Raw genomic sequence first — 57671 nt, forward strand, 5'->3', positions numbered from 1 at the left:
CTGTGCAGTCAAATCCAAGATGGCTCCTTGGTGTATTGTGCCAAGAGGATGATGACTGGCGGATATTGAGAGCTTATATCAGGCACGCAGAAGTCATTGGCGTAAAGTGTTTTTTAACGCGAAAGTTCCGTTTCTGATAATAAAAAAGCCAGTATATTCAATATACTGGCTTTAACTTTAAACTTGATGAATGAGCGCCATAAGCTGGAATATAAAAGTCATCAGCGTCTTGTCTTTAACAAACTCTGCGCCTTATATTCCAAATGCAGAGTGGCGGGCTGACTAGTCGTTATGACGTTTGCCTGAACGTTTAAGTCTCTCTGCTGCCAGTTTGGCTTCTTTCTCGGCTTCTTTTTCGGCCATGATACGGGCGACTTCAATCTTTTCAAGCTCTGCCATCGCAGGTGTTTCTAGCGAGAGTAAGCCTATTTTCCCCGAGCGATATTCATGCAGTAATAACTCTGATGCCTTGTGCATATCGATGCGACCACCGGGACGCAGCGCACCACGTTTACGACCGATTTCCTCGAGAAGTGCGACATCATCCTTTGGTAATTCACTTAAGTTATAGCGCTCACAAATCTCTTTTGGATAAGCGGTTAAGAAATACTTGGCGGCGAACAGGGCCACATCTTCATATTCCATCGCCGTATCTTTAATGGCACCAGTGACGGCAAGGCGATAGCTGCTCGCTTCGTTATCCACTTTGGGCCATAAAATACCTGGGGTATCCGACAGCACGATACCGTTACGTAAATTGATCCGTTGCTGGGTTTTGGTTACCGCAGGTTCGTTACCGGTTTTGGCGATAACACGGCCAGCTAAGGTATTGATGATGGTAGATTTCCCAACGTTGGGTATTCCCATGATCATAGTGCGAATGTCTTTTTCGGTTTTATCGCGACTTGGCACTAGCTTACGGCAGAGATCAGGGATTTTTTTCACCATTGCCGCTTGCAGCGTTGTGATCGCCGTGGCTTTGACGCCTTGCTCACGCTCTAAGTATTCAATCCATTGTGCGGTGATCTCTGGATCGGCCAGATCAGATTTATTGAGCAGTTTGATACAAGGTTTGTCGCCTCGAAGCTGAGCCACCATGGGGTTTTCGCTACTGTAGGGAATACGCGCGTCCAGCACTTCGATAACAAGATCGACCTGAGGCATTGCCTCTTCAATCTCCTTGCGTGCCTTGTGCATATGCCCCGGATACCACTGAATTGCCATGATAACGCCTTGTCCTAAATAACTTAAAGAACGGCTATTCTACCTTGAAGGTGGCGAATGTCATAAAAAAAGCGCCCTAAGGCGCTTTAATCGCTTAATCCTTAACTGTCTCTTGCGATTGTTACTTGGATTAATAGGCTGAATTAAGGCTTAGATTACCCCGAGTTCGCGCAATCTTTCCATCAGATAACTGTCGGCGGTATAACGTTCTGACAGCACTACAGCAGGGTTTGGATGTAAAAATAACGGCAAAGAGATCCGTGACTTGGTTTTATCCGTACCTTCAGGATTGATGACGCGGTGTGACGTTGATGGGAAATAGCCGCCAGAGGCTTCCTGTAACATGTCACCGATATTGATAATAATGTTGCCAAAATCGCTTGGAACATCTAACCAAGTGCCATCTTTGGCTTTCACTTGCAATCCAGGCTCATTGGCTGCAGGTAACACTGTGATAAGGTTGATATCTTCATGTGCTGCGGCGCGAATGGCGCCCATTTCTTCACTGCCCGTCATCGGCGGGTAATGCAGAATGCGCAGCAAGGTTTTTTGGCTGTTGGCGATCATTTCTGGCAATGGCATCGAAAACTTGGCTTTTACGTCTTCTGGTGAGTATGTTTCGATCCACTGTAATAGTTCTGCAGCCAGTGCGTTGGCTTTATCGTAATAGGCGAGAATATTGGCACGCAGTGAATCGGGGATACGGCCCCAAGGGTACACGTGGTAGTACTCTTTAATGTCTTTGACTGTGTTGCCTTTGGCGGTTTCAGAAATCGACGCAGGGAAGAAACCGTCGTGGGTTTCTTTTTTAAACATATAGTCGTTTTTGGCTTCTGAATTAAAAAAGGCTTGCCACTCGGTGTAGATGTCTTCAACTAAGCGCTTATCAATCGGGTGATTAGATAAAACACCAAAGCCAGTTTCCCGAAGTGATTCAACGAATTGCTGGGCACTGTCTTCAGCGCGGTAATCAATGGTTTCTAATTTCATTTTGGTTTCTACTTGTTATATTTAGTTGTAATTTGACCCGCTGCAAGTGTAGCCGTGCGCTGATGTGGGTGCAAATACTCAGCGACTGTGATCTGGATCAACTGCCGTATTTTCCGTCATTTATGCAGTCGCTTATATGAGTACTTAATATGAGCACTTATATTAGTACTTACTTGAGTGGTAAGATTTTAGTCACTAAATCCGTTAGTATGGGCATTAGATTTGTTGTGATTGGATTGATGTCAGCCGCATTTTGAAGCCGAGTGCAAGAAATCTTGCTTGGAGTGGGTCTTATGTTGGCTTCCTTATAAATCAGCTTCTTAATCAAAGAATATCGAAATACACAACGACGTGAGTCGAAAGGGCATTAATATGAATAAACTGACCGATTTTGAACGCTATGTTATCGAAGAGAAAGGCACTGAACGCCCCTTTAGTGGTGAGTATTATGAGCACGATGCTAAGGGTTTGTATTTATGCAAAAAATGCCATGCCCCCTTGTATCGCTCTGAGCATAAATTTAATGCCCATTGTGGCTGGCCAGCCTTCGATGATGAAATTGCCGGCGCTGTAACCCGCCACATAGACGCCGACGGCCGCAGAACTGAAATTGTTTGTAGCCAGTGCGGCGGTCACTTGGGGCATGTCTTTGAAGGTGAAATGTTAACACCTAACAATATCCGTCACTGTGTTAACTCAGTTTCTATGGTTTTCAAAGGGATGGATGATGCTGTTGAACCAGCACCGAATCACTTTGCGACTTTTGGTGCAGGGTGTTTTTGGTGCGTCGAAGCGATTTTTAAAAGCCTAAAGGGCGTGGTGAATGTCACTTCAGGTTATGTCGGCGGCGAAGCCCATGATGCCGATTATAAATCTGTTTGCTCGGGCCAAACCGGCCATGCTGAGGTTGTGCATATCGAGTTCAACCCAGAGGAAATTGATTTTACGACGCTATTACAGGTTTTTTTTGAGAGCCATGATCCGACCACGCTTAATCGCCAAGGTAATGATAAGGGGCCACAATATCGCTCCGTGGTGTTTACCCATAATGCTGAGCAGATAGAGCAAACTACCGCTATGCTTGCTCAGTTAGCAGCAGCCAAGGTTTTTGATGCGCCGATAGTGACCCAGGTTTCAGCGTTTGATACTTTTTATCCCGCTGAAAATTATCACAACGACTACTTCGCTTTACACGGTGAGCAGCCCTATTGTCAGATGGTCGTGCGTCCTAAAGTGGAAAAAGTAAAAGCCTTGTTTGCAAGATTACAGAAGGCTTAAGCGATTTAGCACAGGGTGTTAAATACAAAGACGCCACCAATAAAGGTGGCGTTTTTTATGGGGTTTCTAAAATGCAAAACCTAGTTGTTTTCTTAACAAGCCGCTTAGCTATCGGTTTAACGGTTAGCGTAACTTTTGATTAGCTACCGACGCAACTATCGGCTTTCAGTTAACCATTGGGCGTATTGTTTGGTGTAATAGCTGACAATCAAATCTGCACCCGCCCGCTTTAAGCCGATAAACGTTTCAGTCACCACAGCACGCTCATCCAACGCGCCCGCAAGGGCGGCAAATTTAATGCCCGCATATTCACCGCCGACTTGATAGGCGGCGAGTGGCAAGTGGGTTTCTTGTCTTAAACGGCTGAGCACATCTAAGTAGGGTGTGCCGGGTTTAACCATCAGGATATCGGCGCCTTCGGCTTCATCTAATGAGGCTTCTAACAGGGCTTGACGACCATTAGCATAATCCAGTTGATATCCCTTGCGATTTCCGCTGAGTTCACAATCTACCGCCGCTCTAAAAGGACCGTAGAAGGAAGAGGCGAATTTTGCTGAGTGGGCCAGAATCGCCACATGTTCAAAACCTGCGGCATCGAGCCCTTGGCGAATGGCTTTCACTTGACCGTCCATCATGGCCGATGGTGCTAACATATCGGCGCCCGCTCTAGCAGCAGTGACTGATTGTTTAACTAAATTTTCGACTGTGAGGTCGTTGCAGACTTCATTATTGTGTACGACGCCGCAATGGCCGTGATCTGTGTATTCACAAAAACAAATGTCGGGGATTACCATCATCTCAGGCACGGTAGCTTTAATGGTGCGAACCATACGGGCGAGTAAACCATTGTCGTCCCATGTATCGCTGCCCTTATCATCCTTAGTGTGGGAAATCCCAAAGGGCATCACATAACGGATCCCAAGGGCGTAAAGCTCGCGAACTTCATTCGCCAGTGCGCTCTCAGGTAAACGGCTGATGCCAGGTAGCGTGGAGATAGGCACAGCATGGGTGATGTGCTCTTCAATGAACAGGGGATGGATAAGATCGCTTAGCGAAATATGGGTTTCGCGCAGCAGATCGCGCATTGCTTCTGAATTACGTAAGCGTCTTAAGCGACGCAATGGAGGCGTGTTTAACATGAAATGTCCTTATCGAAGGCGGGTTAAAGCAATCGTACAATACTAAGGGAATGGCAAGGGATAAATTCGCCCCTTACTTTTCTGCTCTGACAATCAAAGTTGAAAAAGTTTCCCCAAGCGAGCTATATTCATTAATGAGTTTATTGATCATTGACTTAGATCACATAAATCCATCTCGTCCAGATTTGCGACTGAATATCATGCGAGCGCTATTTTAGCTGAGTTGCTTGCTTAGCCCTTTGTTTTCGGGCATTTGATGTTATTATTTGCGCCAGTTTTCTCATGGCATATTCGCGCAATACAGATTATGTAAATTTGATGCGAAATCTTGCCCGCTAATCCGGTTTTGAAATGACAATAACACATGAACACTCTGCTTGTATTCTTGCCTTAGACACTTGTACCGAATCCTGCTCAGCTGCGCTGCAATACCAAGGTCAGATTTATGCTGAACTTGCCGATGCACCGCGTGAACACAGTCAACGTCTGCTGCCTATGGTCGATTCAGTGCTCAAGCAAGCGGGCATTCGCTTAGATAAAGTGACTGCGATTGCTTACGGACGAGGCCCTGGCAGTTTTACGGGGATCCGCATCTGCACTAGCATGACGCAAGGTCTGGCACTGGGGTTAGATTTGCCTGTGATTGGTATTTCAACCTTAGCGGCAATGGCACAAATGGCGATTAGCGAGCATCAAGCCGAGCAAGTTTTGTGCACCATTGATGCGCGCATGGGCGAAGTGTATTGGGGCCAGTTTGTGGCCGTTGACGGTATTGCAACGCTTGTCGGTAAAGAAGTGGTCAGTTCACCTGCGGACGTACAACTTCAGCTCGATACTCAAGCGCCAATTGTGGGCTGCGGCACAGGTTTTGATGCTTATCCCGATTTGCTGGCACTCGGCAAGGGGATTTTAGCTCTCGAGGCCGTGAAATATCCCGATGCAAAGGCTATGCTGATATTGGCTGAAGCAGGCATAAAAGCTGGACTGACAACCTCGGTCGATGAGCTTGAACCTGTGTACTTACGTGATACAGTCACATGGAAAAAGTTACCCGGTCGTGAATAAGCTGTTCTTTGCCTGAGTATCTGCGATAGAATCTCAGGCAATTAATGCTAAGCATTCTTTACGATGAATGGCTTAACGATGAATAGTGCAAACTTAAGGCTTCTTGATGCAAGTTAATGTGAATCAAATGAGTTTGACGAATGCTGTAGCGAGTAATAGACCCGCTATCGCTCAGGGGCTGACTGCGCCTGAATCGTCACGCCCAGTGATTGAGCAAGATGCCGTCGAAGCCCTTAGTTTAGATACTCAGCCTAAAAGTAAAAGCGCAGCAGGAAATTTACAGTCAAGGCTTGGTGCGCACCTCGAGTATGAGCAAGATACTCGCGGCCATCAGGGAGCGATTGCCCAATATTTACAAACCCAACATGCCGCCAAACGCGATGAAATTCAGCAAATGGTGGGTGTGGACTTGTATGCTTGAGCATCAAAAAACGTCTTCTAGTTCAACCTCGCGATTTTCCTCTTCTAAACTGACAGGCTTAGCCACAAGCGGTGTACCAAGCCGTGGTTTGTTTATTATCGAGCTAGTTTTAGCTTTATTGATAACTCGAATTCCCTATTTGAGCGTGCCGTTTAAATGGCTTGAAAGCTATTTTCATGAACTGTCCCATGCCATTGCAACGATTTTAAGCTCGGGCGTGGTCAGTCATATTCAGTTGTTTCCGAACGGCGCAGGATTTTGTTTTAGCCAAGGCGGCTCGCCGATGTTTATTGGCTTTGCTGGGTATTTTGGTGCAGCCTGTTGGGGATATTTAATCTATTTATTAGCGACTTGGCCAAAGGGGATCCGCGTGAGTTTTGCCTTGCTAGGTGCCTTAGTTGTGCTAAGCGGCTTGCTTTGGGGCAGGGATATTCTCACGTTAGCGATTTTAGCTGTGCTGACTATTATTTTGTTGTTACCGCTTAAACTCAGTCAAAACAAAATGTTGACTCAGTTTTTGCGTATTATTGGCTTGATTATCATGCTTAATGCACTTGCGAGTCCGACAGTGTTGCTCGGGCTTGATGGTCAAGGTGATGCAGTGATGTTGGCCGAGCGTTCTTGGATCCCCGCGTGGATTTGGGTGGGATTATGGTTATTAACCAGTGCCTGCGCTTTGTATTTTGCGTGGCGCCGTGTAGATAATGCCGCAAGTCGTTAGTTCTCAAGCTTGTTTAAGGCCTCAGTCGTCTAGTGTTTTCCCCATCGTTTTTCTGCTTTGAACTTTGTTGATTTAGGTAAAGGTGATTTTGCTCATCACTTTGAGCTATAACCACTTATGTCGCTTAAAGCTTAGTTTTCCGACTTCTATTCCTTGGATTTTTGGCCATTGGCTGCTAGGTTAAGCCTTCGGTATCCATGGAGAATTACAATGAAAAAAGTCACCTTAGTTGCCAGTCTGCTGCTTGCTGGTTTATGTTCGAGTGTTACCTATGCCGATGAAAGCTTAGATAAAGTCTTAAAAAGCGATTTTCGTCAGGCTAAAAATGCCAGTCGTGACGTTTATCGTCATCCCGCTGAAACCTTAACTTTTTTTGGCATTACCCCAAAACAGACTGTGATTGAACTCTGGCCGGGCAATGGCTGGTACAGTGAAATATTAGGGCCTTATCTTGCTAAAGAGGGCCAATATATCGCAGCCAGTTTCGAAACGGCTCCTGCGACAGATACTCCCGGAAATCGTTATCGCGCGAACGCGGGTACTAAGTATGCTGCGTGGATGACGGCCAATAAAGACGTCATGGGCAATGCTAAGATTGTTACCTTCGATCCTCCACATAAGATGGATTTAGGTGCTGACGGTAGTGCTGATCTGGTATTAACCTTCCGAAATCTACATAACTGGGCATCGACAGAACAGTTGGAAAACGTGTTTGCCGCGTCTTATAAAGTGTTGAAGGACGGCGGTATCTTTGGCGTGGTAGAGCATAGAGCCAACGAAGGAATGAACTTCAGCACTGGCTATATGGATCAAGCAGCTATGGTTGCTTTAGCCAAAAAAGCAGGTTTTACCTTAGTTGAAAGTGCAGAAATCAATGCGAACCCCAAAGATACGAAAGATTACGCCAAAGGTGTTTGGACGCTACCGCCCTCTTTTGCCTTGGGTGATACCGATAAAGAAAAATACCAAGCGATCGGTGAAAGTGACCGTATGACACTTAAATTTGTCAAAAAATCATCTTAATTACCTGACATCAGAGGCATTATGTGGCAATCTTTCGCCCCCAAAAATCAAATCGAATTTGTATTACCTCATATTAAGGTCGCGGGTCGATTATGGGGGGCGAAGGATAAACCTTTATTGCTTGCCTTACATGGTTGGTTAGATAACGCCAACAGTTTTGAACCCTTAGCAGCGCATTTACTTGATTATCAAGTGCTTGCCATTGATTGGCCAGGACACGGCTTTTCTGCACATAGGCCGGGACACTATCCGCTGCATTGGATTGATTATTTGTATGATTTAGACGCGTTGTTAACGGCATTACCGCAAAAGCCAGCGGCAATGATTGGGCATTCGCTTGGCGGTATAATCGCCTCAGCTTACACGGCGACATTTCCCGAAAAGGTTAACAAGCTGGTATTGATTGAAGCGTTAAGCCCCTTGTCTGAGTTGCCAACGCAAGCTAAGGCGCGATTGAAAAAAAGCTTCTATCAGCATGAGAAGTATTTAACTCAGAAGCATGGGCAGGCAAAGATTTACGACAGTATAGATACTGCGGTGCGGGCGAGGGCACATTTAACAGGACTTGCCGAACCTTGGTGTCGTTTGTTGCTCGATCGTAATATGCAGCCCGAAGGTGATGGCATAGGTTGGCGTAGTGATCCTCGATTAAGATTAGATTCACCCCAACGATTAACCTTCGCCCAAGTTGATGCCTTGATGCAGGACATCAATGTCGAAACCTTATTAATTTGTGGCAAACAGGGATTTAGCCAGTTGCAGAGCGCGATACCTAAGGCCAGAACGTGGTTCAAGCATTTGTCTGAGCACATAATTGAGGGCGATCATCATGTGCATATGGACAATGCCGAAGGCGTTGCACGTTTGATCCGCAAATTCGTTTAATAGGTTGCTTATATGGGTATAAAAAAGACGCTAGGTTTTTTGTTTTTTTTATGTGATGATGATCAAAATTAAAACGCTCGTATGATTTATGACGAGTAAATCAATAACTATAAAATGTAAGCCGGTATTTTAACTCGGTATTTATCGAGTCTTGACGCTTGTATGGATATTGTTTCCGCAGTTGTGGGGATTTAGGAGAGAGTAGTGGATCAGCCTTGGATTAATCATTTGCCAGAAGATGTGCCTGCTGAAATTAATGTGGAACAATACTCATCGCTTGTCGATATGTTCGAGACAGCGGTGGCTAAGTATGAAGATCAACCTGCATTTATCAACATGGGTGCCACGCTAACCTATCGTAAATTGGAAGAACGCAGCCGAGCATTCGCTGCGTATTTACAAAATGAATTAAAGCTTGAAAAGGGCGACCGTGTCGCCTTGATGATGCCAAACCTGTTGCAGTATCCCATTGCACTGTTTGGTGTTTTGCGTGCAGGTATGGTGGTTGTTAACGTTAACCCACTTTATACACCGCGCGAGCTTAAACATCAGTTGATTGACTCTGGCGCCAAAGCCATTGTGGTGGTGTCAAACTTCGCCCGCACTTTAGAAGAAGTGGTCGATCAAACTCCCGTTGAAAGCGTGATTATCACCAGTTTAGGTGATCAATTAAGTGCACCAAAACGCACCTTAGTGAACTTTGTGGTGAAGTACATCAAGAAGTTAGTGCCAAAATACGATTTACCCCATGCCTTATCAATGCGCGATACCTTATCAACGGGTCGTCGCATGCAATACATCAAACCTGAAGTCACTAACGACGACTTAGCATTTTTACAATACACAGGTGGCACCACTGGGGTCTCTAAAGGCGCTATGTTGACCCATGGCAATATTGTTGCAAACGTATTGCAGGCCGATGGTGCATATTCTCCCGCTTTAAACGATGGCAGTGAGTTTGTCGTAACGGCCTTGCCGCTGTATCACATCTTCGCCTTGACCGTGAATTGCCTGCTGTTTTTGCACAAAGGTAGTCAGAATTTACTCATCACCAATCCTCGCGATATCCCAGGATTTGTGGCTGAGTTGAAAAAGTATCCTTTCACTGCATTAACTGGGGTGAATACCTTATTTAACGCTTTAGTGAACAGTGATGATTTTTCCCAGTTGGATTTCTCACGCTTAAAACTCTCTATCGGTGGCGGCATGGCGGTACAAAAAGCCGTGGCGGATAAATGGCAAACCATTACTAAAACCCGTTTACTTGAAGGTTATGGTCTGACGGAAGCCTCACCCTTATTAACCTGTTGTCCATATAACTTAGACGGTTATAACGGTTCAATTGGTTTTCCTGCCCCTTCGACACTGATCCAAATCCGTAATGATGACGGCAAGGTATTAGCCCAAGGCGAAACCGGCGAGCTGTTTGGTAAAGGTCCTCAGGTGATGAAAGGCTATTGGCAACGTCCTGAAGAAACCGCCAAAGTGATCGACACTGACGGCTGGTTAGCCACGGGCGATATTGGTTATATGGATGAGAAAGGTTTCTTCTATATTGTCGACCGTAAGAAAGACATGATCTTAGTCTCAGGCTTTAACGTATTCCCTAACGAAGTCGAAGAAGTGGTCGCACTTCATCCCAAAGTGATTGAAGTGGCTGCCGTTGGTGTGCCAAACGACGCCAGTGGCGAGTTAGTGAAGGTATTTGTGGTGGCAAAAGATAAATCTTTAACCGCTGAAGACATCATTAAGCACTGCCGTATTCATTTAACGGGATATAAAGTGCCGAAGCTGGTAGAATTTAGGGACGAGTTACCTAAAACCAACGTGGGTAAAATCTTGCGACGAGAGCTTAGAGACGAAGCTAAGCGCGCGTAAGATTGAAGCCGGCATTTGCCGGCTTTTGTTTTTATGGACTGTGATTGACCCACAGGATCTGGAGAAGAATTTGTCAGCGTTTCAATATGTGAGTGATGAAGCAAGCCTTAATGCCCTCGTTGCCCAATATAAACAGAGTAAGATACTCGTGTTAGATACCGAGTTTGTTCGTACTCGTACTTATTATGCCAAGTTAGGTTTGATCCAAGCCTATGATGGTAAAACCTTAGCTTTGATTGATCCGGTCGCTTTACCTGATTTAGCCCAGTTTTGGGCGCTGTTATCGGACCCGAATATCGTTAAGCTAGTGCATTCCTGCAGTGAAGACTTAGAAGTTTTTGCGCACTACGGTAAATGTCAGCCTACGCCTTTGTTTGATAGCCAAATTGCCGCCTCTTTGTGTGGTATGGGCCACGGTGTGGGTTATGCCAAGTTAGTTGAAACTTGCCTTGGTGAAGTGATCGATAAAGGTGAGTCGCGTACAGATTGGATCCGTCGTCCTTTAACGGAAGCCCAGTTAATCTACGCCGCCAATGACGTCCTGTATTTGTATCAGCTCTATCCTCAACTGGAAGCGAAACTCAGCGCCCAAGGGCGTTTAGCTTGGTTATACGAGGAAGGGGAAAGGATGACTCAGGGCAGGCTTGCCGATCCTGATCTTGATACAGCCTATTTGAAAGTGAAAAATGCTTTTCAACTCACTGAAATTCAATTGGCTTACCTTAAAGTGCTCGCCAAATGGCGCCTTGAAAAAGCTTTAGTCCGTGATTTAGCCTTAGGTTTTGTGATCAAAGATCATGGTCTTATTGCATTAGCGAAGAAGCAACCTAAAACTTCGGCTGATTTGTTTAAGCTCAATGACTTGACCGAACAGGAAAAACGCATCCACGGCAAAGATTTATTACGTGTGCTACAAACTGCGGATTTGGTTAATTTACCCGAGTTAGTGGATGTATTGGCGTTAAAATCAGGCTACAAATCGGCCTTTAAAGCGATTAAAAGCTGTTTGGTCGAATTATGCGAAAAGCATGATGTGCCGCAGGAAATGCTCGGTTCTAAACGTCATATCCATGAGTTTTTGCAATGGCGTTGGGATAAGCAACAAGGGGATTTACCGGCAGTGTTATGCGGTTGGCGAGGGGAATTGGCAACTGAGGCTTTAGCAAAGCTTGAGGTCTAGTGCTTAATATTTCGTACTTGAATCCATTGCTGAAAAACATCCACACCAAAATGTCATCTTCAATTGAAGATGACATTTTTTGTGTCATCGACTTATCTGTCAGGCAAAGTGACGTTAAGCTCGAGTACCGACAGGTTGGCGTCGTTTTGATCTAACTGCACAGAAACTTGATCATCAGAAATCGGCACATATTTGCGAATAACGGCAATGATCTCTTGTTTCATCTGTGGGAAATAATCGGGAGTGTCCCTTTGTCCACGTTGATGAGCCACGATGATCTGTAGGCGCTCTTTTGCCATTACCGCAGTGCTAGGCTTTTTCTTGCTTTTGAAATAGTCGAGTAAAGACATAATTAGCTACCAAATATCCGTTGTAAGAAACCTTTCTTTTCTTCCGTAATAAAGCGTACTGGTACATCTTCACCCAGTAAGCGTGCGACTGTATCACTGTAGGCTAAACCTGCATCACTTTCTTGGTCGATAATCACAGGTACGCCTGAGTTAGAGGCTTTCAGTACAGATTGTGACTCAGGAATAACGCCGAGTAACTCAATGGCCAGAATTTCTTGAACATCGTCGACACTTAACATTTCGCCCGATTTTACACGGCTCGGTGAATAGCGAGTCAGCAGTAAGTATTCTTTGATTGGCTCAAGGTTTAGCTCGGCGCGGCGTGATTTGCTTTGCAACATACCTAAAATACGATCTGAGTCGCGCACTGAGCTGACTTCTGGGTTCGTAGTCACAATGGCGATATCGGCAAAATACAATGCCATCATAGCGCCTTGCTCAATCCCTGCGGGAGAGTCACACAGAATAAACTCAAAGTCTTTGGCCAAATCGTCTAGAACACGGCCGACGCCTTCTTTGGTCAGTGCATCTTTATCACGGGTCTGTGAAGCGGGTAAAACGAATAACTTATCGCAGCGTTTATCTTTGATCAGCGCTTGATTTAAATTGGCTTCACCATTGATCACATTAACGAAGTCATAAACAACACGACGCTCGCAACCCATGATCAAGTCTAAGTTTCGTAAACCTATATCGAAATCAATAACGACTGTCTTGTGTCCTTGCATGGCAAGACCGGTCGCAATTGCAGCACTCGATGTGGTTTTACCTACGCCGCCTTTACCTGAAGTGACAACAATAATTTGTGCCATGTTTCTCTCTATCCTTTGTTCTGCCATTTAGAGGGGCAGTGATTCAACCATAAGCGACTCACCGTTTAGGCGAATGCAGCCGCTTTTATCTAAGCTATGTTGTTGTAGATTTTCAGCGAGCCAATATTGCCCTGCTATTGAAACGAGTTCGGCCTCCAGAGAGTGGGCAATGATAACGGCGCTGGTATCGCCCGCGGCGCCTGCCATGGCTTTCCCTCGTAATGCGCCATAGATATGAATGCTACCATCTGCGATGACTTCTGCGCCATTGCCTACCGCACCAAATATGATTAAATCACCATTTTTTGCGTAGACTTGTTGGCCTGAACGAATATTTTGCTTCACTATTTTAGTTTGGCGCGGGGCCGGCGGCGGGGTACTGCTCTGTTTTCCCGCTTTGACTATGGCAAGGCCTAAGTCTTTAGCCTGTTTACTGAGTACAGTTGTCGCGCCCGTTATGCCAACAATCACTAATTGACGTGAGATCAGCAGATCCTTTAACGCACTTAAATTCAAGCTGTCGTGCTGAATGGCACTCAGATTGACGACTAAAGGAGCACCCAGAAAAAACTGAGGAGCCTGTGCCAATTTATGGTCTAATTCAGTCATGACAGCTTGTAAATCGCTGCTATTAATATGAAGCACTGAAAGAGTAAAAGAAGCGCCTTTTAACTCTAAGCTAGGTTTTGACATCCCGGCACTATTCTCCAGAAATCATCAGTCGGTTCGCTGATTTTACAATTAAATTACTAGGCTACCATGTTATAGTGTGCCCCATTGACTGGCAAGTTTGAACTATTGGATATTTGATTCTTATGCTATGTGCCGTTTATAAAAGTAGCCGAAAGGCTGATACTTATTTATTTGTGAAGAAAAGAGATTGTTTTGACAATGTTCCAGTGCCTTTGATGGAAATGTTTGGCGTGCCAAAGTTGGTGATGGTGTTTCCTATCGCTAAACGCGACGCGTTAGGAATGGCAGATATACATAAAGTCAGAGCAGCAATGGCAGAAAATGGCTTTTATTTACAAATTCCACCACCTCAGGTGAATTTATTGGCTGAGCATAAGCTGAGCCTTGGGATCAAAGATTAACCAGGTAGCATCAAGACGCTGCTAATGAGCTCTGGCGCGTCAAACCACACTCGTTAATCTCAGTGGCATTGCGTATCTGACGACAAATTAGTGTAAAATAGCCCGCATTGAGCGGGTTTTTTATTAAGAAGATACAGTTAATCATGGCATTTTGGCAGAGTAAAACATTAGCGCAGATGAGCACAACCGAGTGGGAATCCCTGTGTGACGGTTGTGGTAAATGTTGTTTAAACAAGTTGATAGATGATGAAACCGAAGACTTGTATTACACCAATGCAGCTTGCCTTTTGCTCGATCATCAAACGGCAGGCTGTCAGCATTACAGTGACCGTTTCACCTATGTCCCCCAATGTACAGTGATCACGATTGATAATATCCATGAGTTAACTTGGTTGCCCGACAGTTGTGCCTATCGCCGCCTAGCGGCAGGGCGTGAGCTACCGAGCTGGCACCCGCTGCTCACAGGCTCCAAAGAAGCGATGCATTTAGCGGGTATGTCGATCCAAGGCAAGGTGGTGGATGAAAGACGCGTAAAGGATATTGAAGATCATATCGTGCTATGGCCACTTAAAGACGTGGATTAACAGACGTGGATTAACAGACGTGGATTAACAGACGTGAATTCATTTTGCCGTAGCATTATCGATTGAAAATTAACTTATTAATTGAAACGACACTTGTTGATTGGAAAGTGACCGTCAGAATGAAAACAACAAGGGAGCGATTCGCTCCCTTGTGCATTTTGGGTGTTAAGTGAATTTAAATTCCATCAAATAATGCTCGACTAGATTTTTAATCCCACCATCAACTGATCAAGTTGACCAGCTGTTGCTTGCAGCTCATCACAACCTGAAACCGACTGGTTGGCCGATTGCTCCACATCGTGTGATTGGTTGCGAATTTCCATTAAGTTAGTCGCAATCTCGTTGGCCACTGCCGACTGCTCTTCGGCCGAGGTCGCAATTAGCACACTCATTTCAAACACTTTGTTGCTGTGGTGGGCGATAAACTCTAAGTCTTTACCCGTTTGCAGTACGTGTTGTTTACCTTCATTAGCTTGATTCACAGTACGTGACATCACTTGTGTCAGATTGCGAGTACCCGATTGAAGTGATTCGATCATGGTTTTGATTTCAACCGTAGCGGCCTGAGTTCTCCCCGCTAAAGTACGTACTTCATCTGCCACCACGGCAAAGCCACGACCTTGTTCACCGGCGCGTGCCGCTTCAATCGCTGCGTTGAGGGCGAGTAGGTTGGTTTGCTGGGAAATCGCATTAATGGTTGACACCACTTCATCAATTTTACTGGCGTTGTCATTGAGTACACCTACCGCATTTGAGGCCGCAGAGATTTCATCTGATAACACGTCGATAGCCTTAACTGTGGTTTCAATATCTTTCCCGCCCGCGCTAACCTGTTGATTGGCTTCTTGGGTTTCGGCTGAGGATTGTTCGGCATTGCGGGCAACTTCTTTCACTGCGGCAGTCATTTCTTCCATTGCCGTCGCTAAGGAGTCCAGATGTTGTCTCTGGTTTACCGCCAAGGATTGACCTTGCTGCGCTGTGTTACGAAACGATGATACAACTTCGCGTATTTTAGCTGTCGATTCTGCGATTTGCTTTACTAAGGTATGTTGACGTTCTACTAAGGTATCTATGCTGATGGCTAAGATACTGAACTCGTCCTTCACTTCGAAGAAGTTTAAACGCCCCGTTAAATCACCCGATGCGGCCCGTTTTAATGCCATCACCGTCGTATAAAGTGCGCCGCCTACGAAGGTTGAAATGTAATAGCTGAACAAAAATAGCACAAACAAGAGTGCCGCCATTAGGCCATAAACCAGTAGGTTATCGTTGGCGAGCAAGGCGTCAATTTCTTTGCTGTCTAGGGGAATAATCGTGATCAGGTTTTGATCGTTAACACGACTCACAGCTCTAGGTTGCTTACCGCTATCATCAATACCACCACCACTGCGAGCGATGGATTGGGCTTTGCTATCGGCTTCATTTACCGAAACAATGCTGACATTACCTTCAATTTCGCGACTTAGCTGGCTAAGGATAGTTTGGCGTTCTGGCTCTGGTAGTTTGTTATATAAGCTGCCAGTGACTTGGTTGATTTGTTGTGAAGCATTTTGCAGACTGTTGAGCTGTCCTTGAATTAAGGTTTGCTGGGATTGGTTATCTAGGAAAAGCGCCAGTCCGACAATCATTAACATGGGAACGATAGAGAGAATAGCGAATTTAGTTTTTAAGGTCATATGGATAAGATATTGATCTATCCAGCGAAATTTTACTTCTTTCATGAGTGCCTCGATAAAATGGGCTATAAACCGAATTTATATCGGTCAGTTTGCCATAGACTTTATAGTTTTCTGTTTTGTAATGATTTATATGGTTAATGTAGTCTAATTGCAGTCGTTATTGTGTTGTTTGCTGCAATTTTGGCAAGGTACAGGTGTGAGTTTACAGTTTAGTTACAAATGCTGCTAGTGGCAGAAAGCGGAAGTTGTTTACGTCAGAATCGAGGTTTGGGTTTCCCTTGAGCAAAACTCAGGCTCCAAACTGGGGTAACACATGAATTTGCATGATAAAAACTCCCAATAAGCCCTAGTAATATGCCGCTCGCTCGCGTAAAATTTCTATCCTTTTATTTCGTTATAGCTAGCAAAGCGTCTGGCATTAACGCCCGATAACCTGAGCACCCAAATAGCCTGAAAGTTTGGCGCCCATAGCACTTGTTTATCAAGCGCGACTATGCAGTGGAAGAGAAAATGCAGCAGTTAACTGAGATCGTAGAACAAGCCTTAGTCATTATTGACCAGGCCAGTGATCTAAAAGCACTGGATGATATCCGTGTCGATTACCTTGGTAAGAAAGGTAAGATCACCGACATGATGAAAATGATGGGTAGCTTAAGCCCTGAAGAAAAGCCCGCCTTTGGCCAAGCGGTCAATGATGCTAAACAGGCGATTCAACAAAAATTAACTGAGCGTATCGATGGTCTGAAAAGTTCGGAATTGGAAGCCAAATTAATCGCCGAAAAGATTGATGTGACTTTGCCAGGCCGCACCCAAGAGATCGGTGGCTTACATCCTGTGACTCGAACCATTGAGCGCATCGAAACCTTTTTCGGGGAATTAGGGTTCTCGGTAAAGCAGGGGCCTGAAATTGAAGATGATTTCCACAATTTCGACGCACTGAATATCTCTGAGCACCATCCTGCGCGTGCTGATCATGATACCTTTTATTTCAATCCTAAACTGATGCTGCGTACCCAAACTTCGGGCGTGCAAATCCGTACTATGGAAACTGAAAAGCCACCATTACGCATTATTTCTCCTGGTCGTGTTTATCGTAACGATTACGACCAAACTCACACGCCTATGTTCCACCAAGTGGAAGGGTTGTTGGTTGATGAGCATGTTAACTTTGCTGAATTGAAAGGCATTTTGCATGACTTCCTGCGTAATTTCTTCGAAGAAGATCTGCAAGTGCGTTTCCGTCCATCTTACTTCCCATTCACTGAACCTTCAGCGGAAGTGGACGTGATGGGCAAAAATGGTAAATGGCTAGAAGTGCTTGGCTGCGGTATGGTACATCCGAATGTGCTGCGCAGCGTTGGCATAGATCCAGAAAAATACTCTGGTTTTGCTTTTGGTATGGGTGTCGAGCGCTTAACTATGTTGCGTTACGGCGTAAACGATTTACGTGCGTTTTTCGAAAACGACCTACGTTTCCTGAAGCAATTTAAATAACGGAGCTGTAATAGCATGAAATTTAGCGAATCTTGGCTTCGTGAATGGGTAAACCCTTCAGTCAGCCGTGAAGCATTATCCCACCAGATCACTATGGCCGGTCTCGAAGTCGATGACGTTGAAGCCGTAGCTGCCGATTTTAGCGGTGTAGTGATTGGTGAAGTGGTTGAGTGTGGTCAGCATCCCGATGCCGATAAACTGCGCGTGACCAAAATCAACGTTGGTGGTAGTGAACTTATCGATATCGTCTGCGGTGCACCAAACTGCCGTCAGGGTCTTAAAGTGGCCGTGGCTATGGTTGGCGCCGTATTACCTGGCGATTTCAAAATCAAGAAAGCCAAGCTGCGTGGCATGCCATCAGAAGGCATGTTGTGCTCGTACAGCGAGCTTGGCATTAACGTCGAAAGCGATGGCATTATCGAATTGCCATTGGACGCGCCATTAGGCACTGACATCCGCGACTATCTGCAACTTAATGATGCCGTTATCGATGTGGATTTAACGGCTAACCGTGCCGATTGCTTAGGTATGGCAGGTCTTGCCCGTGAAGTGGGCGTGTTAAACCGCCAAACAGTGGTTGAGCCACAGTGGCAAGCCGTTACGCCAACGACAGATGCACAGGTCACGATTAACGTTAACGCGCCTGCAGCGTGTCCACGTTACTTAGGCCGTGTGGTTAAAAACGTTAATGTGAAAGCGCCTACGCCATTATGGATGCAGGAAAAACTGCGCCGTAGCGGTATTCGCTCTATCGATCCTATCGTAGACATCACTAACTTTGTGTTGATTGAATTCGGTCAACCTATGCACGCTTTCGATCTTGCCAAATTAACAGGCGATATCCAAGTGCGTTTAGGCACTGGCGAAGAGAAAATCACCCTGCTTGATGGCAGCGAAGTGACCATCCCAAGCGATACCTTAGTGATCGCCGATGATGTGCGTCCATTAGCCCTTGCTGGTGTGTTTGGCGGCGAATATTCAGGCGTGAGCGACACGACCCAAGACATACTGCTTGAATGTGCCTTCTTCGCGCCGCTCGCCATTATGGGTAAGTCACGTCGTTTAGGTTTGCACACAGATTCATCACACCGCTTTGAGCGTGGTGTTGACCCTGAGATGCAACACAAGGTTATCGACCGTGCTACGCGTTTAGTACTGGATATCTGTGGCGGTGAAGCTGGCCCTGTAGTTGAGGCTAAATCAGAGGCTGATTTACCCAAACCTGCACAAATCGTTTTACGTCGCAGCAAGTTAGATCGAATTTTAGGTCATCATGTACCTGATAGCGATGTCGTTGAAATCCTACAACGTTTAGGTTTTAGTGTGGTTGTTGGCCAAGATAGTTGGCAGGTCACTACCGCGACTTATCGTTTTGATATGGCGATTGAAGAAGATTTGATCGAAGAAGTTGCCCGTATTTACGGTTATAACAATATCCCGAATACGGCGCCTGTTGCTGCGCTGCGTATGTCAGATCATAAAGAATCTGACTTAAGCCTAAAACGCGTGCGTGCCTTATTGGTCGCTCGTGGTTTCCAAGAAGCGGTAACCTACAGCTTTGTCGATCCAAAATTGCAAAATCTGGTTCATCCTGGTTTAGACGCTATGGTGTTACCAAACCCAATTTCCAGTGAAATGTCGGCCATGCGCCTGTCAATGTTCACCGGTTTATTGGCCGCCGTTGGCTACAACCAAAGTCGTCAACAGAGTCGCGTGAGACTTTTTGAAACTGGTCTGCGCTTTGTTCCTGATATCAATGCAGAATCCGGTGTAAGACAGCAAGCAATGCTCGCTTGTGTCATTACTGGGCTCCAAAATGATGAACATTGGGCTATGGAATCGAAAACTGTTGATTTTTTCGACCTTAAAGGTGATTTAGAAGCAATTATCGGCTTGACAGTTTCCGCATCAGAATTTAGCTTTAGAGGAGCGACGCATTCTGCTCTCCATCCGGGGCAATGTGCTGAAATATTGAGAAATGATCGAGTGATCGGTCATATAGGTGCAATCCATCCTAGTTTGGAGAAGCCTTTTGGACTCAATGGTAAAACCATCGTTTTTGAGTTGGAATTGGATGCTTTATTGCATACCAGTTTGCCGCTAGCCCAAGCTGTATCTAAGTTTCCAGCTAATCGTCGTGACATCGCAGTCGTAGTAGATGAGAGTGTATCTGCAGGTGATGTAATGAAATTGATAAGAAAAGTTGGCGAAAATCAGTTGGTTGGCATAAACTTGTTCGATGTATACTTAGGTAAAGGTGTTGAACCTGGCAAGAAGAGCCTGGCGATAGCACTTACATTACAAGACACTACTCGTACGCTTGAGGAAAAAGAGATTGCTGAGACCGTTGGTTCAGTCGTTTCTGCCCTTAAGTCCGAGTTCAACGCATCGTTGAGGGATTAAAGTATGGCACTTACCAAAGCCGAAATGGCAGAACATCTTTTTGAAACACTCGGAATGAACAAACGTGTCGCCAAAGAGATGGTTGAGTCGTTCTTTGAAGAGATTCGGGGCGCACTTGAAAGTGGTGAGCAGGTCAAGTTATCTGGCTTTGGCAACTTTGACCTTAGGGACAAGAATCAAAGACCGGGAAGGAACCCAAAAACAGGCGAAGATATCCCAATTTCTGCTCGTCGTGTCGTGACTTTCCGTCCCGGCCAAAAGCTGAAAACTCGTGTAGAAGCAGCAAACACGGGTAAGTAATTTCGTTTGTTTGATGGGAAAGCCACTCCTTAGAGAGTGGCTTTCCTGTTTATTTTTTCGTGCAATATCTCCATTGTTTTTATCCACTGTCTGAGGTGAATTCTTTGTCAAGACAGCCCAAACATTTTGACCGTCGTTTTAAACTCGCCTTATTACACCCTAGATACTGGGCCACTTGGTTAGTGATTGGTCTATTAGTGATTTTCGGACTCATGCCCGCATGGCTGCGTGATCCTATTGCAAGATTATTGGCAAAAATAGTGATGCCAATTGCCAAAAAGCCCATTAGCGTTGCCAGAGCCAACTTAAGGGCGTGCTTTCCTAATCAATCCACCGCCGAGATTGAAGTGTTAATCCGTGAGAACGTGCAAAACTTCGTTTTGGTGTTGTTAGCACAGGGTGAATTGCTGGTGCGCTCAAAAGCGCATTTACGTCGTAGAGTCAATTTAATCGGCTTTGAGCATGTGACTAAAGCGCAGGCTGCGGGGCAGCCGATCATTTTTATCATGCCCCATGTGTGGCCAATCGATTATGCTGGTTTACGCCTTAACCTTGAGTTGCCTATGGTGACTATGGCCAAAGCCCATAAAAACGGGTTATTCAATTGGTTTAGTAATCGTGTACGCAGCAGTTGTGGTGGCCATGTGTATATGCGCGAGGCGGGCATTCGGGCGTTATTGGCTGAGCTTAAGCGCGGTAACAGTTTCTTTTATCTTCCCGATGAAGACTTAGGTCCTGAACAAAGCGTGTTTGCGCCTTTTTTAGGCACAGTGAAGGCAACGCTACCTGTTGTTGGGCGTTTAGCGCAGGCGGGTAATGCCCAAGTGCTGCCAGTAAAGATTGGCTACAACCAAGCGACACGCCAATTTGATCTCACCGTGATGGCGGCCGTTGCGCCTGAAGAAATGGTGGGCAAAGAAAATGAGGCGTTGGCACTGAACAAAGTGGTCGAGCAAGTTATCTTAGCTTACCCAGAGCAGTATATGTGGTTCCTGCGCGTTCTCAAGACGCGCCCAGAGGGTGAAGTTTCTATCTACAGCTGAGATGTAGCGTGACTGAAATAGTGTGGTTTAAAATGGCTTTGAGCGCTGATTGCTCAAAGCCATTTTTTTGAGGAATATTCTTGCTGATAGGACTCTTTATTGATTGAGATCTTTATCGACTGTGCTGTTACCAATGCAGGATTTAATCTTCATCTTGTTCCATCTCAAGTTGCATCAGTAACATATCTTCGCCATCGAGTACGCGAGTACGAAAGCTTTGACATGCAGGGCAGACGACCGTGCGCTCACTCAGTACGGATTCAGTCTGGCAGTCTTGGCAAAGTATCACTAGCGGCTGAATTTGCATATTGAGTATGGCTTCTTTGCAAATCCCATCGAGCTTAAAGGTATCGAAGGCGGTTTGTAGCAGGCTAGGTTCAACCCCGCTCATGACGCCCAGCTTGATATCCACTCGGGTGATTTTATCGGCATGATTGGCCAGCGCGTGCTGTTCGCATTGCTCAATCAGGGCACTCACAATCGAATATTCGTGCATCAGCAAATCCTTGGCAGCAGTTCACCTTGGGGAAGATCGAGATAACGCTTAGTATTCCAAGGTGTTCTTAGCACGACTTTCCCCACTAAATCATCACTCACAGTACCGATAATCGCTGCATGCTCACAGCGCCCAAAGCGTTGCATGATCTCGAGCGCACCTAAGGCGATGTCGTTGGGGACGGCGAGGATGAAAGTGCCTTCGTTGGCAAGATCCATGGCTTCGAAACCATAGAGTTCGCACAGACCTTTGACTTCATCGCTTACGGGAATACTGGCTTCATTTACTGTGATACCAACATTGGAGGCGACAGCCCATTCGTTCAGCACCGCCGATAAGCCGCCGCGTGTCGCATCGCGCATCGCATGAATGGGAATATTGGCGGCGATCAATTGCTCGACTATGGGCCAGAGCGTCGCGCAGTCACTTTGTAATGCTGATTCGAGCGTGAGTCCTTCACGCGCCATTAAAATCGCTGCACCGTGGCAGCCGATATCACGGGAGACAATAATGGCATCGCCCACCGTGACATTCGCCGCGGAAATATTGGGACGCAAGATACGACCAATGCCTGAGGTATTAATAAATAAACCATCGGCGCACCCCTTGGGTACGACTTTAGTGTCGCCGCAGACAATCCGTGCACCACTGTGTTTTAATTCTTTCGCCATACTGCGGACAATCGTAGTTAAATCCTTGATAGAAAAGCCTTCTTCGATGATCACACTACAACTCAAATACTGAGGTTCTGCGCCCATCATAGCGAGATCGTTGACTGTGCCTGCGATGGCAAGCTTGCCGATATCACCACCGGCAAAAAATAAAGGGGATACGGTGAAAGAGTCTGTGGTAAAGGCGTTGGCACCGTGCAAATCGAGTTTGGCAGCGTCTTCTTCGCTGCGAAGGATTGGGTTATCAAACTCGGCAAAAAACAGATCACGGATCAGTTTATTCATTTCTTTGCCGCCACCGCCGTGGCTGAGTTGAATGGATTTATCTTTAAGCGTATCAGCCATGATGTGGCTCCTTGATATCGATACCTTGATAGCGGTAATAGGCATTGCAGGCACCTTCGGAGCTGACCATGCAACTGCCTAAGGGCGTTTCGGGATTGCAGCCGCGGCCAAACACTTTACAGTCCTTTGGTTTAGCAAGCCCACGAAGAATATCACCACACTGACAGGCTTTATGATCGTCAATTTCCTTCACGGGTAGGCGGTCTTTAAAGCGCAGTTCGGCGTCTCTGTGGGCATATTCGGGTTTAAGCTGCAGCGCTGAATTGGGGATTGGGCCTAGTCCACGCCAGCGAAATTGCGGTCTGACATTGAAGAATTGATTTACTTTGGCCTGCGCCGTGAGGTTGCCGTCCTCCGATACTGCGCGGCTGTATTGGATATCGAGCTCCGCTTTACCTGCGGCTTTTTGGCGCACAATCCGTAAAATCGACTCCATCACATCGACGGGCTCAAATCCCGCCACCACTAAGGGCGTGCCATAGTTTTCGACTGTGCTGCGATAGATTTTTGCGCCACTGATCACGCTTACATGGGCTGGGCCGATAAAGGCGTTGACCCTCGCTTTTGGGTCGTGCATCACGGCATCAATTGCGGGTGGCACTAATACATGATTGATATGAAACAGTAGATTTTCGAGTTTTTCTTGTTCGGCCAGTTGTAACAAAATTGCTGTCATTGGGGTTGAGGTTTCAAAGCCAATGGCGAAGAACACTACGGTTTTATCGGGATTGTCGCGGGCAATTTTGAGCGTATCTAAGGGATCGTAAATTGGGCGAATATCGCAGCCCTTGGCCCTAAAACTGGCTAAAGAGCCTTGAGAACCGGGCACGCGGATCATATCGCCCAGAGTCACAAGAATAACATTTTCTTGGGAGGCAAGCGCCGCGGCTTGGTCGATGCGCTCTTTAGGCATAATGCACACTGGGCAGCCAGGACCATGGATAAATTCAATATTATCTGGCAGTAAATCTAGCAAGCCGTATTTCATAATCGTATGAGTATGGCCGCCACAGACTTCCATGATATTGATTTGTTGCTTAACCAATTTAGCGGTTAACCGAATATCCCGTGCTAAATTGGCAATCGTTTGGGGATCGCGAAAGCCTTGATAGAGGTGTTTTAGTTCAAGCATGCTTTTTCCTCGGTGCACTCGATAGGGGTGCGCCTTGCGACTTAATCCTGCACTGCTGATGGTCAGTGTATGGCTTCATTTTCAAGCTTAGTGACGATTTCTTTGTATAGATCAATGCTTTGCTGCGCATCTTCCTTATCAATTTTGTTCATCACAAAACCAATATGGATCAACACATAGTCGCCAATTTCCAGTGGCTCATTCATTAAATGACTGCTGACATCGCGGCGCACGCCTAAGGTATCGACGGTGACACTCTGGCGCTCAATATCGACCGCCACCACTTGGGAAGGTATGGACAAGCACATTATTGTGCACCTCGAATATTGTCTTTAAGCCAAGCGGCTACAGCCTGCATGGAGTCGCCATCTTTAATTGAGACTTCAATAATTTGAGTTGCTGGATTGAGTTTTTTAAGCTGCGCTCTGGCTTCGTCCATCTTGAAATCAAAATAGGGCAGTAGATCGCACTTAGTGATAAAAACTACATCGGCGCGGCGGAACATCACAGGATATTTTTCAATCTTATCATCACCTTCTGGCACTGATAGCAGCACGATATTTTTGTGAGTGCCCACATCATAACTGGCTGGGCAGACGAGATTACCGACGTTTTCGACAAAGCAAATATCGAGTCCTTCAAGCGGCAGATGATGTAGGGCACCGTGCACCATAAAGGCGTCGAGGTGACAGGCGCTGCCCGTTTGAATTTGATAGGCCTTAATGCCTTTAGTGATGAGGCGGTCGGCATCGCGGGAGGTTTCTAAGTCGCCCTCGATCACCGCATAGTTGAGCTGCGTGTATTCTTTGAGATTTTCTAATAGGGTGGTTTTGCCACTGCCCGGGCTACTCATGATGTTGAAGGCAGTAATGTTATGTGCCTCAAAGTGGGCGCGGTTATGTCCAGCTTCGACATCATTTTTATCTAAAATTTTGTGGATGACTGACAAGGTTTTTTTATCGTTTAACTGAGGATTTGTGTGTAACTCTTGATGGCTATGCTCATGAGTATGTGAATGGTCATGATTATGCTCATGGCTATGGGCATGCGCGCCTAGATGATCATGGTCGTGGCGGGTAAGGGAGCAGCCGCAGTCTTTACACATTTTACCTCTCCTTGTATCGGCAGAGTACGAGGACTTTGCCTGACAAATAATGATTGATGTACGAATCGTTAATTTGGTTACGCTAATGTTGAGTGTGATACAAATTGCGCTACGGATCTTTGATGTTCGTCAGGTTTATGGGGATAAAAATGGCGAGCGAACATCAGGGGTTATCAAATAAGTAAGGTTATTGACTCTGATGAATGCCATACCAAAGTTGGCCTAGGGCGATGCCGCCATCATTGATGGGGATCTGTTTACTGGATAACACTTTATTTCCTTGGGCGCTGAGCTTGCTCAGGCAGTATTCCAATAGATATTTATTTTGAAATACGCCACCGCAGAGCACGGTTGGGAGGTGTTGATACTGGGCAGCATAATCACAAATAGCATCACCTAAGGTGTGTAAAAAGGCGCGGGCGATGGCATAGCATCTATTGTCTGTTAGCGGTTGTGCTGTAATCAATTCAACAACTTGCTTGAACATCTCACTGCTTCGCCACTGGTCGATGTCAAGAGGTAAGTTAAGCGAAATGACTTCAAGGGCTAATGCATCGGCGCGATTGGCCGCGGCTTCTATTGCCATGCCCGCTTGGCCTTCAAACAGTGTGGTTTCGATTAAACCTAAGGCGCAGGCGAGGGCATCGAACAGTCGTCCGACAGAGGAGGTTTTTATCGCACTGTCGTTCTGCCAGATCTTATGTAAGTTAGTCAGAGTGTTTGGGCGCATGTTGTTTAATATAGGTAATTGCAATGCGAGTACAGCATCGAGGCTCATTTGCTCGAATAATAATGCCAGTAACAACCTAACGGGTTGCTTAATCGCTTGCTCGCCGCCCAGCAGGGCGATGGGTTCAAAATATGCCAGTCGCTCGGCTTTATCGAGCGTAGTGAGGAGCACTTCACCACCCCATAAACTGCCATCTTCCCCAAGTCCAGTGCCATCGAAACTAAAGCCGAGTACGGGATCTCGATATTGGTTAACTGCCATTACGCTGAGCACATGGGCATGGTGGTGTTGCACCGATAAACATTGATTTTGACGGGTATCGCTGAGTTTTACACTCGAGTTTGAGTGCATTTCAGCCCAGCGTGAAGGGGCATAATCTGGGTGTTTATCGCAAATAATAAGATTTGGCGTAAAGTGATACAACCGAGCAAAAGTGGCTAAGGTGCGCTCAAAATACTGCTCGGCGCTGACACTGAACAGGTCGCCAATATGGGGACTTAAAAACACATTATTGCCAAAGCCTAAGGCGATGGCATTTTTTTGCTGTGCGCCCACGGCCAAAATCGATGGGGTCAGCGGTATCTCTAAGGGGAAACTTAACGGTGCATAGCCGCGGGCGAGGCGCAATACTTGCACCTCTGCGGAGGAATCAAGTTGCGGCTGGATCACTTGCACCACACTGTCATCACAGCCATTAATAATCGGCCGATTATGATCGACTATCGCATCCACCACATGGCTTAAGTGACTAATAAGCTCATCACAATCAGTGATGATAGGTTCACCGGAAACATTGGCGCTGGTTGCAACTAATGGCCCTTTGAAGAGACCTAATAGCAAATGATGTAGCGGTGTGTAGGGTAAAAATACCCCGAGTTTATTCAGATTGGGGGCGACAGCTAAGCTGAGATCATGTTCGGCTCGGCTGCTCATCAGCACTATGGGCCTTTCTTGCGAACTCAGCACTCGCCACTCGGCATCCGTCCCTGTGACATAGTGCTGCACCATGGTGATATCCGCCATCATCACCGCTAGCGGCTTGGCTTGGCGCTGTTTTCGCAGCCGGAGTGCGTTGACGGCATAGTCACTTCGGGCATCACAGATTAAGTGAAATCCACCCAATCCTTTAATTGCCAGAATCTGCCCTTGGCGTAATCTGTCAGCCGCTGCTGTCAGTACCGCAAGGTCCGTACTCAATTCAGGTGCGCTGACATTTGAGGCATTGGGAAGGATGTATTCCCCTTGCGGTGTTTTTAAACTGAGTCTGGGGCCACAGGCGGGGCAGCTCACGGGCTGGGCATGGTAGCGGCGGTCGAGTGGGTTTTGATATTCTTTGGCGCACTCGGGACACATGTCAAAATCGGCCATGGCGGTGTTGTGTCTATCATAGGGTAAAGCATTGATAATCGTGTATCGAGGGCCACAGTTAGTGCAGTTGGTAAAGGCATAGCCAAAGTGGCGATCATCAGGATTATGCATGTCGTTCAAGCAATCTTGGCAGGTACTTTTATCTGCCGATACTGCCACCAGTGCACCTATCGGTGAACTTGGGTCATCGTCCTCATGGCTGTCGCTTTTTATAATCTCAAACGTGGTTTCGCTTAATAAAATCGGCAGTGGTATTTGGCTGATATTGTCGATACGGGCGAGTGGTGGTGGAGTGGTATTGAGTACAGTGATAAAGCGAGTGAGGTTTTCATCATTACCTTGCAGCTCAATGGTCACGCCCTTGGCATTGTTAAGCACAGTACCCGTCAGTTGAAACTCAAGGGCATAACGATAGACAAAGGGGCGAAATCCCACCCCTTGTACTATGCCAGTGACGTGCAACTGACAACGCTTTAACGTGGCTCCCTTGTGGACAAGGTATTCCAATGCCAGCCTTCGTTTTATCTGCAGGTCACTGTGCTTTTTGTGGCGACTATTGTGCCTATGTGGCTTCATACGTTGTGACTTAACTTTTGGCCTCCTAATCATGGGCATTCAGTTGGCGCTGCTTAACGTAAAGTGCCCCAACGACTAAGTTATCGCCGTCTAAATCTAGGCTGCGATTGACCACTAAGGGGAAGTTTTTGCCTAAGCGTAAGCTGATGCGTTTGCACAGGGTTTCATTGATTAATTCATTGCCCGCTAAGGCTATATTGTGCACGCCGATATTTAAATCGATATGCTCGATCCAGTTAGATAAATAGTCCGCCAGCGAGTCTTGCATCGCAAAGGCGAGCTGACTCGGATCGTCATTACCCGCAATACGAAAACTTAACACTGTGCCTAAGGTTTTACACCAATTTAGGCTGCGGTGGGCTTCACCTTTGGTCAGCGGATAATCGATACGCGGTGCATTAGCACCGTGGTAGCGCATGGCGGCGGCCATGAGTGCATCGCTTAGCCTTGCTTGGCTTTGAGTCTCTTCTTGTGTATTAAGGCCAATTAATATGGCAGCAATCGCCCACAAGCTTTGTAAGTTGTCCCGTCTGCCGTGAAGCTTCAGGCTTAAAAGTTTTAGGTAATCTTCGGGGAACAGGCTCTTAAATTTTTGCGCTACGGCTTTTTGCGGACTGCTGTCCAGTTGATGGAAGATTTCGTAACCGTTATCGGGCAGCTCGGGCAGGGCAAAGAAGAGTTCAGTGTCGCCCTTATTATCGCAGGTGACAATTTGACTCGTATGGGTATGGCTTAAGTAAATGACCGCGGCATTTTTTGCCTGTTTATGACTGGTAAACTTACCGTTGAGCAGCGCACTGAATAGCGCTGCGTCTGCAAGGGTGTGATTTTCTGTGTTGACTGTATTTTGATTATTATCGCTTAGCATACTAGTGCAATGAATATCACTGTCTTCACTTGACGCTACTTGAGTCAATACTGCCACACTCAGTTCGCCTTGGTGCGATCGTGAACGTTTCGCCGCTTGCCATTGGGCTTGATAGCCGTGAAAACTGACTTTTTCCCTTAAGGGTTCTGGAGCGATAAAGTGCTTGGTTTGAACCTGTGTTGAGCTTAAATCGTGACTGGCGATTTGTGCCCAAGCACCATCGACCCAAGCTAGCTTTGGCCTATTATGCGGCCCTTTAATGTAAACCCAATCGACCCCTTTTTGTCGTAATACTTCCCCGAGCACTAAGATCACTCGGCTGTAGGCAAAGCAAATGTCGTACAGTGGTGCACTGAGTTTGTCGTGTTCTTGCGTTGGTCTCGCGCAGATAAGCGGCTTTTCAATACTCGAAAGCGCGAGTACCTGCGCATCGTTCAGACAAAAATGGGCATTCAGCGTATTGGGATTACAAATTAACAGTTGTGGCCGCTCGCCTAAGGGCTGAGCAAACGGTGTCAGACTAAGTTGCAGATTATCGGCGGCCGCTAATATCAGCGGGCCTTGTGTCAGCAGTCCCTGTGCCATGGCTTTAATATCTGACAAGGTTAACGCTTTTTGTGCGGACGTTAATTGTGTTTCGCCCTTGCAGCAAGGGCAAATTAAATCGAGTGTGCCAAACTTAGCCGACTGATTATCGCCAATCAACGGATAACAATGCTGGCAAAAAGGCACTATGGCAGGGCTTGATCCAGACTGTGGAAAGGGCAGTAAGGTTTTACTGCCCTGGGGCTCGTCGATGACTTTAATACTAGAGTCAATCAACCAAGCGGAAATCAAAAAGTCCGCTGCAATGGCATCGGCCAATTGTTCTAGTTGGTTTTGCTCGCCCTGAGCTTCAATAAAATAGCTTTGGGGGCCAAAGTCATGTTGGCCACTATATTGACCTGAGCTATGTTGACCATCACAGCCTATGCTGATATTTAGTTCATCATAATTTAGATATTGATTACATAAATGCGCGTACAAAGGCACCTGACGTGAGCAGGTAAAATCAAATCTGATGTTTTTCATCTTCTATATACTTTCACCAGTAGTAACGCCACGTTTATAAGAGTCAGGGATCAGCGAGTCGATACTATGCTCGGCAACACGCGTCGCAGTGAACCCAAGGGAGGCTAAGTGGGATAACAAGCTTGATTCCATTAAAGGTACCGCGGCGGCGACTTTAGGGGTCAAGCCTAGCACCATAGGTTCGAGCACGGTTGGGGTGACGCCCAGCACAAAGGTCTTAGGTCTGTCGCCAACCATTTCCATCATATTGAGGGTTTGCAGCATTTCGACTTCATGGGCGCTGCCTTGCCAGTCGATTTCCTTCGGCGCTTTATCAAAATCGAAGAAATAGACTTCGCCCGCTTCTACGCCATTGGCATTAACTGTATCGACCACGATTAAATAATCGTATTGGCAAATAATAGGGATAAGTCCCTGAGCCAAGGTGCCGCCATCGAGCAGCTTTAGCTGGTGGGACTCATGGGTAAACTGATAATTATCAGCTATATAATTGACAAAATGTACGCCGATGCCTTCATCGGCGTACAGGACATTGCCAATACCGAGTAGCAATATCTTCATTGGACTCCTAGTGGTGTGAGTCTGGCTTTGGGTAGTCATAGCCAGAGACAATCGAGTCAACTGAGTTATGTTTGAAGCGTATCCCTGACCAAACCGCCATATAGACGTGGATAACCACAAAGATAACAAATGCCCAAGTGAGGTAGTGATGCCAAATCCTAACTTGTGCCAGCCCACCCATTTGTGCCGTGATCCAAGCGGCGCTGCCCCAAAGCATGCCACCTAAACCTTGGTGATACACATTGGCATACAACACCAGACCCGTTATACATATCACAAGAGCGACCAGTGAGATTGCTACATAAGTCACAAATTGCAGCGGTCCATAGACACCGGCTTTATGTAAGTGCCCCATCCATAAGTAAGATTTCAGCTGGGTGATCCAGCTTTTTACGCTCATGACATCGCGAAATGAGCGCCGCTCAATGTCGCTTCGGCTGAAAAAATACAGGTAGAAGCGCACTAAAGTGATTGCGGTTAGTACAAAACCGCAGATCAGATGAGCGAAGCGGATCCAGCCTTGTACGAGTACGTCCGTACTTTCAGGCGCCACAAGAAACGGCCAAGCAATATAGAATCCGGTGATCACTAGCACCAGAATTGACAGTGCCCTGAGCCAGTGAAAAATCCGTATTGCCGGACTAAAAATCAGTGTCCGAATGCGGGTTGCAGAATGGTTCATTTTGCGTTCCCTCCCTCGATTATTGACCATTGGGACTGACACGGAACTCGCTCAATGCTTGGCCTTTGAAATCCATTACGTGTACAGAACACGCCATGCAAGGGTCAAATGAGTGAATAATACGTATCACCTCAAGGGGCTTAGTAGGATCTTCCAGTTTCAAGCCAATTAAAGAGGCTTCATAGGGACCCATTTTACCGTTGGCATCCACAGGACCTGCGTTCCAGGTCGTTGGTACGACGGCTTGATAGTTCTCAATCACTCCATTTTTAATGCGGATCCAGTGGCTTAACATGCCGCGTGGCGCCTCGATCATGGCGTGACCTACATACTCTTTATTTGGATCAATATTGGGTTTTACATAGGTAGATTCATCGGACTGGATATTCGTCAGCAGCGCATCAAAGGTTTTTAACCCTTCTTGGGCGACGATAACTGTCTGCAACATACGGGCTGCGGTGCGACCTAAAGTGGTAAATAGGGCGGCAACGGGTAGACCTGTGCGAGCGAGCAGGCCATTAACCGAATCCACGACCACCTTGTTACCACGGGCATAACTCACCAATAGGCAGGCGAGTGGACCCACTTCGACGGGTTCACCTTGATAACGGGGAGATTTCACCCATGAGTATTTGCCATCACCATCCAGTGTTGGCAATTTGCCGTAGACAGTGTCGCGTTCAACAAAACCCGTGTAATTAGGAATCGTTGTACCGTCATAGGGATGTTGCGGTGCATCGGCGCTATACCAAGCGTGGCTGACGTCTTCGGCAATCAGATCTGGATTCACATCACTGACGCCAGCAAGGTCGCCATTCATGATCACGCCTTGATTAAACATGTATTCGCCATTGGCTAACACAAAGTCATCGGTCGCCATGAAGTTTTTCACGTTTACGCCGCCCAACACGCTAGGTTCAGTACCAAAGGCTTCTGCCGCCATCACGATATCTGCTTGATAGGCACGCAGGATAAAGTCAGTCACGGTCGCATGTTTTTGCTTCCATTCCTGCAGGCGAGCAGGGCTGAGCATGTCGCGCACCGAAGTCACACCACCGACAACAACGGATTGTGGATGTGGTGATTTTCCACCAAAAATGGCTAGCATTTCTGCCGCAACACGTTGTACTTCAAGCGCTTTAAGGTAGTGAGATAGCGCGATAAGGTTTTGCTCTGGGGTAAATTTATAGGTGCCGTTGCCCCAATAAGCGTTGGCAAATGGACCTAATTTTCCCGTTTCGACAAAGCCTTTAACTCTTTCTTGTACCGCTTTTAAATCACCTTCACCCGCCGCTATGGGATGGTCTGTGTATTTCAGGGCAACTTGTGCCGCTTTAGCAGGATCGGCGCTCAGTGCAGAAACCACATCAACCCAATCTAAGCCGTGTAGATGGTAGAAATGCACAATATGGTCGTGCATGTATAAAGAGGTTTGCATTAATGAACGTAAGTATCTTGCGTTCAATGGAATTTGAATTCCTAACGCATTTTCAACCGCTTCAGTACCGCAGCGGTAGTGGGAATAGGTACATACGCCACAGATACGTTGCACAATAAGGCCAACATCCATAGGCGTGCGGCCTTTGAGAATGACTTCAATACCGCGCCAAAGTGTGGAGGATGACCAAGCCTTGTTGATGACGTTATTTTCATCAACTTCGACTTCGATACGTAAGTGACCCTCGATACGTGTGATAGGGTCGATAACAACGCGCTTGCTCATGGGTTATTCCTCCAGCGGTTTGGCAAAAATACTGGCAACGGCATGGGCTCCAATGCCCACCACAGTCGCGCCTAAAATCACCGCACCAATAGTATCTGCGGTCGCATCCAATCCATGGAGGAGTTGACGGCCAAGGGGTTTTTCAAAGTCAGCCATATCGTCCCAGAAGTTAGGTTCTGAGCAACCCATACAACCGTGTCCAGCGAGTACTGGCCAGCTAGTGTGATGGTTAAAGCGCTCGGTTGGGCAGTTGTTGTAGGTGTAAGGACCTTTACAACCGACTTTATAAAGGCAGTAGCCTTCTTTCGCACCGTGATCGCCAAATTCTTCAACGAATTCACCAGCATCGAAGCGGCCGCGGCGTTCACAGTTATCGTGTACCCGTGCGCCGTAAGCCCATTTAGGTCTATTAAACATATCCAGCGCAGGTAATTTTCCGAACATGATGAAGTACATCAAAGTGCCGACTATGTTCTTTTCACTCGGTGGGCAACCGCCTAAGTTAATCACGGGTTTACTGACCACTTCATGCACGCCTTTAGCCCCCGTTGGGTTTGGATAAGCGGCTTGCACCCCACCAAACGCCGCACAAGTGCCGACAGAGATAATCGCGGCGGCGCCTTCAGCAGCATGCTTGATGATTTCTAACCCTGTGTGGCCTTTACAACCCACAGTTAAGAAACTGCCGTTATTTGCAGTCGGAATCGCCCCTTCAACGGCCAGTAAATAGCGGCCCTTGTAAGTTTCGAGTGCATGTTCGAGATTCTCTTCAGCTTGCCAACCCGCTGCAGCCATTAAGGTTTCGTGATATTCCAAGGAAATATGATCGAAAATCAGTGAGTCTAGATTGGGGGTATCGGTACGAATTAAAGATTCGGAGCAGCCAGTACATTCGGCCATATGTAACCAGATTAAGGGTACACGATCGGCTAATTCTGCAGCTTCGGCTACTAAGTTACTAAAGGGGAGGGGTAATGCGAGCATGCTCGTCACCATGGCACTCCACTTCATAAAATCACGGCGACTAATGCCGTGCTGTTGCATTTTCTCAATCAGCGATTGTTGTTGACGGGGAGCGAATTGGCGTAACGCATCTAAGCGCGCCTTTCCCTGTTCATATAGGGCTGCATGTGTGTCCATGGGTCAACCTTTTTTGTTATTTAAATGTAAATTGGTAAGGGTTTACATAATTGACAGTGTCAGTTTAGGCCGTTGGAGTGTAAAGATTATTGATGTATATCAAGAATTTTTAAGAGATGTGACCGAACTGATTTTGACATTTAATTAACATGACGCAGATCTAATTTCACTTTTTCTAATGGGACAAAATGTCTCACATTTGCCATTTTGGATGAAATCGGTCACTTAATCAGCACTCATGTAATTAAGGCGATGCTGATAACTATGGTTCATTCGCGTGGTGAGTAGGTTAATTAAACTTATATAAGCTTGTTTAAGAAAACCTTAAGATTCAGTTAATAGATTCGAACGTAATCGTTAATGCGGAATATGCTATGAAGAAAATATTATTGTTACTCAGTTTATTGGCCGCAGGCGTACAAGCCGCGCCATCGCTGGACTATCAAGTGTTTAACGCGCAAAACCAAGCTGTTTCCCTGAGTGAGTTTAAAGGCAAAGTCGTCTATGTCGATTTTTGGGCATCCTGGTGTGGCCCTTGCCGTAAATCGTTTCCTTGGATGAATGAAATACAAAAAAAGTATCAAGATCAGGGATTAGCTGTTGTGGCAATCAACCTAGATACAGATAACGAGTTAGCCCAGGAATTCTTAAAACAAGTCCCTGCCAATTTTTCAGTGCGTTTTAACCCCGAAGGTGATGTCGCTCGCAGTTTCGATTTGCTGGGCATGCCGAGCAGTTTTATGTTCAATCGACAAGGTCAGTTAGTACAGCATCATGTTGGCTTTTATGTCGATAAAACCGCTGAATACGAGCAAGAACTCGTCAATTTACTGAAGGAGTAATTTATGCTTAAACCCGCATTAGTCGCAGTAACGCTCATCACAGGTTTGAGTGGATGTTCAAGTTTAGGAGTGCAGCCGTGGGAGAAAGGCCAGCTGGCCCGCAGCGATATGGCGCTCGACAGTGAAAAGCTCGACTTAGCACTCGATGATCATATTTATTTTAGTAAAGAAGGCAGTAGCGGCGGTCGTGCATTTGCCGGTGGCGGATGTGGCTGTAACTAAACTCTCCGTTGGTGTTATTTGCCCTGAGATGTAACGAATAAATGTAATGCACAGATGTAATGAACAGACGTACTAAAACAAATGTGACGAGCAGATGTTCTAAAATCTGGGGCGAAATCCCGCGGTATTGAATAGATTGAAGTGACCTACAGGTGTTGTCAGTTATGACCCAAAAAAAGAACCCAATAAATACAAGACAATCGAAGCAGATAGCGGGTGCTCTCGCATTAGCCAGTTGTGGACTGTTTGCAACAAGTGGCCATGCGACTGAATTATCTAAAAAAGCTGACGACTGGAAGATCGATGCTGCGTTAATGTATTACGGTGAGCAAGATAGAGTACAAGCCATCGAAGCTATAGGCACAGCACAAAAAGCCTTTGGCGATGACAGTGTGCTGGATCTCAAACTCGTGGTTGACAGTCTAACGGGTCCTTCAGCATCGGGCGCTGTGGCCCAAAGTACCAGCCAAACGTTTACTCGACCATCAGGTAATGGGCAATATCATGTTTCAGCGGGGGAAACGCCGTTAGATGACACTTTTCACGATACTCGCGTACAAGCCAATGTCGGTTGGAGTGAAGTGCTAACACCAGATTGGAAACTCAATGTTGGCGCATATGGCTCGAAAGAGTTTGATTATATGTCAATGGGCATCAATGCCGGAATTGAGCGAGGGTTCAATAAAGACAACACCACTTTATTTTTAGGTACGGCTTATAGTTTCGATGTGGTTGACCCCGTTGGCGGTCGTCCGGTGGATTTATCTTCGATGGTCATTCGCGATAACTTCACCAGTGAGGAAGCTTATCGCAGCGCATTCGATGCGACCCGTCAAGGTGGCAGTGATAATAAGCAGACCGCGGATGTGATGTTAGGTATCACCCAAGTGCTTAGTCAGCGCTGGTTGTTGCAGGCCAATTACGGCTTGTCGAGTGTGAATGGCTATTTAACTGATCCCTACAAGGTGCTCAGTGTGGTGGATAACAACGGCATTACTCAGGATTTATTGTATGAGAGCCGCCCCGATTCGCGCTTGAAGCACAGTTTTTACGTGATGACCAAAGGCGCATTAGATGCGGGTGTGGTGGATTTTTCCTATCGTTATAATACCGATGACTGGGACCTCACATCGCATACCTTAGAAACCCATTATCGGTATTACTTTACCGGCAATTTCTATGGTCAATTACATCTGCGCTATTACCAACAAACTGCGGCTAACTTCTATCAACCTTTCTTGACGGCTGATACGCCACTGCCAGAGTTTGCCAGTGCCGATTATCGTATCGGTGATATGTCGGCTTATACGATTGGGGTTAAATTTGGCCATAGATTATCGGGCGGTCATGAAATGTCGTATCGCTTAGAGTATTACCAACAGGATCCGAAAAATAACGGCGCTACAATTCCTGGAGAGCTGCAAAACTTCGATCTGTTTCCGACTCAGAAGGCAATTACAGCACAGTTTAGTTATTCTTTTTAATACGAAATAATGCTACTGGCTCAGATAGCAAGGCGTTAAACTGTATGGGTAGCTTAGCTACCCATACTCAATTTACCCCTGAACTTATTCAATCGGAATCCCAGTGGGATGCCATGTGAAGAGGTGATTTATGATGTCGACATCGTCCCTAAAGACCGCACCTTATTCGTTGCAGCGCCGTGATTGGGGTTATGTGGGCGAATTTAGGGCCATGGCGAGTCCCTGTGAAATACTCATTGGGTGCGATCAATTTGATATTGCAGACGATATGTTGGACATGGCTGTCACTGAGGCGCTGCGTATCGAACATAAGTACAGTCGCTTTATTGCGCAGAATTGTCTGTGGCAATTAAACCATGCCAATGGTCATAAGCAGCTTATCGATGAAGAAACCTGGCAGTTATTGGCTTTTGCTAAACAATGTTTTCAGCTCAGTGATGGACTCTTTGATATTTCTGCTGGGCCGTTAATGGAACTGTGGCGCTTTGATCCCAAAGCCCAATTGCCCGAACATGGCCGCATACTTGCCGCGAAAGCCTTAGTGGGGTTTGAGCGTATCGAGTTTGATTCGCGTCATATTGAGATGCCAACAGGTATGAAATTGGATTTTGGTGGTATCGCAAAAGAATATGCGGTCGACAGAGTCGCCTATGAGTTAGCCGAATGCTATCCAGACATTCCAGTGTTAGTGAATTTTGGCGGTGATATCGCTTGTCCCGTGTCTAAAGTGACGCCATGGCAAGTGGGAATTGAAGACCCACGACACCTCGATCACGCTGCGAGTGTACTAGCGATTAGTCAGGGTGCATTAGCGACCAGTGGCGATACGCGGCGATTTTTTGAAGTCGATGGAAAGCGTTACGGCCATATTGTCGACCCACGCACTGGCTATCCCGTTATCCATGCGCCGCGCTCTGTGACTGTGTTAGGGCCAAACTGCGTGACTGCAGGTATGCTCGCCACTATGGCTATGCTGCAGGGGCGAGACGCGGAAGATTTTTTACAGCAACAAGGTGTTAAGTTCAGTATTTTCCGTTAGGGCTCAGTTAAGGACATTGAATGCGTATTATGTTGGTTGAAGACAATGAGTTATTAGCCCAAGGGATTTGCTTGAGTTTGGCAAAGCTGGGCATGCAAGTTGATCACCTTAATAGTTATCAGCAAGCCTTGCTGGGGGTTAAAAATGAAAGCTTCAGTGCCATAGTACTCGATCTGGGATTGCCTGACGGTAATGGTAAAGAGTTGCTTAAAGCTTGGCGTCAGCAGGGCGTGTCAATTCCCACAATAGTCCTGACCGCTAATACGGATTTTGACACTAAGCTCGAATGTTTAGACATGGGCGCCGATGATTATCTCGGTAAACCTTTTGATGTGCGTGAATTAGCCGCGCGTATTCGTGCTATCGTCAGACGTCAGTATGGGCTCGATCACAACATTTTGATTATTGGTGCTTTGTGTATCGATTTAAATACCCGTGAAGTGACCTTTCGCGATCAAAATGTGCTGCTTTCACGGCGTGAATTTCAATTACTGCTCGAACTCGCTCAGTCGGCAGGGCGTGTATTGACCCGCAGTCAGTTAGAACAGTTAACCTATGGCTGGGATGAAGTCGGCAGTAATTCAATAGAAGTGCATATCCACCATCTGCGCAAAAAACTTGCCAATGAATTAATCAAAACCGTGCGTGGAATAGGCTATACCTTGATTGAAATAAATTAATTTGAAGAGTTAAATGACAAGCTCCACGTTTGTGGGTACTGATAACGCAGTGATGACTTGAAGCATAGTCGTTAGGAAAAAGAAGTGATTCGATTAAAGGGGCTAGATGTGTATTCACTGCGTTTGGTACTGACATTATTAATTTTGTCAGGTATTTCAGTATCCGTCGCTGTGTCTAGTTGGTTGAGTACTCGGGATTCTAAGCATCAAATAGAAGAACTCTTCGATGCGCAAATGCTCCAAACCGCTAAAATGTTGGAGTTGTTCTATCATACTGAGCCCAATGCAACAGCTCAGGATCTCGTCATACCCCAAGTGCTCCACGTTCCCGATAGCCAGATCAGTTCCTTTGCCGAAAAGGCCGATGCGCTGAAACTGGCCTATGAGCATAAATTGGCGTTTCAAATCTGGAGTGAGGCGGGTGAAGCCTTAGTTTTATCGGATAATATTGGTCATCAACCTATCAGTCGATTCGTACAGGGTTATCATAAGAAAGTGTTCGAAGGAGAACTCTGGCATGTGTTCAGTTTTTTTTCGGTTAAAAATCATGTTTGGATTGTCACTGCTCAACAGGATGAAGTACGCCAAGAGCTTGTATCGCAAATCATGCATAATGCCGTTATCGTGCCCTTGATGGTAGTGCCTTTAACATTAATTATTGTTAGCTTCTTGTTTTATCTCTTGTTTCGGCCATTAAAAACCTTTGAAAGAGAATTAATTGGACGGGCGCCCAACGATTTGACCCCGTTGACTATGTCATTGCCTAAAGAATTAGTTCCTGTTCGGCGCGCATTGAACTTATATATCAATAGTATCGCGCGATTTATCGCCCGTGAGCGTCGTTTTAGCGCCGATGCGGCCCATGAGCTTAAAACGCCATTATCTGTGATTAAATTACATCAACATGGCTTAGAGAGTCTGATTGATGATGATCCGCAGCAGAAATTCCATTTAGCTGCGATAGATGCTGGCGTCGTGCACATGAGTCATACCGTTGAACAATTACTCGTATTAGCAAGGGTGGACTCGATTAATGAGCTTAATGTGTCATCCCACGCCATTTTGCCTATGGTCGAAGATGCGCTTAATCAATTAATGCCACAAATCACCGATTATGAATGGAATATCGATATCGCATCCAATCTAACGGTGACCTGTGATCGTTTTTATTTGCTACTTGTACTGAAGAATATTATCGAAAATGCCTGTAAATACAGCCCACAGGAATCGGAAATTTCAGTGTCGGCCCATGCTTTGGATGATGAAATCTGTATTTGTGTCGCTGATCGAGGCCAAGGCATGACAGAGCCGCAGATTGCCAATGCGACAGAACGTTTTTATCGTGTGAATGAAAATGAAGGCATAGGCGCGGGATTAGGTTTGTCTATCTGCTATCACATCATAGAATTGCACCAAGGTCGTTTAGTGATTGCGCCTAGGGATCAAGGTGGATTATCTGTGACACTTTTTTTGCCAAAATAGTTCAGGCAATGAAATGTTAAAATAGATCCGCAGTTTCAGTGACATCAGCTCAGTTGTTTTGATACATTTAAGCGGGTAAAATTTTGAATTTTCCTGCTGTCTTAGTGTTAATCCTTAGGCTTACCAACGGATTGATTCGCTTATTGTGATATTTCATCTAAGATCATCAACACTTAGTTGAGGCGTAAAAAGGCTCATTTTACTTTCAATAATGTAGCATTTGGATCACTTAATTTGTTTTTGTAACTTTGAAAACAGAAATAAGCATGATAATGTTATTTTAATATTCATTTTTGGTATAAGCTTATTCTCAAATAGTATTGTGTAGAAGGGGTTAACTGCATCTTTATTTATGAGTTTTTTTCTCCTTCTGATATCTTTCGCGATATGTAAGCAACTGTTTTTTTTCATCCCTAAATCAGAGTGAAAAAAATTCACTGTATACATAAAAAACATTGATTTCTTAGTTTATTTTTTAGGTTACCTATCTATGGTTAGCTTGTTGCGTTGCCCATCGTCCAAACCTTATTCGTCACTCATATGTTCACTGACGCTAGGCGCTGTAGTCGCCCTGTCTGGTGTCGCGTACGCTGAAGAGACAAAACCCGCCGAGGCAGTTCCTGTGGTTACTCCACCGAAAGTGATTTCTCAGCCCAGTACAAAAAATCAAATCAGATTCACTAAGACAGGCGCTTTTGATAGCGAAACTGTCGTGAAGATTGCAAAACGTTTGGCAGCGAAACCTTATGTGACCCTCAAAGATCCTTTGCCAGCTGGCCTTGCTAAACTGTCATACGATGAGTACAGAGATATTCGTTTTAACCCGACTGCGTCTATTTGGCGTGATCAGGGTGTGCCATTTCAAATGCAAATGTTCCACCGTGGTTTCTATTTTCAAGATCTGATCGAGATTGCGATTGTAGAAGGTCAGAATGCAACGCACTTAGCCTATGAGCCTAAATATTTCACCGCAGGTGAAGTGATTACTCAAGCGCTACCAAATGATGACATTGGCTACTCAGGATTCCGTATTCATAACCAATTGAATACGAACGGTGTATTTGACGAGCTTATGGTATTCCAAGGTGCGAGTTATTTTCGTGCTTTAGGTAAAGGTAACGCCTATGGCTTATCTTCCCGCGGTTTGGCGTTAAAAACGGCTGACGCTGAAGGGGAAGAATTCCCGATATTTCGCGCCTTCTGGGTTGAGCGTCCACACAATGACAGCAACTTGATTGTTGTGCATGCCTTGTTAGATAGCCCAAGCGTAGCAGGTGCCTATACTTTCTCTGTCCGTCCCGGTGATAACACCTTGATTGATGTAGAAGCGACACTGTTTCCTCGAGTTGAGCTGAGCAAAGTCGGTTTAGCACCAAGCACTAGCATGTTCTTACATTCACTCAATGGTCGTCACGACACCGATGATTTTAGACCTGAAGTACATGATTCTGATGGTTTATTGATGTTAAATGGTCGTGGTGAGCATTTATGGCGCCCATTGGCTAATCCACGTCAGTTACAAGTCAGTGCGTTTTCTGACAACTCGCCTCAGGGATTTGGTCTGATCCAACGTGAGCGTGACTATGCGTCATATCAAGATTTAGAAGCCCATTACGAACGTCGCCCAAGCCTATGGATTGAGCCTGTGGGTAATTGGGGGCAAGGTTCAGTGGTGTTGACTGAAATTCCGACAGAGTCTGAAATTCATGACAACATTGTTAGTTATTGGAAACCACGTCAGCCTATTCCTGCTGGCGGTGAATTTCATTTTGCCTATCGCATGAGTTGGGGTGAAGAACCTGCTGCGAAAGTCGGTGCCGTACATATTTCTCGCTCTGCCAGTGGTCGTGCCGATATTGCTAAGGCGACTCCAAGACGTTTATTTGTGGTCGACTATCAAGTTGAAGGTCCGATGACAGATGAAATGCCAGTCGCTAAAGTTGAAGCTTCTGGTGGTGTGGTCACGAATGTGGTGATTGCCCGTAATGCCGCTAAAAATGGCTATCGCTTAGCTTTTGAATTAGAGCCAGAAGATAAAGATCTTATCGAACTGCGCGCTGAACTTAAGTTCCCAACTCCTCGTCAGGTTGAAACCTGGCTCTATCGCTGGACGCTGTAAGGTTCATGACGGAGCAACATGATATGACTGTATCCGATAACTCGGTACTCGAGACGGAAGTCCTCGTGGGTGGTAGTGCTATGCCAAATGAACGGCCTGGCGCTATGGAACCCCAAAATTTAAGTAAGATGCCAGTGGGATTCCCTCGCCGTAGCACTGTGGCTGATGGGGTACGCTCGCGTACCTACCGTCGTGTGTTTGTGGTGGGTGGGGCTTTATTATTATCTTTGTTTGCTATCTATGAAATGGGGGCGGTATTTAGCATTGGCGGAATTACTCCTCTGGAATATTTAGTGCTAGTGCTGTTTGCGGTTAACTTCTGCTGGATTGCTTTGGCGTTTTGTAGCGGTATTGCAGGTTTTTTAATTTTACTGCGAAAACCGCGGGCAAAAGATTTGCAAGTGACTGAACTGCATACGCGAACCGCGATTTTGATGCCGACCTATAACGAATCTCCTGATAGGGTATTCTCGGCGGTTTCAGTGATGGCTGAAACCTTGTCGCAAACGGGTCACGGTCATGCTTTTGATTGGTTTATCTTAAGTGATACTACTGATCCCGATATTGCTTTACTCGAAGAGCAGGCGTTTCTGGTGTTACGTCAAGAAACCCATAAGCATTCGCGGGTGTATTACCGTCGCCGTCGTAAAAACGTCGCCCGTAAAGCGGGTAACGTAGCCGATTTTTGCCGTCGTTGGGGGTCGCGTTATGATCACTTGTTAGTGCTTGATGCCGACAGTTTGATGGAGTCTTCAACCATCACTGGCTTAGCTCAGCGCATGCAGGCCGATCCTGATGCGGGTTTGATCCAAACGATTCCGTCGTTGATCAATGGCACCACTTTAATGGCCCGTTTACAGCAATTTGCGGCGCGTATTTATGGTCCGGTAATTGGTACCGGGTTAGGCTGGTGGGTACAAAAAGAAGGTAACTTCTGGGGCCACAACGCCATTATCCGCACCGAAGCCTTTATGACCGCAGCGGGATTACCCAACCTTAAGGGTAAGCCACCTTTTGGTGGTCATATCATGAGCCATGACTTTGTTGAAGCTGCGCTGATCCGCCGTGCGGGCTGGAGTGTGGTTATTGCTTATGATTTACCGGGTTCATACGAAGAATGTCCACCGTCGATTATCGACTTAGCCGTGCGTGATCGCCGCTGGTGCCAAGGTAACTTGCAGCATTCGCGTATTTTGCCGACTAAAGGTTTGCACTGGGTAAGCCGTTTACATTTACTGACGGGTATCATGGCTTATTTGTCATCTCCTTTCTGGTTGATGTTGATTTTGACCGGTTTGATGTTGGCTTTGCAGGCACACTTTATTCGACCTGAATATTTCACCGATCAATTTTCACTGTTCCCGACTTGGCCCATCATGGACTCGGATAGGGCATTAAGATTGTTCTACATTACTATGGGGGTTTTGTTTGGCCCTAAAGTATTTGGTGTCTTGTTGCTGCTTAAAGACGGTGAGTTTGCTCGCAGTGTTGGTGGTCGAATTAAAGCGATATTCAGTGTGATCTTTGAGGTCATACTTTCAGCGCTGATTGCACCTATCATGATGTTTATCCATTGTGGTGCTGTGATGTCAATTCTGATGGGGCGGGACAGTGGTTGGTCGCCGCAACGTCGTGATGACGGCAGTATGCCTTGGATGACGTTAATCTATCGTCACCGCTGGCATATGCTGGCAGGTGTGATGTTAGGTTATGCGGCAATTTTGGATTCTTTGACTTTGTTAGCTTGGATGAGTCCGGCGTTGATCGGTCTGTGGATTGCTGTGCCAATTTCGGCATGGACAGGTTCAGTCAAAATTGGCGAAGTGTTCAAGCGTGCCGGTATTCTTGCAACACCAGAAGAACGTAACCCTGCGCAAATTTGTCTGCAAGCGCAAGAAGCGCGCGCCGCTTACCAAAGACACATTGCTGAGCCTTGGACCTTAGCACAGGTACTTAAAGACCCTGCGTTGATGGAATTGCATTTAGCCATGGTGGATAAACAGCCTTTGCGTGCTGCGGGTACACCAATTGAAGCGATGGAAGCCATAGTGCATGTGAAGGTGCATGAAGCTCGTTGTCAACAGAGCGCATTAGCTTTACTCAATCGTCAAGAAATGGCGATGGTGTTGGCAAATCCTTTGATGTTACGTAGCCTACAGAAATTACCAGAGCAATTTGTCGAAGAAGATCTGGTGTCTTTTTGCTAACGAACACTTGATCAGCATATTTATGCGAGTTTGTTTGATATCAATGCCACTGACGATCTCAGTGGCATTTTTCTTTTCATTATCTGGAGTTAACCCCTAGTAATTAATTGATCTCCATGGAATAGTCATATCATAGTGTTGTTGATTGATATACCCGCTGGCTCTCAGGTGACCTTAAAAATAGCTAAGGGAGTATTTATGATATTGAAAAAGATCATTCGCTATTTGCCCCCATCCATGCGTGTAACGCTAAACGTGAGAGAACTCAAATTGATAGAGCAGGAGTTCCACATCGCGAACTTGAAAGCATTGCAGATTAACCCTATGCCGACGAGGCGTAATCTCGCGCAACTATTACTCAGCCTTTATTTCTGTATTCCAATAATTTTAGTGCCAAAGGTAAGTGCAACTGATGGCGCTCAATCCTTAACATCAAATTCGAGTATTGCTGCACAGCCAAATCTTGAGGGTAAAGCTGAAGATCTTACTGCTGTGCTGCCGCTTGCGGCCTTAGTGCCACAGGTGATGCTATTGGATCTCGCGGGCGTTAATCCGGTATTTGGCCAGCATTATCGTGACTTAACGCTTTCTCCTAATACCTTATCTACTGCTGATTTAGTACGAATCCAAGCTGATGTTACCGGTTACTGGCATTATGTGATGACATCCGTTGAATGTAACAACGCTGGTGCCCCAGAGACGGTTTCATCCGTTATTCCAGAGGATCCCCAATATCAAAGGGTGCTTAAGCAAATCGCTCATTTAGTGCAATTGGACACAATTGAACCATGGGAAACTTTAGTGCTAGATGAAAAGTTAACCTTAGGAATGAGTCATCAAATCGTTGATACCATAGCAAAGCGTGTGTGGATATTGGGAGACTTAGCCACTGAGTTTAGAGTGAATCAAGTTTATACCGAAGAACTTATGATTGGCATTAAGCGCTTTCAGCAAAGGCATGGGCTAAAACAGGACGGGGTGATAGGTAAGCAGACCTTATTTTGGGTGAACCAATCGCCAAGGGCGAGGGCGGTATTATTAGCTAAAAACACTATTCGACAAAGAGTGTTTGAACGTAAATTAGAGCCGAGTTATTTGCTGATTAATGTGCCCGCTTTTGAGATGACGTTGGTCGATAATGGTACGCCAGTGTTAAGTTCCAAGGTCATTGTGGGTAAATCTTCTCGGCAAACCCCGATTTTGGACAGTCAGATTTCTAGCGTGGTGCTTAACCCTAGTTGGCGAGTGCCTAGCAGCATTTTACGGCGGGACATTCTGCCGCAAATTCAGCGAAATGGTCATTATCTTAATGAACGTCAATTTGATGTATACGATTATAACGGTCAACGGGTGCAACGCATGCCAGAGGAATGGCAGGCCTTAGCCAGCGCTTCGTTTCCCTATCAGCTTGTACAACGCCCTGGGGCGAAGAATGCATTAGGTAAATATAAGTTTCACTTTGATAACAGTTTCAGTGTCTATTTACATGGAACTTCTGAGCCAAGTCTCTTTAAAAAGGACGATAGGGCACTATCATCTGGGTGTATTCGTATTGAAAAAGCCACTGAATTAGCCCAGTGGTTTAAAGAGCATTTAGTAAAAGACAAACGTTTATGGGACAAGTTAGCCCCTGGTATTACTGAACCTCAGTGGTTTTCACTTTCCGAAAAGTTACCCGTGCATCTGGTTTACTGGACTGCATGGTTAGACGATAGTGGGCAGGAGCAATACCGTCGCGATATTTATCATTTGGAACCTGAGCTGACGAATGCTGTGCCTGCCACGGTTTTGGAACAACATTAACGTTTTTGTGCTGTAAAGCTGAGCAAGATAAGCATCTGAACTCGCTTGGCATTTTGAAATCCTGCTCAGAAGGGGGTTGGCAAAACTTGATCTTAGGGCTTATTCAGTATAATTTGCCTTACTAGTGACCAAAAAGCATACAAAAGGTGATCATGTGACTTTAATATGTCCTGCCCGTAGGCAGTTATTGTTAGGCCTTAGTGGTGTGGCATTATGTTCCTTTATTCCCTCAAAAGCAGTTGCCAGCCGTTCAACCAAAGGGATCCGCGAGTTAAGTTTGTTTAATCGTCATACTGGCGAGCGCGATGACGGTAGTTATTGGGTAGATGGTCATTATCAGAGCAAGGTGTTAGACAATTTTAATCATTTGCTGCGGGATCATCGTCAGAATGTGGCAGCGCCTATGGATAAGCGCTTATTTGATTTACTCCACTCGCTCAAAACAACCTTGAATACCAACGATGAAATCCATGTGATTTCCGGTTACCGTTCACCAAAAACTAATGCCATGCTCGTGAGCCACAGTGGCGGAGTTGCTAAGAAGAGTTATCACATGCGCGGCATGGCGATGGACATAGCGATCCCTAGCGTTAAACTAAAAACCCTCAGAGAAGCGGCTTTATCCCTGAAACTCGGTGGTGTGGGTTATTATCCTAATTCTGGTTTTGTGCACGTCGATTGTGGTCCGGTAAGGCACTGGTAGCAATGATCTGTTGTTGGATCTGCTGATAAAAATCTTGTTCCAAAGCTTGCGATTCGATCAAGTAATGTCTGAGCAGCGGGATAAATTGTTGATTGAGTTTGTTCATTTCTCTATGTTGTTGCCAATCACAGATCAATAGGCTGAGACGTTGTGAAAATTGATATTGTCTTTGCCTCTGCGACTCAATATCGACGGACTCAATAATTTGCATAAGTAAGATCAAGCTGCGGTTTTTTTGTTGGGTGCAGGCAAGCAATTCTAAGAATTTTAATTCGAGGGTATTTTGCTGATAAGGAACGGTTTCGATAAGAGAGACGAGTTCACGGGCCAGTTGGCATGAAAGTCTATTTTCTTGTTGTAACTGGTATAGCGCATGACGCATTTTTTGACACAGCAGTTATCGAAATTTGCCCGAGCTTAACAGGCTTCTCAATTTCCCAGTGTGATCTAGATCTCGTGTTTTTTGTTTGAGATCAAAGCCTTTTCTCTGCCGTAACAGCCAAGATACAAGTTCCTCAATTTGATAAATAGCGGTCTGTTTTGCTAACGCTGACGCCGATAAATAGAGGGCTTGCGGTATTCTTGTGCGCCTTGGGTATCTATGTTAGTATTCGCGCGCTTTATATGAGCCGTCATTGGTCGAAAATGCCGGCAACTTTTTACTCTAAATTTAAGTGAGAAACACATGTCTTACACTATCCAAGCACAAACCCGCACTGAAATAGGGAAAGGTTCGAGCCGCCGCCTACGCCATGCTGGTAAAGTACCTGCTGTTATTTATGGCCAAGGCAAAGAGCCAGTTTCTATTGTTTTTGATCACAAAGATATCATTAACATTCAAGCTAATGCTGACTTCTACACTTCTACTCTGACTATCGTTGTTGATGGTAAAGAAGTGGGTGTTCGTGCACAAGCTATGCAACGCCACGTGTTCAAGCCAATCATTGAACATGTTGACTTCGTTTACGCTTAATTGTCGTAACTGAAGCAAAAAGCGCCTAAGGGCGCTTTTTTTGTGGCTGATTTTTAGTTGTTTGTATTTATGGGTAGACACTTAGGCTTTACCCAAACAACCTCAACATACTGTAACTCGTATTTTGAGATTGTTTGGCTAGAGTGATTGGATGCTAATTTTTTAGTGTCAATATCTTATTATTCATATGGTTACTTGATATTGAAGTTGTAATAGATATCAAGTGATTGGCCTAAAGTGCCTGACACGGTTTCTAGATAGAGTTGTGAGAGCAAGTAATACCTGACGGTCATTTCGTAACCAGGGTTAAATACACCTACTCCGTATTTCACCATTAAGTTATCGCCGATAAAGCCACTGATCGCCACACGCCCTTCATCATTAGTGTCGAGTTGCACGTTAGAGAAACCAAACTCTTCAATGAGTCCTGTCGCGGTATTCCCTAAGTTGTTAATTGCGCCGCCGCCCACTTGTGAGCCTAAACCGAGTGCCGCCCCCATCATCAGCGAGTTATTTTGCTCATTGTTGGCGCTGTTAAAGCCACTGCCTTTGATAATGTAAGACAATATTTCGGCTTGCTCTTTGGCGGGATTGGAGAATAAGGTCACCACTGGGCGTGATGGCGTGCCTGTGACGCGTACACCTGCCACTAAGTCTTCAGTCTTAATTTCCCGTATCGCTTCAATATTCAGGTTTGGTAATGACGTTGGCCCCACAAATTGCACTTCACCAGTACGGATTTTTAGGGTTTGGCCCATAAACTTGTAGCTACCTTGATTGACTTTGATATTACCGAAGAGCAAAGGAGGACGGAAAGCTTGCTGCTGTAGCTTTAAGGTTCCTTGGAGTTTACCTTTGAGGCCCATACCATCAATTCTGAGTTCGTTACCCACACTGATATTCAGATCTGCAACGATGGCGTAGGGGCTAGTTTTAGGCTGAGTGGCGGCAATGGAGTCGTCAAATACCACGTCTTCGGAGGCTGCGACACCGCCTTCCGCTAATGGCACAATTTTAATGTTGCCAGAAGGCACCGCTATTTTTCCTTTTACTGCCAGTTGCTTACTGTTGAAGGTTAAGTTTATATCGGGGGAGACATCGAGAATAGCCAGTGGCGGTTGGATCACGGCGAGCTTATCGCCTTCGAGGGCTAACTCGCCACTAAATTGACCTTGGGGCCATTGCAGTTGACCATTCACTCTGCCTAAACCATTGCCCATCATCCAGCGTCCCTTAAGCTGCGCTTGTTGACCCGCAAATGACATCGACATGTCAATTTTGTCGATTAATGTTGGGTTTGCTGTTAGGGCTAAGGCGCCCTCAGTTAAGGCCATGCTCCCCGATACTTCGGGCGCATCTAGACTACCCGCAAAGTTAAGTTGACTCGTCAGCAAACCTTGCACTGTATTTAATTGAGGAAAAAACTCTCCAAGTGGCTGCAAGTTGATTTGCTTGATATTGGCATAACCTGACAGGGTGCGATCGGGTGTGACATTGACGTTAATCTCACTCTGCCAACTGGCCACGCCTTCTGATTCAAAATCTAAAACCGTCGCCAGCCGTTTTGCATCTAAGGTCGCTTTTAATGACAGGTTTTGGTAATTAATGGTGACTTCACGATTTTTATCCCGTTTGAGCATAATGCTGCCGGGAGCAAAATCAAAGTTCACATCGGCAGTAGGCTTACGGCCAGCAGCCCATGCAACATTGGCTAATAGCGATGCAGGGCCGTTCCAACGCATATTCGTTGGTAATATTGGGACAAGTAATTGCCCTGGATTACCTGAGTAGCTCACCTGTGCGCTGCCTTTTTTACCTATTGGTGTATTACTGTTTAGGCAGATACGGCTATTGGGATTCATGAGGCAAAAGGGCGTAATGCTGCCTTGATTTTTGATTTGGTCCCAAGCCAGATTAATGGTGTTATCGAGCAGCCATAGGCCTACGGGCGTGTTGAGATTTAAACGATCAACATCGAGCTGTAGTCGTGACTTCTTCACATCGTATTGGCTGCTCATCGTTGCATCGAGCCCAAGATCGCCCGTGGCGTTGAGAGTGAGTTTTTGAGCGTTAATGGTACCTTTCGCCCCGAGTGTCACTGTATCTAAATTTTGTTCTGCAATCTGCAAGGTTTTTGATTTTAGCGAGATAGCAAACTCATGTTGATCTAGCGGCTTGTAATAGGCCTTTAAATTAGATTCCTGCAGTTTAATGTTTTGATAGTAAAGTTCTGCCAGCTGCGCTGTAAGCTCGACCTGGGGGTGTTTCTCGTCACCAGTGACATTGATCTGCGCTTGTAGTTGGCCGCTGGCCTTAGGTAACCATAGGCCAAAGTCGGGCACTTGTAATTCACCTTGGAGATCCCAATTGGCATTGGCTTCGCCTTTGAGTGCCAGAGTTGAACCTAGTACTTTGGCGTTCAGCCCCTTAGCACTGACATACAGGGAGTCATTCACACTGATATCCCCTGTAATGTCGAAGGGATAACCTTGCAAAGTGCCAGTGAGCTCAGTATCGCTCAGGGATACTTGCCAACGGGGGTCTGCAAATGAGCCTTTAGTGCGTAATTTTCCTGAAATCAAACTGTCCGGTAAACCCGTTGTACTTTGCGCTGTATCCGTTTGTGGCAGCTGTATTTCTTGTAATTTGACGTCATTGATCCAGAGATTGGCGTTCCAGCTAATGGCTTTTTGATAATCGAGTTCGCCCGTGAGCTTGACCTTACCAATCGCGCCCATTACATCAAGATTATTGATGGTTAACTTAGCATCTTGATGTTGGATGTCAGTGTTTATGTCGAGCACTTTGTGAAAGGGTGTGATCAGTTGGCCAGTAAGACTCGCCTCTTGCCGATTAAGGTCGCCTTGGCTATCGAGTGTGGCATTGCTTACCGAGTATTCAGGGTTCTTCAGTGGCCACTGAAGCCGTGTTTGTTCAAGTTTCACCTTGTAGGGCAGGTTAGGGTCTTGCAGTGTTATTTGGCCATCTAGTGTAAAGTCGGCATCGCCCTTGGCGACGGCATTCACCTGAAGTTGCCCTAAACTTTGGCTCAGCTTTAACGTTAATACTTGATGAGTGAGATCTGGCAATTCGACTAGTTGGTTAAGGGTGAGATTTGCCTCTAAATCGAGTGGATAATCTTTATCAAGTGTTAGGCTGCCAGTGATATCGACGCTGCCATCGGTGTGGCTGATGGCAAGATGGTCTAAGGTCAATTGGTATTCACGGAAACTGCCTTGTAGTTCTGCATGGCTAAAAACATCTTTACGATCGCCGATTTGCAGTGTGGTGTTGTCTAGCGTTAAGGCATTGACCGTCACAGGGAAAGGCATAAATACTTGTGGCAATTGTGCTAAAGCCCATTCAGCCTCTTTTGTTAGCGACGGACTGGCCGATGGTGTAGGTGTAGTATTCGTAGCAGTGCTGGGATTTGCTGCATTCGTTACCGCTGCCGTGCTAGTTTGTGTTGCTACATCGGTTGATGCAGGGATCAGTATGAATAATCCTTCGCTGGATAGCTGTTTAACCGACAAACCTTCGGTAAACCATTGTGCTTCTGCGTTAAGACGATTAGCGGTAAATTGCATATCATCCACTTGGATATTAACACCATTGAGTTCAGCAGAATCTAAAACAATATCAAAGGGTAATAGGAGCTCGCTGGGTTCTTCATCAAGTGGCGCGACTGGCGCTTCGTTTGAGTCTGCAGAAAGCGCTAGGGTATCAATAGTGACATCGACTTTAGCCGCAGATAAGCTATTCACGCATAAGCGTTTTTGCAGTAAACAGGCGGGCTGCCACAGTAAATGCAGATCCTCAAGTTGCACGTTCATTCCGGCCATAGACCAAGCCGCGTGAGATAGGGCTAAGTCTTTGTTAATGGAACCAGAGGTATAAGTCAGTTCAAGATCGGGTACAAATTGATCGGCTAAACCCACGCTAATGCGCGAGCCAAATTCAGTGCCGAGTAATAGGGCGATTAACACTAAAAGCCCTAATGGCACATAGATAATAATCCGAGTCCAGAGTTTGAACTGCCGCCACAGTCTTTGAATGAATGACATCGATGGGGTGACAGAGGTCACTATGGTTTCAGTGGCTTCGGCTTCATTGGCTTCAATGATGGGATTATCAACGATATCTTGTTCGTTTGGCTTATTATGCTCTGGGGGCTGGCTCATAGATCTGTCCCCATGGTTAGGTGAATTCGCCATGATCTTTCAATGGTCTCAGTTTCTTTCAATCCGACCCCTAAATCTAATTTGATTGGACCAATCGGGGAGATCCAATGGATACCGCCACCGACAGAGACGACAGGTTCAAATTGATTATTATCGAAGGCGTTACCCGCATCGATAAATGTGCCGACCCGCCAAGTGGGGGTCACATAATATTGATATTCCAAACTACCAACCATTAAATAGCGGCCACCGATAACCTCGCGATTGGTTTTTCCATCGTCAGCAACATAGTCTAAATAGGGGCCGAGTTCTTGATAACCATAGCCGCGCACACTCTGATCGCCACCGGCAAAATAGCGTAGTGATGGTGGGATAGAGGCAAGATCATTCTCGTTAGCTAAGTTGGCGGCTAAATCAATACGAGCGACGATTCTGTGGTTATCGAAGAAGGTATCAATCCATTTAAATTTAGCTTGCAAGCGGGCTAGGCGGGTTTCTGATCCTAAATAGGGATCGGCATAGTCTAGGCTGTAAATTTGTCTAAACCCGGATTTAGGATCCAGTGAGTTATCCCCCCGGCTAGTCCGAGAAAAGTTAATTCCTGCCAGATAAAACGACGGCATATAATCGACGTCAGACTGAGTATATTCTTCGCGTATGGCCTCCAACGAATAACTCATTAGCCATTGATTTTCTAGTCTTTGCTGACGTAATAGTCCCAGAAGGTACTTAGTCGACTCGAGCTGGCCTGTGTTACTAAAATCACGATTCTCGGCGTCATATACTTGAGTCACACCGTATTTGTCCCGCAGCAAACCGAGGCGGATCTTCAATTGATCGTCTAAAGGATGTGTGAGCGGAATCGTATAAGTGGTTAATAACTTTGGTCTATCGGGCGACCATTCGAGACTGGTTTCTTGGGAATGCCCATATTTATTGATTTGTGGTGTACGCCAAGTCACGCGCACCCTCGGATCAAAGGCTTGATCTGTTTTGCCAATATCACCACCAAAGCCGAGTTCAATTGCGTGACTTGCCTTAGGCGTTAATTCGACTCGCATTGGAATATGGTTATCTTCGACGTTATCGATTTGCGGGATCACTTTGATATTGGCGAAATAACCAGTATCTAATAACTGACGATTCAGGGCGCTTACGCGGCGAGTTGAGTATGAAGCACCTTCTTTAAAGGGGATAAGATCCTCTAATATATCGGGTTCTAAGTTATGGCCATCGAAACTGACTTGGCCAAATCGGTAACGTTTGCCTGAATCAAAATGCAAACTTACCTGTGCGGTATTAATATCGCGGTTAACTTTAATTTGTGATTCAGTAAATTCGCCATCGAAGTAACCTCGTGCTAAAGCTAAGGTGACCAGTTGCGATTTTACGTCGCTGTAAACACCGTGATTTAACACATCGCCGGGTTTAATGTTGACCTTTGCGAGCCATTGATCGAAAGCTCGGTCATCAAGCATTTCACCACTAAAATTAATATCGACCCACTGAACAATGGTTGGCTCGCCGGGGCTGATTTCAAGTTTTAATTCCCACGGTCCCTTGTCATGCTCAATCAGCTTTTCTTCTACTTCACCGTGATAGTAGCCCATGGATTCTAAGGCGGTGCTGATATTGTCATCGACATTAAACAAAAAGGCACGGCGCTGCACCTCAGATTCAGGTAAAGCGCCTAAGTGAGCAACTATGTTGCTTCGAAGCGCTTCATTCACGCCTGTAACAGATAATTTGATAAAATCATCTGCTGCCGCGACTGATGTGACTGAAATCAGACTCAGAAACAAGCAAAGACGAATGTAATGTGAGGTGATTTGCAAAAATGGCTGCACTTTATAGTCCCTGTGATTTGGCATCATTGTCGCCAGAATAAAACCAACAGGCAAGGAGATGATTGAAATTACACGATGAAATGGTTACAAAGGACGCTACTTTTTAAGGGGATGTAAAGAATGAAAACAAAATTAGCCACCTTTAGTTTAATTATTTCGGGCCTACTTTTTATGTCGCATAACACCTTTGCCAATGATAAACCGTTCGCCATTGCGATCCACGGCGGCGCAGGGACGATTTCTAAAGCTAATCTCACCCCTGAACAACGCCAAGCCTACAAAGATAAGTTAAAGGAAGCGGTCGATAAAGGCTCAAAAGTCTTAGAGGAGGGCGGTGACAGCTTAGTGGCAGTACAAACCGCAATTAATATCCTTGAAAATAGTGCTCTGTTTAATGCTGGTATAGGCGCGGTTTATACCTATGACGGCGGACATGAATTAGATGCCTCTATTATGGATGGCAAAACGATGAATGCCGGCGCTGTCGCTGGAGTGCGTCATATTGCCAATCCAATTGACTTAGCCTTGGCCGTGATGAATAAATCTGAGCATGTGATGCTCTCGGGCGCAGGAGCAGAAGAATTTGCACTGACTCAAGGTTTTACTTTAGTGCCAAATCATCATTTTGATACTGACGAGCGTTATCAGCAATTACTCGATGCACGGCAAAAACTGCAAGCTGCGGCTAAATCTGAACAAGTTGCTAATGTTGAGATGAAGGACCTCGATTACAAATTTGGTACCGTTGGTGCTGTCGCCTTAGATAAAAAGGGTAACTTAGCTGCAGGTACATCGACCGGTGGTATGACGGCAAAACGCTTTGGTCGTATTGGTGACTCTCCTGTCATCGGTGCTGGCACTTATGCTGAAAACGGGGTGTGCGCCGTATCAGCAACGGGTCATGGTGAATTTTTTATCCGTTACCTCGTCGCGGGGGATATTTGTGCCAAGGTGAAATATCAGCAAAAATCCATCATTCAGGCTGCAGATGAAGTTATTAATCAACGTCTTATCACTGCTGGCGGTTCAGGTGGTGTGATTGCAGTCGACCAGCGTGGCAATATTGCTACGCCATTTAATACCGAAGGTATGTACCGCGCCACCCGTAGTAATGGTGAGCCAGCCCAAGTGCTGATTTGGCATGATCAATAATGTCATTTGTAGAAGCATCTAGGTTTATAACTGACATGACTTAGAAACGTTAAAACTTCGAAACCTTAAAAAGCGAGTGCCGCAAAAGTGGGCTCGCTTTTATTTTTATATCTTAATTTTACTAATATCTTGAAAAGTAACCAGATAAATATCATTAAGCAGTATGGCTTATGATGTTTATCTGAGTGGTGCGGTTTGAGTTGGCATAATAATTACCGCTGTTTAACCCTTTGAAATTCAAATCTAGCAGTATAGAAGCCTAGATGTCTATATATCTAAATGATCTATTATTACTGTTTGATATATCAAATAGTTATTAATTCATTATCCATCGACCCATAAAGGCATAGAATCCGGCTCAGACAATGCATTAAATGGGAGTCATTGATGGAACAATTACCGATATTGAATTTAAGTGATTGGCATGCCGGTGGACAACGTCGTAACGCTTTTATTACTAAGCTTGCCGATGCTGCCAGAAGAATAGGGTTTTTCTATCTCACGGGCCACGGCATTGAGCTTGCTAGACAGCAGCAAGTACTTCAGTTAGCGGCAGATTTCTTTGCGCTGCCCGTCGTAGATAAACTTGCGGTGAAAATGGCTAATACACCGCATTTTCGCGGTTATACCCGTTTGCAAGGTGAATTGACCTTAGGGAAACCGGACTTGCGGGAACAGTTTGATATCATGCAAGAAGAAGTGGCTAACCCTCAGCAGTCTGATATGCCTATATGGTGGCAGCTACAGGGGCCTAATCAATGGCCGTCACAATTACCACAGATGAAATCGACTTTATTGGCATTGCAACAGGATTTAGCCGATACCAGTGTCACACTATTGAGGGCTTTAGCTGTTGCGCTGGAGCAGCCAGAAAGCGCCTTTGATGCCACGATTGAAGCGGGTCCTTATCAGCATATGAAGCTTATTCGCTATCCCAGCGCGGATGGACAGACTTCAGGCCAAGGCGTAGGGGCACACAAAGATCCTGGCTATTTGACCTTAGTGCTGCAAGATAAGCAATCCGGTTTAGAGGTTCAGACTGACAACGGTTGGTTAAGCATACCGCCATTAGAAGATGCCTTTGTGGTAAATATAGGTGAATTACTTGAGTTGGCTTCTAATGGGTATTTAAAGGCAACCAACCATAGGGTTACTAGCCCGCCTGCTGGGGTCGAGCGCTACTCGTGTGCCTTTTTTATGGCGGCGCAGTTGAATGCGACAGTTCCTTTGTTACCTTTGCCAAAGCATCTGGCGAACCAAGCTCAAGGACCGGCAAGCGATCCATTAAATCCTCTTTTCCACCAAGTGGGCCAGAACGTATTAAAAGGGCGTTTACGCTCTCATCCCGACGTTGCTCAAGCACATTACGCCTCATTCGCTCATGCCATTTAATGGTTATTAGGATCTATTATGCAATTTAAAACTAAATTACTTCACACCCATTATGCCGCTGATAACTCGACGGGCGCTCTTACAACTCCTATCTATCAAAGTAGCACCTTCGCCTACGGTAGTGCCGAGGATGGTCGAGCCCGTTTTGCAGGTGAGCAACCGGGCTTTATTTACAGTCGCATGGCGAATCCGACAGTGCAGGCGCTTGAATATCAATTAGCGCAACTGGAAGGGGCTGATGAAGCACTCGTTGTTGCGAGTGGGATGGCGGCAATCAGCAGTATTTTCTATGCCTTAGCGAGTCAAGGTGATGAAATCGCATTTATCGACCCCGTATATGGTGGCACTGCGGCATTTTTAATCCAAACGTTAACCCGCGCGGGTATTACTGTGCGCCGTTATCAAGACGATGATCATTTATTGGCAGAGATTACCGCCGAAACAAAAATTATTTTATTTGAGCCCATCACCAATCCGACCTTAAAAGTCAGTGACTACCGTAAGGTTAAGCTTGCCGCCGAAAAAGTGGGAGCTATAACCATTTGTGATAATACGTTTTTAACCCCGTATTTATTCAAACCGCTGGAACATGGCATTGATATCGTGATGCACAGTGCCACTAAGTATTTAAGTGGCCATGGCGATTTAATTGCAGGTGTTGTCGCTGGACCTAAGGCATTAATGCAACCTATTCGCACTATAGCGCTTAAACATATCGGCGCAGCAATTGGGCCACAGGAAGCCTATTTATTACAGCGAGGCTTACGTACCTTAGCACTTAGAATGGATGCTCATCTTGCGGGCGCGGCTAAGGTCGCTGCTTTTCTTACAACCCATCCGAGCGTTGCAAAAGTTTATTACCCAGGGCTAGCAGATGATCAAGGTCATCAAGTTCTGAGTGAAACCATCAACGCCTTTGGCGGTATGGTGAGTATTGAGCTCGAAGGGGGCTTTAACCGAGCTGCGCAGTTTTTAGATCATTTGAACTTGTTTACTCAAGCGGTGAGTTTAGGCGACTTAGAGAGCCTTGCTTGCCACCCCGCTAGTACCACCCATGCCGCTATGGATGCCACGAGTCGGCTAGCTTCAGGGGTGAATGACAACCTGATTAGATTGAGCATTGGCGTCGAAGATCCTAAAGCTTTGATTGCCGATCTTGAGCAAGCCTTAGCCATTTAAGCATATTGATACTAGCCATCCCCAGTTAAATTGATTGGGGATTTCAAACGTATAATGTTATTAATTTCGTCTATCTAAAGTTAATTTCCGTAATTTTTTACGTTTTTTTTACGCGTCAGAATTGTTTTCGTCTGTTAAAGTGAAAATCTGTATAACATAACGACTTACATTTTGATGGACAAACTAAGTGTTTTTAAATTCTCTGTTAGGTTGAGCTTTATTTCTGAGTGTCTACTCGCTATTTGCTTGTATCTACCCTCTTGGAGGGGGTCATCTAAAGCATTATTATTGTACTCCAACTCGTTGTCGTTATGATTACACTTCAATGTTGTTTT

Annotated in this window: 49 protein-coding genes; 28 read left to right on the forward strand and 21 right to left on the reverse strand. The window is 45.8% G+C overall.

What is annotated here, in order from left to right; all coding sequences use genetic code 11:
- Positions 1-282: 282 nt before the first annotated feature.
- On the reverse strand, positions 283-1224 hold the full coding sequence (gene ylqF / locus KFE26_RS05040) for a ribosome biogenesis GTPase YlqF (protein ID WP_011919190.1): 942 nt from the start codon (positions 1222-1224) through the stop codon (positions 283-285).
- Positions 1225-1374: 150 nt separating this feature from the next.
- Positions 1375-2214 carry an isopenicillin N synthase family oxygenase gene (locus tag KFE26_RS05045; RefSeq protein WP_212599825.1) on the reverse strand — a complete coding sequence of 280 codons (840 nt, stop codon included), beginning with the start codon at positions 2212-2214 and terminating at the stop codon, positions 1375-1377.
- A gap of 372 nt (positions 2215-2586) precedes the next feature.
- Here KFE26_RS05045 and KFE26_RS05050 point away from each other — a divergent pair, with 372 nt between their 5' ends.
- Positions 2587-3492: a bifunctional methionine sulfoxide reductase B/A protein gene (locus KFE26_RS05050; RefSeq protein WP_212599826.1), complete on the forward strand. Its 906-nt coding sequence runs from the start codon at positions 2587-2589 to the stop codon at positions 3490-3492.
- Positions 3493-3647: 155 nt separating this feature from the next.
- Here KFE26_RS05050 and hemB read toward each other — a convergent pair whose 3' ends face one another.
- Positions 3648-4631, reverse strand: a complete 984-nt coding sequence (gene hemB, locus KFE26_RS05055) for a porphobilinogen synthase (protein WP_198572729.1) — start codon at positions 4629-4631, stop codon at positions 3648-3650.
- A gap of 351 nt (positions 4632-4982) precedes the next feature.
- On the opposite strand from hemB, the gene tsaB reads away from it, so the two are divergent.
- From tsaB to rnd, 7 genes are all read left to right on the forward strand, one after another.
- Positions 4983-5696 carry a tRNA (adenosine(37)-N6)-threonylcarbamoyltransferase complex dimerization subunit type 1 TsaB gene (gene tsaB / locus KFE26_RS05060; protein WP_131525918.1) on the forward strand — a complete coding sequence of 238 codons (714 nt, stop codon included), beginning with the start codon at positions 4983-4985 and terminating at the stop codon, positions 5694-5696.
- 106 nt (positions 5697-5802) lie between these two features.
- Positions 5803-6117 carry a hypothetical protein gene (locus KFE26_RS05065; RefSeq protein WP_131525917.1) on the forward strand — a complete coding sequence of 105 codons (315 nt, stop codon included), beginning with the start codon at positions 5803-5805 and terminating at the stop codon, positions 6115-6117.
- On the forward strand, positions 6110-6838 hold the full coding sequence (locus tag KFE26_RS05070) for a M50 family metallopeptidase (protein ID WP_198572730.1): 729 nt from the start codon (positions 6110-6112) through the stop codon (positions 6836-6838). Before KFE26_RS05065 ends, KFE26_RS05070 begins: the two co-directional genes overlap by 8 nt.
- A gap of 210 nt (positions 6839-7048) precedes the next feature.
- Positions 7049-7861: a class I SAM-dependent methyltransferase gene (locus KFE26_RS05075; protein WP_212599827.1), complete on the forward strand. Its 813-nt coding sequence runs from the start codon at positions 7049-7051 to the stop codon at positions 7859-7861.
- Between the two features lie 21 nt (positions 7862-7882).
- Positions 7883-8746 (forward strand): alpha/beta fold hydrolase, encoded by an 864-nt coding sequence (locus KFE26_RS05080; protein ID WP_212599828.1) that lies wholly within the window; start codon positions 7883-7885, stop codon positions 8744-8746.
- 204 nt (positions 8747-8950) lie between these two features.
- Complete coding sequence (fadD, locus tag KFE26_RS05085) at positions 8951-10624, forward strand: long-chain-fatty-acid--CoA ligase FadD (protein WP_028760195.1); 1674 nt, start codon at positions 8951-8953, stop codon at positions 10622-10624.
- A 70-nt stretch (positions 10625-10694) separates the two neighbouring features.
- Positions 10695-11804 carry a ribonuclease D gene (gene rnd / locus KFE26_RS05090; protein WP_212599829.1) on the forward strand — a complete coding sequence of 370 codons (1110 nt, stop codon included), beginning with the start codon at positions 10695-10697 and terminating at the stop codon, positions 11802-11804.
- A gap of 92 nt (positions 11805-11896) precedes the next feature.
- On the opposite strand, the gene minE is transcribed toward rnd, so the two are convergent.
- The 3 genes from minE to minC are packed head-to-tail and all read right to left on the reverse strand — an operon-like array spanning position 11897 to position 13659.
- On the reverse strand, positions 11897-12154 hold the full coding sequence (gene minE / locus KFE26_RS05095; protein ID WP_028760193.1) for a cell division topological specificity factor MinE: 258 nt from the start codon (positions 12152-12154) through the stop codon (positions 11897-11899).
- 2 nt (positions 12155-12156) lie between these two features.
- Entirely contained in the window at positions 12157-12966 is an 810-nt protein-coding gene (minD, locus tag KFE26_RS05100) for a septum site-determining protein MinD (RefSeq protein ID WP_006086391.1), read from the reverse strand.
- A 27-nt stretch (positions 12967-12993) separates the two neighbouring features.
- On the reverse strand, positions 12994-13659 hold the full coding sequence (gene minC, locus KFE26_RS05105; protein WP_212599830.1) for a septum site-determining protein MinC: 666 nt from the start codon (positions 13657-13659) through the stop codon (positions 12994-12996).
- Between the two features lie 122 nt (positions 13660-13781).
- Here minC and KFE26_RS05110 point away from each other — a divergent pair, with 122 nt between their 5' ends.
- Together KFE26_RS05110 and KFE26_RS05115 are read left to right on the forward strand one after the other, a co-directional pair.
- On the forward strand, positions 13782-14060 hold the full coding sequence (locus KFE26_RS05110) for a YcgL domain-containing protein (protein WP_212599831.1): 279 nt from the start codon (positions 13782-13784) through the stop codon (positions 14058-14060).
- Between the two features lie 143 nt (positions 14061-14203).
- Complete coding sequence (locus KFE26_RS05115; RefSeq protein WP_028760190.1) at positions 14204-14644, forward strand: YcgN family cysteine cluster protein; 441 nt, start codon at positions 14204-14206, stop codon at positions 14642-14644.
- A gap of 200 nt (positions 14645-14844) precedes the next feature.
- Here KFE26_RS05115 and KFE26_RS05120 read toward each other — a convergent pair whose 3' ends face one another.
- A complete protein-coding gene (locus KFE26_RS05120) occupies positions 14845-16365 on the reverse strand; it encodes a methyl-accepting chemotaxis protein (RefSeq protein WP_212599832.1) in 1521 nt (506 codons plus the stop codon).
- A gap of 468 nt (positions 16366-16833) precedes the next feature.
- On the opposite strand from KFE26_RS05120, the gene pheS reads away from it, so the two are divergent.
- The 4 genes from pheS to lpxM all read left to right on the forward strand — a co-directional run bounded on the left by pheS (position 16834) and on the right by lpxM (position 21563).
- Positions 16834-17817 carry a phenylalanine--tRNA ligase subunit alpha gene (gene pheS, locus KFE26_RS05125; protein WP_006081368.1) on the forward strand — a complete coding sequence of 328 codons (984 nt, stop codon included), beginning with the start codon at positions 16834-16836 and terminating at the stop codon, positions 17815-17817.
- A 15-nt stretch (positions 17818-17832) separates the two neighbouring features.
- Positions 17833-20220 (forward strand): phenylalanine--tRNA ligase subunit beta, encoded by a 2388-nt coding sequence (pheT, locus tag KFE26_RS05130; RefSeq protein WP_212599833.1) that lies wholly within the window; start codon positions 17833-17835, stop codon positions 20218-20220.
- A 3-nt stretch (positions 20221-20223) separates the two neighbouring features.
- On the forward strand, positions 20224-20520 hold the full coding sequence (gene ihfA, locus KFE26_RS05135) for an integration host factor subunit alpha (RefSeq protein WP_006081370.1): 297 nt from the start codon (positions 20224-20226) through the stop codon (positions 20518-20520).
- A gap of 104 nt (positions 20521-20624) precedes the next feature.
- The gene (gene lpxM / locus KFE26_RS05140; protein WP_212599834.1) at positions 20625-21563 is read left to right on the forward strand and encodes a lauroyl-Kdo(2)-lipid IV(A) myristoyltransferase; all 939 of its coding nucleotides are present in this window, start codon (positions 20625-20627) and stop codon (positions 21561-21563) included.
- Between the two features lie 142 nt (positions 21564-21705).
- On the opposite strand, the gene hypA is transcribed toward lpxM, so the two are convergent.
- The 11 genes from hypA to hyaA all read right to left on the reverse strand — a co-directional run bounded on the left by hypA (position 21706) and on the right by hyaA (position 34031).
- On the reverse strand, positions 21706-22059 hold the full coding sequence (gene hypA / locus KFE26_RS05145; RefSeq protein WP_212599835.1) for a hydrogenase maturation nickel metallochaperone HypA: 354 nt from the start codon (positions 22057-22059) through the stop codon (positions 21706-21708).
- Entirely contained in the window at positions 22059-23075 is a 1017-nt protein-coding gene (gene hypE, locus KFE26_RS05150; protein ID WP_131525471.1) for a hydrogenase expression/formation protein HypE, read from the reverse strand. The genes hypA and hypE overlap by 1 nt, the downstream gene beginning before the upstream one ends.
- Complete coding sequence (gene hypD, locus KFE26_RS05155) at positions 23068-24207, reverse strand: hydrogenase formation protein HypD (protein WP_212599836.1); 1140 nt, start codon at positions 24205-24207, stop codon at positions 23068-23070. The genes hypE and hypD overlap by 8 nt, the downstream gene beginning before the upstream one ends.
- A 62-nt stretch (positions 24208-24269) precedes the next feature.
- Positions 24270-24515 carry a HypC/HybG/HupF family hydrogenase formation chaperone gene (locus tag KFE26_RS05160; RefSeq protein WP_028760183.1) on the reverse strand — a complete coding sequence of 82 codons (246 nt, stop codon included), beginning with the start codon at positions 24513-24515 and terminating at the stop codon, positions 24270-24272.
- On the reverse strand, positions 24515-25312 hold the full coding sequence (gene hypB, locus KFE26_RS05165; protein WP_212599837.1) for a hydrogenase nickel incorporation protein HypB: 798 nt from the start codon (positions 25310-25312) through the stop codon (positions 24515-24517). Before hypB ends, KFE26_RS05160 begins: the two co-directional genes overlap by 1 nt.
- Positions 25313-25499: 187 nt before the next feature.
- Positions 25500-27917 (reverse strand): carbamoyltransferase HypF, encoded by a 2418-nt coding sequence (gene hypF, locus KFE26_RS05170; protein WP_212599838.1) that lies wholly within the window; start codon positions 27915-27917, stop codon positions 25500-25502.
- Between the two features lie 94 nt (positions 27918-28011).
- Positions 28012-29925 carry a NiFe hydrogenase gene (locus KFE26_RS05175; RefSeq protein WP_212599839.1) on the reverse strand — a complete coding sequence of 638 codons (1914 nt, stop codon included), beginning with the start codon at positions 29923-29925 and terminating at the stop codon, positions 28012-28014.
- 3 nt (positions 29926-29928) lie between these two features.
- Positions 29929-30486 (reverse strand): HyaD/HybD family hydrogenase maturation endopeptidase, encoded by a 558-nt coding sequence (locus KFE26_RS05180; RefSeq protein ID WP_028760179.1) that lies wholly within the window; start codon positions 30484-30486, stop codon positions 29929-29931.
- A gap of 7 nt (positions 30487-30493) precedes the next feature.
- Positions 30494-31168 carry a Ni/Fe-hydrogenase, b-type cytochrome subunit gene (gene cybH / locus KFE26_RS05185; RefSeq protein WP_028760178.1) on the reverse strand — a complete coding sequence of 225 codons (675 nt, stop codon included), beginning with the start codon at positions 31166-31168 and terminating at the stop codon, positions 30494-30496.
- Positions 31169-31187: 19 nt separating this feature from the next.
- On the reverse strand, positions 31188-32891 hold the full coding sequence (gene hyaB / locus KFE26_RS05190) for a nickel-dependent hydrogenase large subunit (RefSeq protein ID WP_028760177.1): 1704 nt from the start codon (positions 32889-32891) through the stop codon (positions 31188-31190).
- A 3-nt stretch (positions 32892-32894) separates the two neighbouring features.
- Positions 32895-34031: a nickel-dependent hydrogenase small subunit gene (gene hyaA / locus KFE26_RS05195; protein WP_028760176.1), complete on the reverse strand. Its 1137-nt coding sequence runs from the start codon at positions 34029-34031 to the stop codon at positions 32895-32897.
- 374 nt (positions 34032-34405) lie between these two features.
- On the opposite strand from hyaA, the gene KFE26_RS05200 reads away from it, so the two are divergent.
- From KFE26_RS05200 to KFE26_RS05245, 10 genes are all read left to right on the forward strand, one after another.
- Positions 34406-34873 carry a TlpA disulfide reductase family protein gene (locus KFE26_RS05200; protein WP_212599840.1) on the forward strand — a complete coding sequence of 156 codons (468 nt, stop codon included), beginning with the start codon at positions 34406-34408 and terminating at the stop codon, positions 34871-34873.
- Positions 34874-34876: 3 nt separating this feature from the next.
- The gene (locus KFE26_RS05205; protein WP_212599841.1) at positions 34877-35095 is read left to right on the forward strand and encodes a DUF4266 domain-containing protein; all 219 of its coding nucleotides are present in this window, start codon (positions 34877-34879) and stop codon (positions 35093-35095) included.
- Between the two features lie 164 nt (positions 35096-35259).
- The gene (locus tag KFE26_RS05210) at positions 35260-36579 is read left to right on the forward strand and encodes a DUF3570 domain-containing protein (RefSeq protein ID WP_173245241.1); all 1320 of its coding nucleotides are present in this window, start codon (positions 35260-35262) and stop codon (positions 36577-36579) included.
- Between the two features lie 130 nt (positions 36580-36709).
- Entirely contained in the window at positions 36710-37618 is a 909-nt protein-coding gene (locus KFE26_RS05215; protein ID WP_173245239.1) for an FAD:protein FMN transferase, read from the forward strand.
- Positions 37619-37638: 20 nt separating this feature from the next.
- Positions 37639-38298, forward strand: a complete 660-nt coding sequence (locus tag KFE26_RS05220) for a response regulator transcription factor (protein ID WP_173245236.1) — start codon at positions 37639-37641, stop codon at positions 38296-38298.
- Between the two features lie 84 nt (positions 38299-38382).
- Positions 38383-39780 (forward strand): ATP-binding protein, encoded by a 1398-nt coding sequence (locus tag KFE26_RS05225; RefSeq protein ID WP_173245233.1) that lies wholly within the window; start codon positions 38383-38385, stop codon positions 39778-39780.
- A gap of 490 nt (positions 39781-40270) precedes the next feature.
- Positions 40271-41899 carry a glucan biosynthesis protein G gene (locus KFE26_RS05230; RefSeq protein WP_049821716.1) on the forward strand — a complete coding sequence of 543 codons (1629 nt, stop codon included), beginning with the start codon at positions 40271-40273 and terminating at the stop codon, positions 41897-41899.
- A 23-nt stretch (positions 41900-41922) separates the two neighbouring features.
- Positions 41923-44106, forward strand: a complete 2184-nt coding sequence (mdoH, locus tag KFE26_RS05235) for a glucans biosynthesis glucosyltransferase MdoH (protein ID WP_173245230.1) — start codon at positions 41923-41925, stop codon at positions 44104-44106.
- 324 nt (positions 44107-44430) lie between these two features.
- Positions 44431-45909: a L,D-transpeptidase family protein gene (locus tag KFE26_RS05240; protein WP_173248646.1), complete on the forward strand. Its 1479-nt coding sequence runs from the start codon at positions 44431-44433 to the stop codon at positions 45907-45909.
- A gap of 154 nt (positions 45910-46063) precedes the next feature.
- The gene (locus tag KFE26_RS05245; RefSeq protein WP_028760165.1) at positions 46064-46612 is read left to right on the forward strand and encodes a DUF882 domain-containing protein; all 549 of its coding nucleotides are present in this window, start codon (positions 46064-46066) and stop codon (positions 46610-46612) included.
- On the opposite strand, the gene KFE26_RS05250 is transcribed toward KFE26_RS05245, so the two are convergent.
- Complete coding sequence (locus KFE26_RS05250) at positions 46563-46994, reverse strand: hypothetical protein (protein WP_028760164.1); 432 nt, start codon at positions 46992-46994, stop codon at positions 46563-46565. The genes KFE26_RS05245 and KFE26_RS05250 overlap by 50 nt on opposite strands.
- A 303-nt stretch (positions 46995-47297) precedes the next feature.
- On the opposite strand from KFE26_RS05250, the gene rplY reads away from it, so the two are divergent.
- A complete protein-coding gene (gene rplY / locus KFE26_RS05255) occupies positions 47298-47585 on the forward strand; it encodes a 50S ribosomal protein L25 (RefSeq protein WP_028760163.1) in 288 nt (95 codons plus the stop codon).
- 191 nt (positions 47586-47776) lie between these two features.
- On the opposite strand, the gene KFE26_RS05260 is transcribed toward rplY, so the two are convergent.
- Together KFE26_RS05260 and KFE26_RS05265 are read right to left on the reverse strand one after the other, a co-directional pair.
- The gene (locus tag KFE26_RS05260; protein ID WP_212599842.1) at positions 47777-51766 is read right to left on the reverse strand and encodes a translocation/assembly module TamB domain-containing protein; all 3990 of its coding nucleotides are present in this window, start codon (positions 51764-51766) and stop codon (positions 47777-47779) included.
- The gene (locus tag KFE26_RS05265) at positions 51763-53613 is read right to left on the reverse strand and encodes an autotransporter assembly complex family protein (RefSeq protein ID WP_028760161.1); all 1851 of its coding nucleotides are present in this window, start codon (positions 53611-53613) and stop codon (positions 51763-51765) included. Before KFE26_RS05265 ends, KFE26_RS05260 begins: the two co-directional genes overlap by 4 nt.
- A 120-nt stretch (positions 53614-53733) precedes the next feature.
- Between KFE26_RS05265 and KFE26_RS05270 the strand changes: the two genes are divergently transcribed.
- From KFE26_RS05270 to KFE26_RS05280, 3 genes are all read left to right on the forward strand, one after another.
- On the forward strand, positions 53734-54765 hold the full coding sequence (locus KFE26_RS05270; RefSeq protein WP_168824061.1) for an isoaspartyl peptidase/L-asparaginase family protein: 1032 nt from the start codon (positions 53734-53736) through the stop codon (positions 54763-54765).
- Positions 54766-55152: 387 nt separating this feature from the next.
- Complete coding sequence (locus tag KFE26_RS05275; protein WP_212599843.1) at positions 55153-56157, forward strand: isopenicillin N synthase family oxygenase; 1005 nt, start codon at positions 55153-55155, stop codon at positions 56155-56157.
- An 18-nt stretch (positions 56158-56175) separates the two neighbouring features.
- Positions 56176-57336, forward strand: a complete 1161-nt coding sequence (locus KFE26_RS05280; protein ID WP_212599844.1) for a PLP-dependent aspartate aminotransferase family protein — start codon at positions 56176-56178, stop codon at positions 57334-57336.
- Positions 57337-57671 lie beyond the last annotated feature (335 nt).

Source organism: Shewanella sp. M16, from assembly GCF_018224605.1.
GTDB classification, from domain to species: domain Bacteria; phylum Pseudomonadota; class Gammaproteobacteria; order Enterobacterales; family Shewanellaceae; genus Shewanella; species Shewanella oncorhynchi.

Excerpts from the sequence above, each read along its gene's own strand:
- ylqF (WP_011919190.1), bottom strand. The coding sequence starts at position 1,224 with ATGGCAATTCAGTGGTATCCGGGGCATATGCACAAGGCACGCAAGGAG.
- KFE26_RS05045 (WP_212599825.1), bottom strand. The coding sequence starts at position 2,214 with ATGAAATTAGAAACCATTGATTACCGCGCTGAAGACAGTGCCCAGCAA.
- KFE26_RS05050 (WP_212599826.1), top strand. The coding sequence starts at position 2,587 with ATGAATAAACTGACCGATTTTGAACGCTATGTTATCGAAGAGAAAGGC.
- hemB (WP_198572729.1), bottom strand. The coding sequence starts at position 4,631 with ATGTTAAACACGCCTCCATTGCGTCGCTTAAGACGCTTACGTAATTCA.
- tsaB (WP_131525918.1), top strand. The coding sequence starts at position 4,983 with ATGACAATAACACATGAACACTCTGCTTGTATTCTTGCCTTAGACACT.
- KFE26_RS05065 (WP_131525917.1), top strand. The coding sequence starts at position 5,803 with ATGCAAGTTAATGTGAATCAAATGAGTTTGACGAATGCTGTAGCGAGT.
- KFE26_RS05070 (WP_198572730.1), top strand. The coding sequence starts at position 6,110 with ATGCTTGAGCATCAAAAAACGTCTTCTAGTTCAACCTCGCGATTTTCC.
- KFE26_RS05075 (WP_212599827.1), top strand. The coding sequence starts at position 7,049 with ATGAAAAAAGTCACCTTAGTTGCCAGTCTGCTGCTTGCTGGTTTATGT.
- KFE26_RS05080 (WP_212599828.1), top strand. The coding sequence starts at position 7,883 with ATGTGGCAATCTTTCGCCCCCAAAAATCAAATCGAATTTGTATTACCT.
- minE (WP_028760193.1), bottom strand. The coding sequence starts at position 12,154 with ATGTCTTTACTCGACTATTTCAAAAGCAAGAAAAAGCCTAGCACTGCG.
- minD (WP_006086391.1), bottom strand. The coding sequence starts at position 12,966 with ATGGCACAAATTATTGTTGTCACTTCAGGTAAAGGCGGCGTAGGTAAA.
- minC (WP_212599830.1), bottom strand. The coding sequence starts at position 13,659 with ATGTCAAAACCTAGCTTAGAGTTAAAAGGCGCTTCTTTTACTCTTTCA.
- KFE26_RS05110 (WP_212599831.1), top strand. The coding sequence starts at position 13,782 with ATGCTATGTGCCGTTTATAAAAGTAGCCGAAAGGCTGATACTTATTTA.
- KFE26_RS05115 (WP_028760190.1), top strand. The coding sequence starts at position 14,204 with ATGGCATTTTGGCAGAGTAAAACATTAGCGCAGATGAGCACAACCGAG.
- KFE26_RS05120 (WP_212599832.1), bottom strand. The coding sequence starts at position 16,365 with ATGAAAGAAGTAAAATTTCGCTGGATAGATCAATATCTTATCCATATG.
- pheS (WP_006081368.1), top strand. The coding sequence starts at position 16,834 with ATGCAGCAGTTAACTGAGATCGTAGAACAAGCCTTAGTCATTATTGAC.
- pheT (WP_212599833.1), top strand. The coding sequence starts at position 17,833 with ATGAAATTTAGCGAATCTTGGCTTCGTGAATGGGTAAACCCTTCAGTC.
- ihfA (WP_006081370.1), top strand. The coding sequence starts at position 20,224 with ATGGCACTTACCAAAGCCGAAATGGCAGAACATCTTTTTGAAACACTC.
- hypA (WP_212599835.1), bottom strand. The coding sequence starts at position 22,059 with ATGCACGAATATTCGATTGTGAGTGCCCTGATTGAGCAATGCGAACAG.
- hypE (WP_131525471.1), bottom strand. The coding sequence starts at position 23,075 with ATGGCTGATACGCTTAAAGATAAATCCATTCAACTCAGCCACGGCGGT.
- hypD (WP_212599836.1), bottom strand. The coding sequence starts at position 24,207 with ATGCTTGAACTAAAACACCTCTATCAAGGCTTTCGCGATCCCCAAACG.
- KFE26_RS05160 (WP_028760183.1), bottom strand. The coding sequence starts at position 24,515 with ATGTGCTTGTCCATACCTTCCCAAGTGGTGGCGGTCGATATTGAGCGC.
- hypB (WP_212599837.1), bottom strand. The coding sequence starts at position 25,312 with ATGTGTAAAGACTGCGGCTGCTCCCTTACCCGCCACGACCATGATCAT.
- KFE26_RS05175 (WP_212599839.1), bottom strand. The coding sequence starts at position 29,925 with ATGAAAAACATCAGATTTGATTTTACCTGCTCACGTCAGGTGCCTTTG.
- KFE26_RS05180 (WP_028760179.1), bottom strand. The coding sequence starts at position 30,486 with ATGAAGATATTGCTACTCGGTATTGGCAATGTCCTGTACGCCGATGAA.
- cybH (WP_028760178.1), bottom strand. The coding sequence starts at position 31,168 with ATGAACCATTCTGCAACCCGCATTCGGACACTGATTTTTAGTCCGGCA.
- hyaB (WP_028760177.1), bottom strand. The coding sequence starts at position 32,891 with ATGAGCAAGCGCGTTGTTATCGACCCTATCACACGTATCGAGGGTCAC.
- hyaA (WP_028760176.1), bottom strand. The coding sequence starts at position 34,031 with ATGGACACACATGCAGCCCTATATGAACAGGGAAAGGCGCGCTTAGAT.
- KFE26_RS05200 (WP_212599840.1), top strand. The coding sequence starts at position 34,406 with ATGAAGAAAATATTATTGTTACTCAGTTTATTGGCCGCAGGCGTACAA.
- KFE26_RS05205 (WP_212599841.1), top strand. The coding sequence starts at position 34,877 with ATGCTTAAACCCGCATTAGTCGCAGTAACGCTCATCACAGGTTTGAGT.
- KFE26_RS05210 (WP_173245241.1), top strand. The coding sequence starts at position 35,260 with ATGACCCAAAAAAAGAACCCAATAAATACAAGACAATCGAAGCAGATA.
- KFE26_RS05215 (WP_173245239.1), top strand. The coding sequence starts at position 36,710 with ATGATGTCGACATCGTCCCTAAAGACCGCACCTTATTCGTTGCAGCGC.
- KFE26_RS05220 (WP_173245236.1), top strand. The coding sequence starts at position 37,639 with ATGCGTATTATGTTGGTTGAAGACAATGAGTTATTAGCCCAAGGGATT.
- KFE26_RS05230 (WP_049821716.1), top strand. The coding sequence starts at position 40,271 with ATGGTTAGCTTGTTGCGTTGCCCATCGTCCAAACCTTATTCGTCACTC.
- mdoH (WP_173245230.1), top strand. The coding sequence starts at position 41,923 with ATGACTGTATCCGATAACTCGGTACTCGAGACGGAAGTCCTCGTGGGT.
- KFE26_RS05240 (WP_173248646.1), top strand. The coding sequence starts at position 44,431 with ATGCCGACGAGGCGTAATCTCGCGCAACTATTACTCAGCCTTTATTTC.
- KFE26_RS05250 (WP_028760164.1), bottom strand. The coding sequence starts at position 46,994 with ATGCGTCATGCGCTATACCAGTTACAACAAGAAAATAGACTTTCATGC.
- rplY (WP_028760163.1), top strand. The coding sequence starts at position 47,298 with ATGTCTTACACTATCCAAGCACAAACCCGCACTGAAATAGGGAAAGGT.
- KFE26_RS05260 (WP_212599842.1), bottom strand. The coding sequence starts at position 51,766 with ATGAGCCAGCCCCCAGAGCATAATAAGCCAAACGAACAAGATATCGTT.
- KFE26_RS05270 (WP_168824061.1), top strand. The coding sequence starts at position 53,734 with ATGAAAACAAAATTAGCCACCTTTAGTTTAATTATTTCGGGCCTACTT.
- KFE26_RS05275 (WP_212599843.1), top strand. The coding sequence starts at position 55,153 with ATGGAACAATTACCGATATTGAATTTAAGTGATTGGCATGCCGGTGGA.
- KFE26_RS05280 (WP_212599844.1), top strand. The coding sequence starts at position 56,176 with ATGCAATTTAAAACTAAATTACTTCACACCCATTATGCCGCTGATAAC.